This window comes from Rhodoferax sp. RT5P35, assembly GCF_056521385.1.
Genome location: NZ_JBWMAX010000005.1, coordinates 1 through 55654 on the forward strand (window position 1 = coordinate 1; position 55654 = coordinate 55654).

At 63.1% G+C, this 55654-nt stretch carries 55 protein-coding genes, 1 tRNA gene and 1 pseudogene (1 of these 57 cut by a window edge); 23 read left to right on the plus strand and 34 right to left on the minus strand.

Annotated features, from left to right (window positions below; translation table 11 throughout):
* Positions 1 to 88 precede the first annotated feature (88 nt).
* The 10 genes from AC097L_RS08545 to AC097L_RS08590 form a co-directional block, all read right to left on the minus strand.
* Positions 89 to 448 carry a hypothetical protein gene (locus tag AC097L_RS08545; RefSeq protein WP_479585908.1) on the minus strand — a complete coding sequence of 120 codons (360 nt, stop codon included), beginning with the start codon at positions 446 to 448 and terminating at the stop codon, positions 89 to 91.
* A gap of 109 nt (positions 449 to 557) precedes the next feature.
* Positions 558 to 986 carry a helix-turn-helix domain-containing protein gene (locus AC097L_RS08550; RefSeq protein ID WP_479585909.1) on the minus strand — a complete coding sequence of 143 codons (429 nt, stop codon included), beginning with the start codon at positions 984 to 986 and terminating at the stop codon, positions 558 to 560.
* Complete coding sequence (locus AC097L_RS08555) at positions 983 to 1141, minus strand: hypothetical protein (RefSeq protein ID WP_479585910.1); 159 nt, start codon at positions 1139 to 1141, stop codon at positions 983 to 985. Before AC097L_RS08555 ends, AC097L_RS08550 begins: the two co-directional genes overlap by 4 nt.
* Before the next feature lie 193 nt (positions 1142 to 1334).
* Positions 1335 to 1979, minus strand: a complete 645-nt coding sequence (locus tag AC097L_RS08560) for a hypothetical protein (RefSeq protein ID WP_479585911.1) — start codon at positions 1977 to 1979, stop codon at positions 1335 to 1337.
* A gap of 96 nt (positions 1980 to 2075) precedes the next feature.
* A complete protein-coding gene (locus AC097L_RS08565; protein ID WP_479585912.1) occupies positions 2076 to 2390 on the minus strand; it encodes a BrnA antitoxin family protein in 315 nt (104 codons plus the stop codon).
* 15 nt (positions 2391 to 2405) lie between these two features.
* Entirely contained in the window at positions 2406 to 2738 is a 333-nt protein-coding gene (locus AC097L_RS08570; protein ID WP_479585913.1) for a helix-turn-helix domain-containing protein, read from the minus strand.
* Positions 2735 to 3064 (minus strand): type II toxin-antitoxin system RelE/ParE family toxin, encoded by a 330-nt coding sequence (locus AC097L_RS08575; RefSeq protein WP_479585914.1) that lies wholly within the window; start codon positions 3062 to 3064, stop codon positions 2735 to 2737. Before AC097L_RS08575 ends, AC097L_RS08570 begins: the two co-directional genes overlap by 4 nt.
* A gap of 49 nt (positions 3065 to 3113) precedes the next feature.
* Complete coding sequence (locus AC097L_RS08580) at positions 3114 to 4484, minus strand: tyrosine-type recombinase/integrase (RefSeq protein WP_479585915.1); 1371 nt, start codon at positions 4482 to 4484, stop codon at positions 3114 to 3116.
* A 466-nt stretch (positions 4485 to 4950) separates the two neighbouring features.
* Positions 4951 to 6039 (minus strand): LacI family DNA-binding transcriptional regulator, encoded by a 1089-nt coding sequence (locus AC097L_RS08585; protein WP_479585916.1) that lies wholly within the window; start codon positions 6037 to 6039, stop codon positions 4951 to 4953.
* A 13-nt stretch (positions 6040 to 6052) separates the two neighbouring features.
* The gene (locus AC097L_RS08590) at positions 6053 to 6916 is read right to left on the minus strand and encodes a TIM barrel protein (protein ID WP_479585917.1); all 864 of its coding nucleotides are present in this window, start codon (positions 6914 to 6916) and stop codon (positions 6053 to 6055) included.
* Positions 6917 to 7178: 262 nt separating this feature from the next.
* On the opposite strand from AC097L_RS08590, the gene iolG reads away from it, so the two are divergent.
* Together iolG and AC097L_RS08600 are read left to right on the plus strand one after the other, a co-directional pair.
* Positions 7179 to 8174, plus strand: coding sequence for an inositol 2-dehydrogenase (gene iolG, locus AC097L_RS08595; RefSeq protein WP_479585918.1), 996 nt, complete (start codon positions 7179 to 7181; stop codon positions 8172 to 8174).
* A 3-nt stretch (positions 8175 to 8177) separates the two neighbouring features.
* Positions 8178 to 9206: a Gfo/Idh/MocA family oxidoreductase gene (locus AC097L_RS08600; protein WP_479585919.1), complete on the plus strand. Its 1029-nt coding sequence runs from the start codon at positions 8178 to 8180 to the stop codon at positions 9204 to 9206.
* 2 nt (positions 9207 to 9208) lie between these two features.
* Here the strand turns inward: AC097L_RS08600 and AC097L_RS08605 are convergent, their stop codons facing one another.
* Complete coding sequence (locus AC097L_RS08605) at positions 9209 to 10138, minus strand: inositol monophosphatase family protein (RefSeq protein ID WP_479585920.1); 930 nt, start codon at positions 10136 to 10138, stop codon at positions 9209 to 9211.
* Between the two features lie 86 nt (positions 10139 to 10224).
* On the opposite strand from AC097L_RS08605, the gene AC097L_RS08610 reads away from it, so the two are divergent.
* From AC097L_RS08610 to AC097L_RS08620, 3 genes are read left to right on the plus strand one after another with little or no spacing between them, the layout of a single operon-like run.
* Positions 10225 to 11028: an RNA methyltransferase gene (locus tag AC097L_RS08610; RefSeq protein WP_479585921.1), complete on the plus strand. Its 804-nt coding sequence runs from the start codon at positions 10225 to 10227 to the stop codon at positions 11026 to 11028.
* 9 nt (positions 11029 to 11037) lie between these two features.
* Positions 11038 to 11811, plus strand: coding sequence for a serine O-acetyltransferase (gene cysE, locus AC097L_RS08615; protein WP_479585922.1), 774 nt, complete (start codon positions 11038 to 11040; stop codon positions 11809 to 11811).
* 24 nt (positions 11812 to 11835) lie between these two features.
* Positions 11836 to 12447 carry a Uma2 family endonuclease gene (locus tag AC097L_RS08620; protein WP_479585923.1) on the plus strand — a complete coding sequence of 204 codons (612 nt, stop codon included), beginning with the start codon at positions 11836 to 11838 and terminating at the stop codon, positions 12445 to 12447.
* A gap of 68 nt (positions 12448 to 12515) precedes the next feature.
* Here AC097L_RS08620 and AC097L_RS08625 read toward each other — a convergent pair whose 3' ends face one another.
* From AC097L_RS08625 to yjgA, 3 genes are read right to left on the minus strand one after another with little or no spacing between them, the layout of a single operon-like run.
* Positions 12516 to 13349, minus strand: coding sequence for a PhzF family phenazine biosynthesis protein (locus AC097L_RS08625; protein ID WP_479585924.1), 834 nt, complete (start codon positions 13347 to 13349; stop codon positions 12516 to 12518).
* Complete coding sequence (gene mog, locus AC097L_RS08630; RefSeq protein WP_479585925.1) at positions 13350 to 13928, minus strand: molybdopterin adenylyltransferase; 579 nt, start codon at positions 13926 to 13928, stop codon at positions 13350 to 13352.
* Positions 13925 to 14572: a ribosome biogenesis factor YjgA gene (gene yjgA / locus AC097L_RS08635; RefSeq protein WP_479585926.1), complete on the minus strand. Its 648-nt coding sequence runs from the start codon at positions 14570 to 14572 to the stop codon at positions 13925 to 13927. The genes mog and yjgA overlap by 4 nt, the downstream gene beginning before the upstream one ends.
* An 87-nt stretch (positions 14573 to 14659) precedes the next feature.
* Between yjgA and pmbA the strand changes: the two genes are divergently transcribed.
* A complete protein-coding gene (pmbA, locus tag AC097L_RS08640; RefSeq protein WP_479585927.1) occupies positions 14660 to 16051 on the plus strand; it encodes a metalloprotease PmbA in 1392 nt (463 codons plus the stop codon).
* 114 nt (positions 16052 to 16165) lie between these two features.
* On the opposite strand, the gene AC097L_RS08645 is transcribed toward pmbA, so the two are convergent.
* From AC097L_RS08645 to AC097L_RS08685, 9 genes are all read right to left on the minus strand, one after another.
* Positions 16166 to 17761, minus strand: coding sequence for a DUF6600 domain-containing protein (locus tag AC097L_RS08645; RefSeq protein ID WP_479585928.1), 1596 nt, complete (start codon positions 17759 to 17761; stop codon positions 16166 to 16168).
* Positions 17762 to 17824: 63 nt separating this feature from the next.
* Complete coding sequence (locus AC097L_RS08650) at positions 17825 to 18286, minus strand: GatB/YqeY domain-containing protein (protein ID WP_479585929.1); 462 nt, start codon at positions 18284 to 18286, stop codon at positions 17825 to 17827.
* Between the two features lie 224 nt (positions 18287 to 18510).
* Positions 18511 to 18723: a 30S ribosomal protein S21 gene (rpsU, locus tag AC097L_RS08655; protein ID WP_092756237.1), complete on the minus strand. Its 213-nt coding sequence runs from the start codon at positions 18721 to 18723 to the stop codon at positions 18511 to 18513.
* 130 nt (positions 18724 to 18853) lie between these two features.
* Positions 18854 to 19642 (minus strand): phosphate/phosphite/phosphonate ABC transporter substrate-binding protein, encoded by a 789-nt coding sequence (locus tag AC097L_RS08660; protein ID WP_479585930.1) that lies wholly within the window; start codon positions 19640 to 19642, stop codon positions 18854 to 18856.
* Complete coding sequence (locus AC097L_RS08665; protein ID WP_479585931.1) at positions 19639 to 20316, minus strand: ABC transporter permease; 678 nt, start codon at positions 20314 to 20316, stop codon at positions 19639 to 19641. Before AC097L_RS08665 ends, AC097L_RS08660 begins: the two co-directional genes overlap by 4 nt.
* A 96-nt stretch (positions 20317 to 20412) precedes the next feature.
* A complete protein-coding gene (locus AC097L_RS08670) occupies positions 20413 to 21345 on the minus strand; it encodes an ABC transporter ATP-binding protein (RefSeq protein WP_479585932.1) in 933 nt (310 codons plus the stop codon).
* Positions 21342 to 22538, minus strand: coding sequence for an ABC transporter permease (locus AC097L_RS08675; RefSeq protein ID WP_479585933.1), 1197 nt, complete (start codon positions 22536 to 22538; stop codon positions 21342 to 21344). Before AC097L_RS08675 ends, AC097L_RS08670 begins: the two co-directional genes overlap by 4 nt.
* 10 nt (positions 22539 to 22548) lie before the next feature.
* Positions 22549 to 23472, minus strand: coding sequence for a glycine betaine ABC transporter substrate-binding protein OsmF (gene osmF, locus AC097L_RS08680; RefSeq protein ID WP_479585934.1), 924 nt, complete (start codon positions 23470 to 23472; stop codon positions 22549 to 22551).
* A 27-nt stretch (positions 23473 to 23499) separates the two neighbouring features.
* Positions 23500 to 24444 (minus strand): fatty acid desaturase, encoded by a 945-nt coding sequence (locus AC097L_RS08685; protein ID WP_479585935.1) that lies wholly within the window; start codon positions 24442 to 24444, stop codon positions 23500 to 23502.
* A gap of 241 nt (positions 24445 to 24685) precedes the next feature.
* On the opposite strand from AC097L_RS08685, the gene AC097L_RS08690 reads away from it, so the two are divergent.
* Positions 24686 to 25459 carry a transporter substrate-binding domain-containing protein gene (locus AC097L_RS08690; protein WP_479585936.1) on the plus strand — a complete coding sequence of 258 codons (774 nt, stop codon included), beginning with the start codon at positions 24686 to 24688 and terminating at the stop codon, positions 25457 to 25459.
* Between the two features lie 48 nt (positions 25460 to 25507).
* Positions 25508 to 26173 carry an amino acid ABC transporter permease gene (locus AC097L_RS08695; RefSeq protein WP_479585937.1) on the plus strand — a complete coding sequence of 222 codons (666 nt, stop codon included), beginning with the start codon at positions 25508 to 25510 and terminating at the stop codon, positions 26171 to 26173.
* 201 nt (positions 26174 to 26374) lie between these two features.
* Here the strand turns inward: AC097L_RS08695 and AC097L_RS08700 are convergent.
* A pseudogene (locus AC097L_RS08700) lies at positions 26375 to 27073 on the minus strand (GNAT family N-acetyltransferase); the annotation flags it as partial.
* Between the two features lie 89 nt (positions 27074 to 27162).
* Here AC097L_RS08700 and pdxR point away from each other — a divergent pair.
* Together pdxR and gad are read left to right on the plus strand one after the other, a co-directional pair.
* Positions 27163 to 28647: a MocR-like pyridoxine biosynthesis transcription factor PdxR gene (gene pdxR, locus AC097L_RS08705; protein ID WP_479585938.1), complete on the plus strand. Its 1485-nt coding sequence runs from the start codon at positions 27163 to 27165 to the stop codon at positions 28645 to 28647.
* A gap of 177 nt (positions 28648 to 28824) precedes the next feature.
* On the plus strand, positions 28825 to 30228 hold the full coding sequence (gene gad, locus AC097L_RS08710; RefSeq protein WP_479585939.1) for a glutamate decarboxylase: 1404 nt from the start codon (positions 28825 to 28827) through the stop codon (positions 30226 to 30228).
* A 14-nt stretch (positions 30229 to 30242) separates the two neighbouring features.
* Here gad and AC097L_RS08715 read toward each other — a convergent pair whose 3' ends face one another.
* The 8 genes from AC097L_RS08715 to AC097L_RS08750 all read right to left on the minus strand — a co-directional run bounded on the left by AC097L_RS08715 (position 30243) and on the right by AC097L_RS08750 (position 40155).
* Positions 30243 to 32600: an FdhF/YdeP family oxidoreductase gene (locus tag AC097L_RS08715; protein ID WP_479585940.1), complete on the minus strand. Its 2358-nt coding sequence runs from the start codon at positions 32598 to 32600 to the stop codon at positions 30243 to 30245.
* Positions 32601 to 32752: 152 nt separating this feature from the next.
* Positions 32753 to 33187 (minus strand): ribonuclease HI family protein, encoded by a 435-nt coding sequence (locus tag AC097L_RS08720; protein ID WP_479585941.1) that lies wholly within the window; start codon positions 33185 to 33187, stop codon positions 32753 to 32755.
* A gap of 90 nt (positions 33188 to 33277) precedes the next feature.
* Positions 33278 to 34153 carry a restriction endonuclease gene (locus AC097L_RS08725; protein WP_479585942.1) on the minus strand — a complete coding sequence of 292 codons (876 nt, stop codon included), beginning with the start codon at positions 34151 to 34153 and terminating at the stop codon, positions 33278 to 33280.
* 244 nt (positions 34154 to 34397) lie between these two features.
* Positions 34398 to 36899: a cation-translocating P-type ATPase gene (locus AC097L_RS08730; RefSeq protein ID WP_479585943.1), complete on the minus strand. Its 2502-nt coding sequence runs from the start codon at positions 36897 to 36899 to the stop codon at positions 34398 to 34400.
* A gap of 12 nt (positions 36900 to 36911) precedes the next feature.
* Positions 36912 to 37340, minus strand: a complete 429-nt coding sequence (locus AC097L_RS08735) for a universal stress protein (RefSeq protein ID WP_479585944.1) — start codon at positions 37338 to 37340, stop codon at positions 36912 to 36914.
* 163 nt (positions 37341 to 37503) lie between these two features.
* On the minus strand, positions 37504 to 38859 hold the full coding sequence (chrA, locus tag AC097L_RS08740) for a chromate efflux transporter (protein WP_479585945.1): 1356 nt from the start codon (positions 38857 to 38859) through the stop codon (positions 37504 to 37506).
* Between the two features lie 52 nt (positions 38860 to 38911).
* A complete protein-coding gene (locus AC097L_RS08745) occupies positions 38912 to 39532 on the minus strand; it encodes a HupE/UreJ family protein (protein WP_479585946.1) in 621 nt (206 codons plus the stop codon).
* Entirely contained in the window at positions 39529 to 40155 is a 627-nt protein-coding gene (locus tag AC097L_RS08750; protein ID WP_479585947.1) for a HupE/UreJ family protein, read from the minus strand. Before AC097L_RS08750 ends, AC097L_RS08745 begins: the two co-directional genes overlap by 4 nt.
* A 389-nt stretch (positions 40156 to 40544) precedes the next feature.
* On the opposite strand from AC097L_RS08750, the gene ppsA reads away from it, so the two are divergent.
* The 10 genes from ppsA (at position 40545) to AC097L_RS08800 (ending at position 51012) form a co-directional block, all read left to right on the plus strand.
* On the plus strand, positions 40545 to 42947 hold the full coding sequence (ppsA, locus tag AC097L_RS08755; protein ID WP_479585948.1) for a phosphoenolpyruvate synthase: 2403 nt from the start codon (positions 40545 to 40547) through the stop codon (positions 42945 to 42947).
* A 147-nt stretch (positions 42948 to 43094) separates the two neighbouring features.
* Positions 43095 to 45341 carry a VC_2705 family sodium/solute symporter gene (locus AC097L_RS08760; protein WP_479586331.1) on the plus strand — a complete coding sequence of 749 codons (2247 nt, stop codon included), beginning with the start codon at positions 43095 to 43097 and terminating at the stop codon, positions 45339 to 45341.
* A gap of 67 nt (positions 45342 to 45408) precedes the next feature.
* Complete coding sequence (rpsF, locus tag AC097L_RS08765) at positions 45409 to 45777, plus strand: 30S ribosomal protein S6 (protein ID WP_295953935.1); 369 nt, start codon at positions 45409 to 45411, stop codon at positions 45775 to 45777.
* A gap of 33 nt (positions 45778 to 45810) precedes the next feature.
* Positions 45811 to 46098, plus strand: a complete 288-nt coding sequence (priB, locus tag AC097L_RS08770; protein ID WP_479585949.1) for a primosomal replication protein N — start codon at positions 45811 to 45813, stop codon at positions 46096 to 46098.
* A gap of 14 nt (positions 46099 to 46112) precedes the next feature.
* The gene (gene rpsR / locus AC097L_RS08775) at positions 46113 to 46397 is read left to right on the plus strand and encodes a 30S ribosomal protein S18 (protein WP_092761761.1); all 285 of its coding nucleotides are present in this window, start codon (positions 46113 to 46115) and stop codon (positions 46395 to 46397) included.
* A 12-nt stretch (positions 46398 to 46409) separates the two neighbouring features.
* On the plus strand, positions 46410 to 46862 hold the full coding sequence (rplI, locus tag AC097L_RS08780) for a 50S ribosomal protein L9 (RefSeq protein ID WP_479585950.1): 453 nt from the start codon (positions 46410 to 46412) through the stop codon (positions 46860 to 46862).
* Between the two features lie 175 nt (positions 46863 to 47037).
* Positions 47038 to 48453, plus strand: a complete 1416-nt coding sequence (dnaB, locus tag AC097L_RS08785) for a replicative DNA helicase (RefSeq protein WP_479585951.1) — start codon at positions 47038 to 47040, stop codon at positions 48451 to 48453.
* Between the two features lie 148 nt (positions 48454 to 48601).
* Positions 48602 to 49540 (plus strand): threonine/serine dehydratase, encoded by a 939-nt coding sequence (locus AC097L_RS08790; RefSeq protein WP_479585952.1) that lies wholly within the window; start codon positions 48602 to 48604, stop codon positions 49538 to 49540.
* A gap of 15 nt (positions 49541 to 49555) precedes the next feature.
* Entirely contained in the window at positions 49556 to 50875 is a 1320-nt protein-coding gene (serS, locus tag AC097L_RS08795) for a serine--tRNA ligase (RefSeq protein WP_479585953.1), read from the plus strand.
* 49 nt (positions 50876 to 50924) lie between these two features.
* Positions 50925 to 51012, plus strand: a tRNA-Ser gene (locus AC097L_RS08800).
* A gap of 7 nt (positions 51013 to 51019) precedes the next feature.
* Here the strand turns inward: AC097L_RS08800 and AC097L_RS08805 are convergent.
* The gene (locus tag AC097L_RS08805) at positions 51020 to 52435 is read right to left on the minus strand and encodes an MFS transporter (protein ID WP_479585954.1); all 1416 of its coding nucleotides are present in this window, start codon (positions 52433 to 52435) and stop codon (positions 51020 to 51022) included.
* A 140-nt stretch (positions 52436 to 52575) separates the two neighbouring features.
* Here AC097L_RS08805 and AC097L_RS08810 point away from each other — a divergent pair, with 140 nt between their 5' ends.
* The 3 genes from AC097L_RS08810 (at position 52576) to AC097L_RS08820 (ending at position 55303) form a co-directional block, all read left to right on the plus strand.
* On the plus strand, positions 52576 to 53472 hold the full coding sequence (locus AC097L_RS08810) for a LysR family transcriptional regulator (protein ID WP_479585955.1): 897 nt from the start codon (positions 52576 to 52578) through the stop codon (positions 53470 to 53472).
* Positions 53473 to 53559: 87 nt separating this feature from the next.
* The gene (locus tag AC097L_RS08815; RefSeq protein WP_479585956.1) at positions 53560 to 54339 is read left to right on the plus strand and encodes a ParA family protein; all 780 of its coding nucleotides are present in this window, start codon (positions 53560 to 53562) and stop codon (positions 54337 to 54339) included.
* Positions 54340 to 54514: 175 nt separating this feature from the next.
* Positions 54515 to 55303 carry an SDR family NAD(P)-dependent oxidoreductase gene (locus tag AC097L_RS08820; protein ID WP_479585957.1) on the plus strand — a complete coding sequence of 263 codons (789 nt, stop codon included), beginning with the start codon at positions 54515 to 54517 and terminating at the stop codon, positions 55301 to 55303.
* A gap of 114 nt (positions 55304 to 55417) precedes the next feature.
* On the opposite strand, the gene AC097L_RS08825 is transcribed toward AC097L_RS08820, so the two are convergent.
* Positions 55418 to 55654: the final stretch of a LysR family transcriptional regulator gene (locus tag AC097L_RS08825; protein ID WP_479585958.1), read on the minus strand. It continues 729 nt past the right edge of the window; only the last 237 of its 966 coding nucleotides appear in the window; its start codon lies beyond the right edge, outside the window; the stop codon is at positions 55418 to 55420.

Consider the following 55654-nt stretch of genomic DNA (forward strand, 5'->3'; position numbering starts at 1 on the left):
ACGCACAGGGCCCGGGACATTGAACAACTGCTGCCGCATCGCTGGCAGCCCATCCCTCCTTGAAATCAACCATGGCTGTGGCCAGTGGTCAACATGGGATGGCCGGACGCTTACCAATAGGGGCCCTCTCTACACCGTGAGGCGGAGTAAGGGGTGCGTTTTTAAGCAAGGCAAGATATTGGTACGCGCCGCGCCTGAACATCTCCAGCGTGCCCACGTCGTAGCCGGGGATACGGTCGAGTGTCCGCCAGGTCACGGCATACCAGCTGGCTTTGTTAGGTCGCTGGCCTTTGACTGTCTCAAAGATGAAACCAGCCTCCAGTAGCTCCCGCTTGGCACGGGTGATCACGTCAGAGCTCTTCCAGCCACGCTTGGCCAGGTACGCAGCCGATGCCAGCAGTCGTCCGTTGTTGTCGCGGACAAACTGGCGCGCAAACTCAAAGAGCAATGCACGCGCAGGATGCGATAGACGGACGTAGGCGGTGCAATCCAGGACGGACCAGGGCAAGGCAGCAAACCCGCCCGCATCACGTCCTGAGTCACCTTTTCGGCCAGGATTACGACCATTGGCCATGGGACTCCAGCGCGGCGGCACCGGCACCCAGAAGCGGGCCGCCCGCCGGGTCAATGGCTAGGCCCAGCGGGTCGCCAGATGGCTCGTTGATCAACTCATACAGGGCGACACCGGAATGCAAGTAGCCTTGTTCATCGTAGAGCGTTTGGCGCGCAACCCTGGCGATGCTGTAGCCATGTTTGTCGTTCAGCTCCTTGATACGGGCGGCGGGCATCATCACGCCAGAGCGGCGCAGTTCCATGGTGTTCTTGTTGCTGGCACGCAGCAACTTGATCACAGTCGCGTATTGCGCCGCCGTCGCCGTGCTTTTGCCGATAGACTTACGCTTGCCTTTTAAGTTTTTTGCAAAGCCTTCGGTGTTCGTTGCACCGGGGGCTTTTTCATTTCCGGGGTTGATGTCTTTGCGGCTCATCGTGTCACCTCCAGCACGCGGCCCAGGTTGCCCAACACAGCCTTGGCGACTGCGTAGGCTTCATGGTGGTTGGCGGTACCGTGCATTGCCTTGGTGGCCAGGTCCTGCGCCACAACCAGCAAAGACTGCTTAGGGGCCGTCAGATCCTCACGCATTGCCCAAAGCCTAAGCGTCTGCTGAGCCCTCGAAAGGTGAAATGCAGCCTCGCAAGTAGGCAGTCCAGAACGAGTTTCACGCTCTAGTGGTACCGGTTGAAAAGTGATTGCAGCCATGGTGTAAACCTCTCGGTTTGTTGAACATGGTTGGCAAACCTAAGCACGATATTTGTGCAGCGCAAAGGCGCTTGGACTACACGCCTTTCCCAAATCTGAGCTTTTTCATTCTTCCCGGCGCTTTAGGCGCTCGCTCGATCAATGCGTCATTTCGCTCTTTTACGCTTTTTGCTCTATTAGCAATTTCCGTAGCCCACTTTGCCTGCCATGGCTCGCATTTCTTAAGTTCCCGCCAATGAATTAGCGCGGTTGACTCGCTCACTGCGGCTGCGGTTGCAATCTCTTTTTTTAGGGTGGTTTCAGACTTGTGTTCGCCTGGGAATGCCTCCATTTTTAAGTACGCCTGTATCCACAAAGAAACAACGTGCCATTTCCGCTTTTCTTTCTCAGCATCACTTGGCGCGTGGTGCCTTCCAATGCGTAAAGCGCTGCGAATATTGGGCAATTGGTCATCAACGGGGCCGGGAGCTTCGCAAAACTTAATGAGGTCTTGAATCACCGGGTCTAAAGCGTCAAGGATATTCAGCAAAATATTTGCGTCAAAAACGCCCTCAGCGTCAGCTAATGGGATGTTATCTAAATGGCTTACTCGCCAACTTTCATTTCTTGGACGGTCGGCTTCCCTCCGCTCCAAATAGGCTCGGAATAAGTTGACTCCGCTTTCATGGCGCATGTAGTCTGTGAGTAGCTGTGCGCCCGGTCTTTCGTGAATCGGCTTCAATTACACCCCTTCAAGGTGTCACTTCAAATAGAAGCCCCAGCAGGCGGGTGAAGGTTCCCGCTTTTCGGTTCGCGGGCCTAGCTGGGGCAAAACGGTTCAAGCGTGGCTTTGCACCCAGCTCTTCAAGACTTCATTGATGCGGGTTTGCCAGCCCGGCCCGGTGGCTTTGAATGCATCCAGCACCTCGGCATCGACGCGCATGTTCAAGGTGGGGCGCTTCACGGTCACGGCGGGCCTGACCCGCCCCCGCTTGATGGTCGCACTCGCCCAGTACGCAGCCACGGCAGCGGCATCGTTGGGGTCACTGCCAGGCGTGAACGGGATGGACGCATCCTGCGCAGCTTCGCGCTTGACGCGCTCCCAGTCGGTGCCCGAGGGCTTCGGTTCAGTGGGCTTCTTGCCAGCTTGCATACGTCATCATTTCGTTCAGGCGTACGCGGCGGCTCGGCGTGTAGTAGGCCGTTTGACCGGCGCTATCTTGGGCATCGACACCTTGACGGTCGGCACCATGCCCGCAGTGGCCGCCATATCAATCAAGGTGTCCAGCGAGAACAGGTTTACCTTGCCCCGCATCAGGTCGGATATGCGCGGCTGGGTTACGCCGAACAACGCGGCGGCCTGGGCCTGGGTCATGTCCTGTTGGCGGATAACTTCGGTCAGGCTCAACATCAGAGAAGAGCGTGCACGCATACTGGCCGCCTCCTGGGGGGTGTCCTCGATGGCATCCCACACGCTGGCAAATCGCTGTTTATCGGTCATGGCGCAATTTCCTTCATTAAGTCTTTGAGCCGCTTCTTGGCTAGTTCAATATCCCGCTTCGCCGTCTGTTGGGTCTTCTTCTGAAAGCAATGCAGTACATAGATTGCATCAGCCAATTTGGCAACGTAGACCACGCGGAACGTGCCAGCCTCGTCCCATATGCGCAGCTCCACTACACCAGCGCCGATACTGGGCATAGCTTTGGCATCATCAGGCGCTAAACCGTTTTGCACCCTGTCCAGTTGATACCCCGCCTCACGCATCGCGGTTTGGGGAAAGCTGCGTAGGTCATCAAGGGCCGCGCCTCGAAACTCAATAGGTTTCATGGATTGAATTATATGGAATTTTGTATGTTTGTGTTGGCGAAAGGCGACCCTATCCAGCCACTACGCGCAGGCCATTGAGTACGGCTTGGGGTACGAACGGCACACCAGCCTGCTCCAGCATCCATGCCTCGATGCGTTCATGGTGCACGCGCAGCAATTCAAGTGGGCGCACGGTGTAGTGCTTTTCAGCGGTGGCGCTGGGCTTGTGCCCTTGAATCTGCGCTACCACGCCTACGGGCACCTCCAGCCACTCGGTCAGGCTTTTGAATGAGCGGCGCAGGCCGTGCAGGGTCAGGCCATCTACGCCAGCAACTGTGCAAGCGCGGGTATGCGGGTTGTTGGGCTCGCTCAGGTGGCCCGATTCGCTGGTGGGGCTGCAGAACACCCATTCATTGCGGCGGGGCAGGGCGGCCAGCAGGTGCAGCATGTAGGGCGTGGCGGGTATCTCGCGGTTGCCTTCCACCTTGTCGTGCAGGTAGATGCCTTTCCACTGGGTGTTCACGTCTTCCCAGCGCAGTGCCAGCACTTCATTCAGCCGCGCCCCGGACAACAGCAGGAATTGCAGGCAAGCGGCAATCACTGGGTTTTGAATTTGCTGCACGGCGGCGAACCATGCGGCCAGTTGTTCGCGTTGCAGCACATCGGATTTCGTCCCGGCCTTGCCCAGGGCTTCACGGGTCTTCTTGGTCTTGGCTGGGTTCTTGACGGGCAGCAGGTCGCCGTAGGCGGGCTGCTCGCTGCACCAGGTCAGAAACACGGTCAGCAGCCGCCATGCCAGCCGGGCGGAGGATGCACGGGTTTTGCCCTCGTTCGCGGCCCATGCCTCGATGGTGGGCTGGTCAAGGTTGCGCAGTGCCAGCGGCATCAATGCGGCCAGCGGTCCCGGCTTGGTCAGTTGCTTGCCACCACCACGGCGGCCAGACGGCAAGCCCCCGGCTTTGGCTTTGTCGATGTGGTCGCGGTAGTGCAGTGCTCCCCATTTCGGGCGGCGTTCTTCGATGTAGGTGGCCCACACCTCGCCTACGGTCAGCGCGGCTACTTTGTCGGCCTCTACTTTGGCAGCAGTGGCAGCCCTCTTTTCAACGGCGGCGGCTTGTTGGTCGCGCTCCACCTCGCGGGGGTCTATGCCTGCATCCAGGGTCACGCGCAAACGGTTTGCCTCGGCTCGGGCCTGTTCAATGGTCCAGGCGCGAACATCTCCGATGGTACGGCGGATGGTCTGCCTATTCAGTTTGGCCTCAAACACGAACGACTTGGCCCCGGTGTTGGTCACACGAACCCGCAGGCCGGGGGCTTCGCTGTCGCGCAAGAAGGCTTGGGCTTTTTGGTCGGTGCGGCAGGTCAGCCGTTCAATCACGCCTGCGGTCAGGTTTATCCGCTGGGTGGTGTCAGGTGCGTCGGTTTTCTTGGGGCGGGCCATACTGCTTGCTCCGGTCAGTTTGGCTACACCGGCATTCCGTGTAGCCACTGCGTAGCCAAAAATCCCCAATTTAGAGGAATATCAATCAACACTAAGGCTGTTTTCTTATCCAGTTGTATGGACGTAAGCTGTTGATTTATATTGATTGTAGCAACATCAATCAACGATGTGAAATACTATAAAGTCAGGATTGTGATTCCTGTTGTCGAGGGTTCGAGCCCCTTCAGCCACCCCAAGTACAGTGAGGAAAGCCTGCTATTGCATAAATAGCAGGCTTTTTGCATTTCCGGCTCCGCCATGGGTACATGCATTTGAACGGGCCACAAAGGCGTGGCAGCATTTCTCCACTTGCATTTCCACGCGGACAGAATTTACGTGGAGTTAGCGAGTTTTGAGACACCTTGAACGCTATCAGGATTTATTTTAAGAAAAATGCCTCTAGCGCAGAGAGAATAAACGCCTGCTGCTATTTATTTTGTAGTGAAATGCTGGTTGGTAAATATCGCTGGCCAGGTAAGTTTTCCGCACAAAAAAGCCTGAATTCATTCGGTCCTGAGCTGGGCTTTTGCGCTAGCCATTGGGTCTGAAACAGCAGGTGCTGCATGCCTGACAAGATCTGTCCATCGGGGTCTTGGTCTATCACCAAATCCATCGCGCCCTGGGTCAGCCAGGTGCGGTGCGCATCTGACAGCTCATGCCCTATCCACACCACTTCTCCCACCACTTTTCCTATATGGCCGTGGCGCAGCAATGCCTGGTGGATGCCAGCAGACCCGGCACCGCTATGGTAGATACCTGCTACACCGCCTTGCTGCAGGGCCGTGTCTACCGCCTGGAAGGTCTGGTCGGGGTCGTCGAAGCACGGGGTGGCGGGGTTGCAGGTGAATTGGCTGAACTTTTCTCGTACCACGTCTAGAAACCCGGCAGTGCGGTCGCGGTGGGCGCGAAAGTGCAGGTCGTTGGTCAGCAGCAATAAACGTCCTCCGGGCCGGGCCAACCGCCCCATGAAGTGCCCGGCCGTGCGGCCTGCGTGGAGGTTGTCGATGCCCGCGTAGTGCAATCGGGAGACATCGCTGATGTCGCTCATCAAGGTGACCACGGGCACGCCTTGCTGGCTGACCTGCTGCACGGCGGCGCGCAGCACGGGGGTGTCTTGCACGGCCAGCAGGAGGCCGTGGCGTGGGTGCGGGGGCTGGCGGATGAACTGCGCGGTGCGTTCGTCGTCGCCGGGCACAAACGTGTGGCGGTGCACCACGATGCGCCTGTCCAGCAGGGGCATGAGGCGCTGCAAGGCCAGTTCCATGCGCTGGAAAAATGGGGTCTGGCTGCGCGCAAACACCACGTCCAGCCGGGTCAGCCCCCGGTGCACTTCGGGCATTAGGCGCGGCACTGCGAGCTGCTGTGCCGCGCGAATGACCTTTTCACGCGTGGCGGTGGAGACGCTACCCCGGTCATTCAGCACCCGGTTGACGGTGGCCGGGCTGACCTGGGCCAGCGCGGCAATGTCGATGAAGCGGGCGCTGGATTTTTTACGCAGAGGGGGAATGTCGGCCATTCCCCACTGTAAATCAGGCGGGCTGTGCTACTTTTTCGCGCGCTACGGCCACGGCATTCGTCAGGTAGGCCATGCTGGAGGCCAGTTGCTGCTCGATGTCGGCCTCGGACGCGGCGGCGATTTCTTCGGCGAAGGGCTCAAACGACACAAAGCCTGCGTAGCCCGCATCCAGCAAGGTGCCGAGCTGTGCGGCGTTGCCCAGTCGATCGCTGGCACCTACCAGCACGCGGTGGCTGTCGCGCATTTGGTTGGGTGTGAGGGCGGTGTCTTCCACGCCAGAAATGTGGACCAGGCCGGTGTGCTCGGGGAAGAACAGGCCTTCGCCTGCCAGGTGGTGGTGGAAGGTGTCGTGCACCAGCTGGAAGGTGCTACCGCCGCCGACCTCGATGATGGCACGTACGGCCTGCGACTTGCGGCGCACGGCACATTCTTCGAAGCCCAGGGGCTCTACCAAGCCGACCAGTTTGGCGGCTTCCAGCAGGGGCTTGAGTTGGGTCAGGGCGTTGACCAGGTCGAGGTGGCGCTGGTCCGGCGTGCGGTTGTCGCGCAGATCATTGGTGGGGCACAGCACCAGGGCTTCGGCACCGCAGGCCACGGCGTAGGCAATCATGTCCTGGGCTTCCTGCAGGCGCTTGGCATCGAACTGCTCAAAGCGCTGCAATGCATTGATGGAGCGGATGGTCAGGCCCTGGGTCTTGGCGGCGGTACCGATGTCGGCGGCCTTGGCACCGTTGACCATTTCCGCCTCGGGCAGGTCATTGCGGATTTCAATAGCGCCCACGCCCAAGCGCTTGGCCATGGCGGCGAAGCTGGCGAACGGGATGCGCGGTGCGCTGATACGGTTGATGGAAAAAGGGATGGCGGTAGGGGATGTCATGGTGGGGTTTGTCTCTTGGAAAAAATCGGCTTGTCTGTGGGCTGGTCTGGCCGCCACTGTAGACAAGCCGGACCCGGTTTGCATCCGATTTTTTGACCATTTATGGTCATTTCTAAGGGTTTACCTTGAAGTTAAATTCGAATTTAAAATCTTTTGGAAAATTATTTTCGTTTATCGAAAATCCCCGTATAGTTCGGCATCTTGGTTCCCGCCCTTGTTCTGTTCAGGCGGATTTTTTCTGTTGTATTCCCTGGTAAATCCTATGAAAAACGTTGCTGTTTTCGGTGCCGGTCGCATTGGCCGTATCCACTCTTCCAATATTGCCGCACTGCCGGGTGTCAAGCTGCAAGCCGTGTGCGACCCGGTGCCCGCCGCCGCCAGCGACCTGGCGCAGCAACTGGGAGCCCAGGTGTCCACCATCGAAGCCGTGTTGGCCGACAAGAGCATTGACGCCGTGGCCATTTGCTCGTCCACCGCTACACACAGCGACCTGATCACCCGCGCTGCTGCAGCAGGCAAGCACATTTTTTGCGAAAAGCCGGTCGATTTGTCGGTGCCCCGCGCCATCGCCTGTGCAGAAGCCGTCAAGGCCGCCGGTGTGGCCTGCATGATCGGCTTCCAGCGCCGTTTCGACCCCACCTTCAACGATGCCAGCCGCCGCCTGGCCGCCGGTGATATCGGCAAACCTGAGATGCTGATCATCACCAGCCGCGACCCCGGCGCGCCCCCGGCCGACTACATCAAGGCATCCGGCGGCATCTTCCGCGACATGCTGATCCACGACCTCGACGTGTTCCGCTGGATTTTGTGCGCCGACGGCGACGAAGCGGTGTGGCTCAGCGCCACCGGCTCGGTCCTGACCGACCCCGCCATCACCGCCCTGGGCGACGTGGACAGCACCGCTGTGACCATCCGCACCCAATCCGGCCGCCTGTGCCAGATCAACACCAGCCGCCGCGCTGCCTACGGCTACGACCAGCGCTTTGAAGTGCTGGGCTCGGGCGGTCTGCTGCAATGCGGTAACCAAACCCCTTCGGCCGTGGTGCAGTGGGATGCCAACGGCATCCGCGCCGACAAGCCCGAAGCCTTTTTCCTGCAACGCTACGCTGCTGCCTACAAGCTGGAAATCGCGCATTTCTTTGAGTGCCTGCAGACTGGCGCACCTTTTAAAACCACGGTGGCCGACGGCGTTGCAGCGCAAAAGCTGGCCGATGCCGCCGCTGAAAGCTGCAAGAGCGGCCAACCGGTGGTGTTCTAAGCCATGGCTACGTCTAATTCCCCTTTGCGAATCGGCATCGCCGGTCTGGGCCGCCTGGGCCAACGCCACGCTGAGGCCCTGGCCTTCCGTACCCGCCACTGCAGCCTGGTGGCAGCCTGCAGCCCGGTGGCCAGCGAGCGCGCCTTTGCGGGCGAGCAACTGGGCATCGTCCGCCTGTATGGCGACTTCGACGCTTTCATCGCCGACCCGGACATCGACGCAGTGGTGCTGGTCACGCCCACCTCGCTGCACGCCAACCAGGCGATTGCCGCGCTGGAAGCGGGCAAGCATGTGTTTGTGGAAAAGCCGCTGGCGCTGAACCTGGCCGATTGCGAACGCGTGCTGGCCGTAGCCGAAAAGCACCCGGCGCAGGTCGCGATGGTCGGCTTTGTGCGCCGCTTTGATCCCAGCTACCTCGCGGCACAGACCAGCGTGGCGGCGGGCGAGATCGGCAAGCCGTTTTTGGTGCGCAGCCAGACCTGTGACCAGAACGACCCCGAAGGTTTTTTTGTACGGTTTGCGCCGACCTCGGGCGGCATCTTCATGGACTGCAGCGTGCACGACATCGACTTGGCGCGATGGATGCTGGGCCGCCCCAAAGCCTTGCGCGCCTTCGCCACCGGCACCAACGCGCTGCACCCGGCGCTGGCCGAGTTTGGCGATGTGGACAACGGCGTGGCCGTGGTCGAGTTTGAAGGCGGAGCCAAGGCCGTGCTGTATGCCTCGCGCACCATGGCGCATGGGCATGAAACCAGTACCGAGGTGATCGGCACTGCGGGCAAGTTGCTGGTGGGCGAGCACGCTGCCCGCGACCGCGTGGTGCGCAGCGACGGGCTGGGCGTGCGCCATACGGTAGTGGCCGACTTTTACGAGCGTTTCGAAGCCGCCTTTGCGGCCGAGATGGCAGCGTTTGTGGCCGCCTGCCGTGGTGTGCAGCCGCTGACGCTGACGCTGTCGGATGCGCTGGAGGCCACCCGCATCGGGCTGGCCATCACCCGGTCACTGCACAGCGGGCTGCCAGAGCCCATCTGAGCTTAGAAGGGCGCGTCCTTGCTGTCGGAAGCGGCTGTAGGTGTTGCGGCTTCTTCTTGTACGGCCACGTCGGGCGTATCTGCCGATACTGCTTGGCGCAACGTGGCCTTTTCGCCTGCGCTGGCAAACTTGCTGTATTTGCCCAGCACCGACACCAGTTGGCCGTACACGCGCGGGTTGCCGGCCATGCACTCTTTCTGCTCCAAAAAGTCGGCCTCGCCGGTGAAGTTGCCCACCAGACCACCGGCTTCGGTAATCAGCAGTGAGCCCGCGGCCACGTCCCAGGGGTTCAGGCCGGATTCGAAAAATCCATCGGTGAAACCCGCGGCCACATAGGCCATGTCGAGTGCCGCAGCGCCGGGGCGGCGAATTCCCGCCAGCTTGGGCATCAAGTCAGACATCATGCCCAGGTAGTTTTTGAAATTGTCACCCGGGCGGAACGGGAAGCCGGTGGAGATCAGGCATTCGTTCAGGCGCACGCGCTTGGATACGCGTATGCGGCGCTCGTTCATATACGCACCCCGGCCCTTGGTGGCAGTGAACAGGTCGTTGCGGGTGGGGTCGAAAACGACGGCTTGTTCGATCTTCCCCTGCACGGCCAGCGCGATGCTGACGCAGTAGAACGGAAAGCCGTGGATGAAATTGGTGGTGCCGTCTAACGGGTCGATGATCCACACAAACTCGGAATCTTTGGCGCCAAACTCTGAACCCGATTCTTCTGCCAGGATGCCGTGGCCGGGATAGGCCGTGGTCAGCGTCTCGATGATCACTTTCTCAGCCGCCTGGTCGACTTCGGTGACGAAATCGTTGATTTGCTTCTGATTTATACGTACCGCTTCGACATCGAGTGCCGCACGGTTGATGAGCTTGCCAGCTTCGCGGGCGGCCTTGACGGCCACGTTCAGCATCGGGTGTAGGTTTGGGAGCGCCATAGATTTTTAAGAAGAGCAAAAGAAGAGCAGCCCGGCGATGCAGGCAGCGACAATCGATCGATTTTACCCGTCCTACTGTTTCCGTCATGCAAAGCCGTTTTATTCTGATCCAACCCAGCCACGCTGGCAATGTAGGTGCTACCGCCCGGGCCATGAAAGTCATGGGCTTTGACGACCTGGTGCTGGTCAATCCGCGCTGGCCGAATGTGCTGCGCCGCCTGGAAACCATCCAGCGCGCCAGCGGTGCCCTGGACGTGCTCAACAACGCCCGCATCGTCGCAACGCTGGACGAGGCGCTGGATGGCATGGACCACCTGTGCGCCACCGCCATGACCCCGCGCGACTTCGGCCCGCCCACCACCACACCGCGCCCGCATTTTGAAGCGCTATTGAAACGAGAGCTACCGGTGCAGCTGGAATCTGCGCCAGAGGCCGATTTAGCTTTAAAAAGACCTGCAGGTGTCGCGTTCCTGTTTGGCTGCGAGCGCTTTGGCATGACCAACGAAGACGTGTACCGTTGCCACGTGGCTTTAAGCATTCCCACTAACCCGCACTTCGGCTCGCTGAACCTGGCCGCGGCCGTGCAGCTTATTGCCTACGAATGGCGCATGGCCCTGGGCGGCTACGCGGTGGAAGCCGCCACCCCGCCGTCCGCACAGGCCGACGCGCGCCAGGTCGGTGGCATGCTGGCGCACTGGGAGCAGGCGCTGACGGCGCTGGGCTTCCTCGACCCCGCCGCACCCAAAAAGCTGATGCCGCGCCTGAACCAGTTGTTCAACCGCGCCCAGCCGCTGCAGGAAGAAATCCATATCCTGCGCGGCATTGCCAAAGCCATTACCCAAGCCACGGATCAGGCTTCGGACAAAGCCAAATCCCCAGCAAACGACTAGACTAATCTGATGTTTTCCCGCCTCCGCTCCGACATCCACTGCATCCTCGACCGCGACCCTGCTGCGCGCAGCACCTGGGAGGTGTTGACCTGCTACCCCGGCCTGCATGCGGTGGTGCTGCACCGCCCGGCCCACTGGTGCTGGCACCACGGCTTCAAGTGGCTGGGGCGCTTTATCTCGCACATCGCGCGCGGGCTGACCGGCATCGAAATCCACCCCGGTGCCAAGCTGGGCGAGCGGGTGTTTTTTGACCACGCGATGGGTGTGGTGGTGGGCGAAACGGCGGAGATCGGCGACGGCTGCACCATCTACCAGGGCGTGACGCTGGGCGGCACCTCGCTGTACAAGGGCACCAAGCGCCATCCCACGCTGGGCCGCGACGTGGTGGTCAGCGCCGGCGCCAAGGTGCTGGGCGGCTTTACCGTGGGCGACGGGGCCAAGATCGGCTCCAACGCGGTGGTGATCAAGCCGGTGCCTGCGGGTGCCACGGCGGTGGGCATTCCGGCCCGCATCATCCTGCCCAAGGACGGCGAGGCGGGCGATGCGGCCATGGCCACGCCGCGCTTCTCGGCCTACGGCATCACTCCCGATGGCGACCCCATTGGCGAAGCCATGCGCGGCCTGATCGATAGCGCCTCCAGCCAGGAGCACCAGATTGCGCTGCTCTGGCAGGCTATCGAAAAGCTCTCGGCCACCCAGACCACCCCCGACTGCGTGCCCTGCGACGCGGCCCGCACCGAGTGCTTCGAGGCCGAGAAGTTCACGCAACTGGTGGGCAAGTAAGGACCATAACGTTAGGATGTGGTCATGTCCTACGCCCAACCGCAACACCATTTCGCTGCCGATGCTTACCTGGTCTGGGAGGCCAACCAGACTGAGCGCCATGAATACATCCAGGGCGAAGTCTTTGCGATGGCGGGCGGGACGGAGAACCACAACACGGTGGCCTTGAATGCTGCTGTTGTGTTGCGCAGCCATCTCAAAGGCACACCCTGCAAGGTATTTATTTCCGATATGCGGGTGCAGGTGGCGGCCGTAGACGCTTATTTCTACCCCGATGTCGTGGTTCGTTGCCAGCCAAAGACGGCTCCCGATGGAAAGGCCATATCGACGGATGCCCCCGTACTGGTCGTCGAAGTGCTGTCCGACAGCACCGCCACCTGGGACCGGGGCGGCAAATTCGCGGCTTACCGCCAGCTGCCTAGCCTGCAGGAGTACGTGCTAATCGACCCGCAAGCCCAGACGGTCGAGCTGTACCGGCGCAATGCCGCCCAGCGGTTTGAACTGTATGCCTGGGATGCCCTGAATCCAGGGCCCTGCGAATTCGCCAGCGTGGGGCTGCAATGGCCGCTGGAGGATGTGTTTGAGGGTGTAGTGCTGGATAAACCCGCGGATACAGCCAGCGCGGCCACGGTGTAAAAATACAAGCCTTTTAGACCACCGGCGCATATTCCGTCTACGCAAGCAGCTTCTTTTTCGATAGCAAGTTAGCCCAGCATCATCCGCGCCGAGCCCGATACCCGGACCGAGCTGCCCGGAGTGTCCGACAGCTCCGCCCGCAGCAGCGAGCGCATGCCCATGTCTTCGCCTTGCACCACGTCGATACGGCCCGCGTGTGGCCAGGCGATGTCGCGCAGATAGGCTGCCAGGGCGGCGGTGGCGGCTCCGGTGGCGGGGTCTTCCAGCACGCCGCCGGAGGCAAAGGCGTTGCGGGTGTGCAAATGCTGCGCGGATTCGGCAAACACCAGCACGATGGTCGTCAGGCCCGCGTCCCGCATCAGGGTGCGGCCTGCGGCCAGGTCGTAGTGCATGGCGGCCAGGGCGGAGCGGGTTTTGAGCGCCAGCACCAAGTGGTCTGCACCGCCATGGGCCAGGGCGGGCGGGATGCGCGGGTCCAGGTGGTCAGGCGTGTAGCCGAACAATGCCAGCGCGGCATCCATCAGCGCGGCAGGGGCGGACTGGCTGTGGGTAGGGGGCGATTGCAGCGCGGCTTCCACGGTGGAGCCCTCGCGGCGGCCTTCGACGGTAATCTGGGCGTGGTTCAGCGACAAGGCAAACACGCCGTCGCCCTGCTGCAAAGCCAGCGCCGCGCCAAGTGCAATCGTGGCGTGGCCGCAGAAGGCGACTTCGCTCTCAGGCGAGAAGTAGCGCACCCGCCAGCCTTCGCCTACCGGCGTGGCAAATACGGTCTCGGAAAACCCTACTTCGGCAGCGATGCGCTGCATGTCGGTATCGGGCGGTAGCGCGTCGGCCAGCACCACGCCCGCTGGGTTGCCGCCGGTGTCGCCGTCGGAGAAGGCCGCAAATTTTTGGACCTGCATTTAGCCTGCTACCCGTATTGCCGACTTGGGCCGAAATGCCTTGCACACCGCATCAACGGTCTCCAGGTACGGCCCGCCGATCAAGTCAATGCAGTAGGGCACCGCCGCAAAGATGCCGGGCACGCCCCGCTCGGGCAGGCCTTCCAGTGTCTCGGCAATGGCTTTGGGCTGGCCGGGCAGGTTCAGGATGAGGGCCTGGTCGCGGATGACGGCGGTTTGGCGCGACAGGATGGCGGTGGGCACAAACTGCAAGCTGATCTGGCGCATTTGCTCGCCAAAGCCGGGCATGGTCTTGTGGGCCACGGCCAGGGTGGCCTCGGGGGTCACGTCGCGCAGGGCCGGGCCGGTGCCTCCGGTGGTCAGCACCAGGCTGCACCCGGCATCGACCAGCTCAATCAGCGTGGCGCTGATGGCGGCCTGCTCGTCCGGGATCAGGCGGGGGAGGAATTCGATGGGGTTCTTTAAGGCGCGGGTCAGCCAGTCTTGCAGCGCGGGCAGGCCCTTGTCTTCGTACACCCCGCTGCTCGCCCGGTCGCTGACCGAGACGATGCCGATCTTGACGGGATCGAACGCAGTCATTCTTCCGCCGTGTCGGCTATGGCGCCGTCGTTCAGCGGGCCGTCCATGTCGGCCAGTTGCTCGCGCACCAACTGAAAGATGTCGCGGTAGGCGCGGCCGTGGCGGGGCGGGGCACCGGGCTTTTCGGGCACTAGGTCTTTGCGGGCCTGGCGCACCAGGGCGCGCAGTTGCTGGGAGTCGGTCTGCGGGAACTCGGCAATCCACTCGCCCACGGCATCGTCTTCGGCGATCAGGCGGTTGCGCCAGGTTTCGGCCTTGTGCAGGGCCAGGTTTTCTTGCGCCGAGCCGGAGTGCTGGATTTTCAGCGTCGCGCGGATTTCGTCGAGTTTTTCGGGTTCTTGTTTGCGCATGAGTTTGCCGATGAACTGCATCTGGCGGCGTTTGCCTTCGAAATTGGTGATGCGCTTGGCTTCCAGCACTGCGTCATGCAGCTTTTCGGTGAGTTGCAGCTTGGTGAACAGGTCCAGGCGCAGGGTCAGCAGACTTTCGCCCAGGGCTTGCAGTTCGTCGCTTTCTTTCTTGAGGTCGGTGCGGCTGGAGGCATCCGTGCCCTTGAGTTCGGCTTTGAGCTGGATGTCCAGTTCGCTCCCTTCGGCAACGAATTTGCCCTGGACGTAGTAGCCTTTGGTGAGTTTGCGTGACATGGTTTTTAGGGTTGTGCGCGCGGTGCGCGGGGTATCCGATGGGGGTGCAGCAAGAGAGGCTGCGTGGCAAGTATCATAGCCGCCAACATGAAAAAACCAGTTTCCCCTTCTGCCAGCGACAATCGCCAGCCCGCCACCGGCTTCGCCTACAGCCGTCCCTTCTTTGAAGAGCTCGTCGATAGTGCCTTGGCGCATGCCAAAAAACTCGGCGCCACCAACGCCGGGGCCGAGGCTTCTGAGGGCTGTGGCCTGAGCGTTTCGGTGCGCAAAGGCGCGCTGGAAACGGTGGAGCGCAACCGCGATAAATCGCTAGGGATCACGGTTTACCTGGGCAAGCGCCGGGGCAATGCCAGCACCTCCGACTTCTCGAAGGCGGCTATCCAGCAAACCGTGAAGGCGGCATACGACATTGCCCTCTTCACCGCCGAAGACCCCTTTGCGGGCTTGCCCGATGCCAAGAACATCGCCAAGCGCCAGGTCGATCTGGACCTGTTCCACCCATGGGCCATCACCAGTGAAGAGGGCGCCCAGATCGCCATGGAATGCGAGGCCGCGGCCCTGCAAACCAGCAAGCAGATCACCAACAGCGAAGGCGCGGGCGTGTCGGCCCAACAGTCGCATTTTTTCAGCGCGCACACGAATGGTTTTCGCGGTGGGTATGCCACTTCGCGGCATTCGCTGTCGGTGGCACCGATTGCGGGCAAGGGCAGCGGCATGCAGCGCGATTCCTGGTACAGCTCGATGCGCGATGCGACCGAGCTGGCTTCGCCGCAAGACGTGGGCCGTTATGCTGCCCAGCGGGCCTTGAGCCGACTGAAGTCGCGCAAGATTCCGACCACAGAATGCCCGGTGCTGTTCGAGTCGCCGCTGGCGGCCGGGCTGCTGGGCGGCTTTGTGCAGGCTGTGAGCGGCGGCGCGTTGTACCGCAAGAGCACGTTTTTGCTGGATTCGCTGGGCAAGCAAATCTTTCCCAAGCACATCCATCTGCTGGAAGACCCGTTTGTGAAGCGCGGCAAAGGCAGCTCGCCGTTTGACGACGAGGGCGTGCGCGTCAAGGCCCGCACCGTGGTGGATGCAGGCTGCGTCGAGGGCTACTTTCTCAGCAGCTATTCGGCCCGCAAGCTGGGTATGCAAACCACTGGCAACGCAGGTGGTTCGCACAATCTGGTGCTGTCTTCCAGCCGCACCCGCCCCGGCGACGACCTGGATGCCATGTTGAAGAAGCTGGGCACCGGCCTGTTCGTCATCGAGCTGATGGGCCAGGGCGTGAACTACGTGACCGGCGATTACTCGCGCGGTGCCAGCGGCTTCTGGGTGGAAAACGGCGAAATCGCCTTCCCGGTGGAAGAGATAACCATCGCCGGTAACCTGAAAACCATGTTCAAGGGCATCCAGGCGATTGGCGCAGATACCTACAATTTTGGTGCCAAAACCGTGGGCTCCATCCTCATCAACAAGATGAAGGTGGCGGGCAGCTGATGTAGGTTTTTAGGCTTTTTAGGCCTCTAGCGCATAATCTACCTGCGCCACTAGCTATATAAATAATAGCTGGTGGCGTTGTCGTTTGAGGCCTGGGGTTTTGCGGGTGCGGGCTTATTTACCGCCGCCAGGGCGTTGGCCCGTGTATAGGGGAGGCTGGTAGGGTTCAGGTATACCGGGCTGTACCTCCAGCATCTGTGGCCGGGGCAGGGGGCGGGCTTGCGGCTGCTGGCGGTTTTGCGCGTCGCGCATCTGCTGCTGTTGGACTTGTTGCTGCTGCATCTGCTGTTGCATCTGTTGCTGTGAGGCATCGCGCTGGCGCTGCATTTGCTCGCGCTGGGCCTGCTGCTGCATCTGCATCTGGTTGCGGTTTTGCTCTTGCTGCTGGCGTTCGCGGTCCATTTGCTGCTGGCGTTGCATCTGCGCCCGTTGCTCCAGGTCGGCTTGGTTGCGGGGGGCATTCTGCATTCGCATTTCCGGGCGCGCGTGGGGGATGGCTTGCTGCGGCCAGACCGGCTGGGGCGGTGGCTGCACCATGGGCTCAATACGCGTCGGGCCGTTGCCAAAGGGGCGGGGGTCACGCGGGAAATGGTTCCAGTCTGGTTGCTGGGGACGGTTGAAGTTGTCGTTGGGGCGCTGAAACTGGGGGTAATTGGGCCGCCAAGGCTGGCCGGGGGCCAGCGGAAACCAGTTGCCTTGCGGTGGCACGCGGCGGTCTTGCTCGAAACGGTTGGGGCCCTCAAACCGGACCAAGGCGGGCGCGTAACTGGGCCGCTGGTTCATCGGCCCGGGTACCCAGGCCCATTGCGCGCCTATTTGGGCCCATCGGCCGTAGTGGAAGGGCGCAAAGCCCCACGGGGCGTTGTCTACCCAGGTCCAGCCCCAGGGGGCAATCCAGCGCCATTGGCCATTTTGGTAGGGTGCCCACTGGCCTACCGTGACCCGGGGAAACCACACCGCGCCGTAGGCATCGTCGGTGCGCCAGTCGCCATAGCCGTCGAGCTGCTGGTAGCCGATGGTGTCGCGCGACACGTAGCGGGCGCTCTGGGACTGGTCTTCAGCCCGGTCGCGGGCGAAGGACCAGAGGTCGAAGTTGTCGCGTGGCGGGTTGTTTTGCGCCACTTCCTGGGCCAGTTGCCTGTCGGCAAAGCGCACTTGCTGCTGGCTGACAAGGGTGCGGGAGGCCCCGTTTTCGCCATACACCACGCCGCTGCCACTGCGCACCGTGACACCGGTGCTGTTGGTGCGGGGGTCTACGTCCAGCCGGTATTCGCCGGGCTGGCTGGCGGTAAAGGCCAGGTTGGGGGTGTTGACCTCCAGCGTTTCGCCGGGGTAGAGGTTGCGTACGCGCAGGGCCAGATTGCCCTGGGTCAGAGTAAGGCGGGTGGTGGTGTCGTCTAGCTCGCTGATCTCCAGCGCGGTTTGGCCGTTGATGCGCAAGGCGGTGGAGCCGCTGTGCAGCTCGGCGCGCGCGCCGGGGGCGGTTTGCAGCCGGTCGCCGCTGGTCAGGGGGCGGTTGAATTCGGCTGGGCTCCAGTCGTCGCTACCGGCTGGAGCGAAGCTGACTGCGCCTTCCATCAGGCTCAGCCGCGCCACCCGGCCCGGTGGGGCGGCCTGCGCCAGAGCGTGGCTGGCGGTCAGTGTGGTGATCGACGCGACCAGCAACGCGCCCAGCAAACGGGCGGTCTTGTGTAAAAAGGAGGCGGACATGGCGTGGGTCGGAGTGGCTCTCCTTTTATAACGCGGCAACCGCCTCCTTGGTTGGCTTGGGGCCTATACGGCCAGTGCGGCCTTGACGGCGGCCGATACCTGGCCCATCTCGGCCTTGCCCGCCAATTGCGCCTTGGCGGCACCCATCAGCCGGCCCATGTCGCCCGCACCCAGTGCGCGGCCCAACTCGGCCACCATGGCGGCGGCCAGGGTGCGCACCTCGGCGGCCACCTGTTCGGCATCCAGGCGCTGGGGCAGGTATGCGGACAGCACGGTCAACTCGGCTTTTTCAATGTCGGCCAAGTCGGTACGCTCTGCCTTGGTGAAGGCGTCGATGGAGTCTTTGCGCTGCTTGATCAGCTTGTCGACGATGGCCACCACGGCTGCGTCGTCCAGCACCACACGCTCGTCAACCTCTTTTTGTTTGAGCGCGGACAGCAGCAGGCGCACCGTACCCAGGCGGACACTGTCCTTGGCACGCATGGCGGTCTTCATGTCTTCGGTGATTTGTTCTTTGAGGGACATTGGGTTTCCTGGGGTGAGGGGTTAACGGTGGTACCCATGGTGCAGTCAGAACGCACGCCTTCCAGAAACACTGTGGAACCGGCTTTGCCGGGCCACTGGTGTTGCCCCCTGCAAGGGGGTTGGAGAAAGATGCGAAGCACTGGAGCCTGGGGGTGGGCCAAAAACACAAAAGCCCGCCCTGGCGTCCCTGGGCGGGCTGGTCAAACTGCGGACAGTTTGAAAGCTTAGTACAGCTTTTTAGGCAGCTGCATGGAACGCACGCGCTTGTAGTGGCGCTTGACAGCGGCCGACTTCTTGCGCTTGCGCTCGGTGGTGGGCTTTTCATAGAACTCGCGCGCACGCAGGTCGGTCAACAGGCCGAGCTTTTCAATGGTGCGCTTGAAACGGCGCAGAGCGACGTCAAAGGGTTCGTTTTCTTTTACACGGATGGTTGTCATGACAAAAAAGGATTCCGATTTAGGTGCAGGTCTTGTCAAAAGGAAGATCAGGCCGTTGGACGTGACATCTGCGGTGTTCCCCTGCTATTAAATTGATCAGGCAGCAGGGGTTTGCCAGCAAAGCCTTGGATTATAGCCTGTAACCTGCCCGGTTGGCGCGTGCTTCCATCAGGGTAATCGCGCCATAGTCGCCCAGCGGCAGCTCGGCAAAATCCTCAATCAGCAGCGATGCGCGGGCATCGGCCAGCGCTTCGGCGCGCATGGCGTGCTGCAGGGCCTGGCGCAGGGCGATCAGTACGTCGGGTGGGGTCTGCAACGATGTGATCAGCGGCAGGCCCGGGGCCGGTGCGGTGTGGCCGCAGACCTGCACGCCGCGCAGCTTCTCGGGGTGGTCGCGCTGCAGCAGCGCCAGCGTTACGCAGTCGATGGCGGCCAGATCGGCCTGGCCACTGCGCACACTCTCCACAGAGGCATGGTGCGATCCGGTGGCCACGGCCTTGCCAAAAAATGCGCCATTGCGCGCCAACGGGGCCACCAGCGCCCGCAGGCTGTTGTGGCCCGATTGCGAATCTTCCGAGTTATAGGCCACGGTGCGGCCCCGGAACCCGGCCAGCGGCAGCCCGGCATCGGCGCTGCGGCAGACCAGTTGGCTGCGATAGCGCAGGCCGTCGCAGCCGGGGGCGGTGTAGCTAAAAGCACCCACCAGTTGCACCCGCCCGGCCAGCACGTGGGTCAGCGGGTAGCCGCAGGTTTGGCTGAGCAACAGTTCCGGGTCTAGCCAATGCGCCACCAGGTCGGTAGGCTGCGCCAGCGTGGCAGGCACAAAGTCGATGTTCAATTGGTCGGCGACACATTGCCACAAAGCGGCATTGGCCGCCGACCCCGCTGCGTACATCGGAAATGAAGCAAGCGTGGTCATCCCTGGGCACTCCGCCAGCGGTTCAGGTGTTGGGTCCATCGTGCGAAGGCCATGTCGGTGACGATGGCAAGCCCTCCGACCAGGATGGCACCTTGCAAAACATATGCGGTATTGAAGCCGCTCAGGCCCACGATGATGGGGGAACCCAGCGTTTTGGCGCCCACCGTGGATGCAATGGCGGCGGTTCCCAGGTTGACGATGACCGAGCTGCGTATGCCCGTCAGAATTACGCTGAGCGCCAGCGGCAGCTCTACCCGCCAGAGCGTGCCCAGCCCGCCCATGCCCAAGCCCTTTGCGATCTCCCGCACCGAGTCGGGCACAGATTCAATGCCTGCAATGGTCGCCCGCACCACGGGCAGCAGACCGTACAAGGCCAGCGCTATCAGTGCGGGCTCGGTGCCAAAGCCGATCAGCGGCGCAGCAATCGCCAGCACGGCCACCGGTGGGAAGGTCTGGCCCATCGCCACCACGGTTTCCACGACGGGCTTGAACTCGCGCCCGGCAGGCCGGGTGACAGCCACGCCTGCACCCACGCCCACCAGCACCGATGCCAGGCTCGACCAGAAAACGATATGCAAATGCGCCAGCACCAGCGCCACAAAGCTGTCCTGGGTATAGACGGGGCGGTCCAGTGCGGGAAACAGGGCGGCGAACACTGGATGCAGATGCGGCATGCCCCATGTTAATAATGCTAGCAACAAAGCCGCCCAGAATAAGCGGTCACGCACAATTTTATGCACCATAGTTGTCCAGGAAATGGGTGGGTGCGTTCATGCGGGGCGTTGCCACAGGTCGGCAAAGTGCAGTACCCCCAGCGCGTTGCCGTGGTCGTCCACTACCGGCAGGCGGTCGCAGGCGCGGGCCACAAAGGTGGACAGTGCTTCGCGCAGGCTGGTGCGGGCGGGCAGGGCGGCTCCGGGGGCGGTTTCGCCAGCGCGGGTGTGCGATGCCACGGTGGCCAGGCCCAGCAGTTTGATGCCAATGTCGCTGCGGCCTAGAAAGTCGGTGACAAAGTCATTGGCGGGGTGGGTCAACAGCTCGGTCGGGGTGCCCGCCTGCACGATCTGGCCGTTCTGCAGCAGCACGATGCGCGTGGCCAGGCTCAGCGCCTCGTCGATATCGTGGGTCACCAGCACAATGGTTTTGCCCGAGCTGGCATGGATGCGCCGCATTTCCTTTTGCAGCGTGTGCCGCGTCACCGGGTCGAGCGCACCAAAAGGCTCGTCCATCAGCAGGACCTCCGGGTCCACCGCCAGTGCCCGGGCCACGCCCACCCGCTGCTGCTGTCCACCCGACAGTTGGTGCGGGTAGCGGCCACGGTACAGGGCGGGTGCCAGGTCCAGCAGCTCCAGCAGTTCGGTCACACGGTCGCGGACACGGCTTGCGGGCCAGCCCAGCAGCTCGGGCACGGTGGCGATGTTTTTTTCGACTGTCCAGTGCGGAAACAGGCCGATCGACTGGATGGCATACCCCATGCGGCGGCGGATGTCTTGCAACTTGAAGCTGCGGATCTCCTCGCCCTGGAACAGGATGCGGCCTGCGTCGTGCTCGACCAGGCGGTTGACCATCTTCAAGGTGGTGGATTTGCCTGAACCGGAGCCACCAATCAGCACGGTGAATTCGCCTTGGGGAATGTGGAGTGACAAATCTTTGACGGCGGGATTGCCGCCAAACGATTTGTGCACGTGCTGGAATTCGATCATGGCGTGGCCCGCAAAAAGACAGAAAGAGACTGGAACAACGCGTCCACCACCACGGCCAGCCCTACGACCGGCAGCACGCCCAACAGCACCAGGTCCAGTGCGCTGCTCAGCAGCCCCTGGAACATGATGGCTCCGAAGCCGCCCGCGCCGATCAGGGCCGCCACCACCGCCAGCCCTATTGCCTGCACGGTGGTGGTGCGGATGCCGGACACCAGCAAAGGCAGCGCCAGCGGCAGTTCCACACGCCAGAAGATCTGGCGCTGCGACATGCCCATGCCGGTCGCCGCCTCGACCGCCGCGCTTGGCACCTGCCGCAGACCCGCCACCGTGCTGTGCACCACGGGCAGCAGCGAATACAGCGCCAGTGCAATCACCGCCGGCACCAGGCCAATGCCGCTGATGCCCGAGCCCGGCCACCAACCACCCAGTGCCGCCAACGGCGCCATCAGCAGGCCAAACATGGCGATGGACGGCACGGTCTGCACCAGGTTCAGCACGGCGAAAACGGGGTTGGCCACAGCAGGTCGGCGGAATGCCGCCACGCCCAGCGGCACACCCACCAGCAACGTAGGCACCAGGGTGGTGAGCACAATTTGCAGATGCCGGTACCAGGCTGACTGGAATACATCTTGCCGGTTGGCATATTCCTTGAGCAGCGAGAGCGCATCCAGCTGCCCCTGGAGCAGCAACAACAGCACCGGCAGCGCTACGGCGGCCCCTGCCAGGGTGCGCAGTGCGGCATGCAAGCCAAGGCGTTGCAGGGCATCGGCCGCTGCCAGGGAGTACACCACCACCAGCACCCAGAACCCGCCGCCGAAGGAGGTGCGCAAGAGAGGAGACTCGGCGGTTTCCATGGCCCATCGGGCCTGTGCACCCGCCAGCCAGAACCAACCAAACAGGCCTGCGGCCGCCGCCAACACCACCAGCCAGTGGGTGGACCGCGCGGCGGGCAGCAGCGCGGCAGCTGCCAGTACCACCGCCGGTAGCAGCACGAGCCAGCGCGGACCGGTGAGCAGCTCCCCCAGCGGTATGCCCACACCCGAGACCAGGCGGTTGGGCGCCTGTGTCAAAAACGCCATTCCAAAGGCCACCCACAAACCGATCACGACCAGGCTGAACAGCACCCGGTTGCGTATCCATCCGGTGGGTGGCGTATGGGCGGCCACTGGCGCTGCAGAAGTCGGTAACGACAACCCCACCGACTTATTTCACAAAGCCTTTGGACTTCAGGTAGATGGTGGCAACCGCTTTGGCATCCTGGCCTTCCAGGGCGATCTTGGCATTCAGGCTTTGCAGCGTGGGGCCATCCAGGCTTTTGAACACCGGGGCCAACGCTTCCTGAATTTTGGGGTATTTGGCCAGCACATCGGCACGCACCACGGGTGCCGGGGCGTAGATGGGTTGGGCACCCTTAGTGTCTGCCAGGACCAGCAGGCCCAAGGCCGATACCGGGCCATCCGTGCCATAGGCCATGGCGGCGTTGACCCCCGATGTCTGCTCGGCGGCGGCCTTGATGGTCACGGTGGTGTCGCCACCAGCCAGTGTCAGCAGTTGGTCCTGGGTCAGCTTGAAGCCGTAGGTGGTCTGGAAGGCGGGCAGGGCATCCGGGCGCTCGATGAACTCAGCCGATGCGGCCAGCTTGAATTTGCCGCCCGTGCCCAGCCATTTGCCCAGATCGTCCAACGATTTCAGGTTGTTCTTGGTGGCCACATCCTTGCGGATGGCGATGGCCCAGGTGTTGTTGGCGGGCGAAGGCTCCAACCAGACCAGCTTGTTTTTTGCTACGTCCAGCGACTTGATTTTTTCATAGCCCGCCTTGGCATCTTTCCAGACTGGATTTTTTTCATCCGAGAAGAAGAATGCGCCGTTGCCGGTGTATTCGGGGTAAATGTCCACTTCACCGGCGACCAGCGCGCCGCGCACGATCTTGGTGTTGCCCAGTTGCAATTTGTTTTCGGTCTTGATGCCATTGGCTTCCAGCACCTGCTGGATGACATTGCCAAGCAGCGCGCCTTCGGTGTCGATCTTGGACGACACCCGTACCGCCGTCTGGGCATACAGCGTGCCCGAGAGGCTGGCGATGGCCAGTGCGGTAAGAGCGAGGCGGCGAGAGAAATGAATAGACATGGGAATCCTAGGATTAAAAAAGAGGGGTTAATGCACGCTGGCACGTGCAGCAGGAATCAGGTCTTCCGGCAATACCGGCGAGTCAATCGGATTCAGCGCAAAACGGCGCATCAAATGGCCATAGCCGGGCACCAGGAAGCCACCGTTGCGCTGCAGATACCCGGCGCGGTCGGCCAGGTAGGTGGTGCGCAACCGGTACCAGGGCATGGTGGGCGTTTCGTGGTGCACCACGTGGAAGTTATTGTTCAGGTACAGCAGACGCCAGAATATACCCGCCTCGTTGATGGCGATACGGTGCGCGGGACGGGCCGCCGGGCGGTGTTCGTACAGCGATCGCAGCATGGCCAGGCCCAGCGCCGGGTAGGCCACCAGCAGGTAGTGCAGGGGGCTGATGCCCGCCCAGTGCTGCAAGGCCCAGAGCATGCCCGCCAGCAGCAGCAAGTGTTCGGCCCAGCTGGCGGTCTGCGACCAGTCGCCCCGCAGCGGCTTGCGCACAATGTCTGCCCAGGTAGGCACGATGGCCAGCGCCGGCCCCACCAGCAGGCGGCCCAGCACCGAACGTTGCCAGCGCCAGCAGACCTTTTGCCAAGCAGGCAGAGCGGCAAACTGGGCGGCGGTAAGGTAGTTACTTTCGGGGTCGATACCGGGGCGGGTCAGGTGTTCGTCCTGGTGGTGGATCAGGTGGCTGTGCAGGTACAGGTCAAATGGATACCACACGGCCAGCGGTGCCAGGCCCAGCAGGCGGTTGATGCGTGGCCAGCGCGTGGGGTGGCCGTGCACCAGTTCGTGCTGCAGGCTCATGTACCAGCAGGTCAGCAGCAACAGCGCGGCACTACCCCAACCAATACCCCCCTTGTTTTCTAGCACCGACCAGTAGCCGACCACCAGCCCCCAGCCCAGGTATACGCAGGCGGCCAAAAGCCAGGTCGGCCATTCAAAGCCGTGGGAAGCTGCGTCACTGGTGCGGGTCATGGAGGTACTTGTATAGGGTGGTATGGGCAGGTAATACTAATGGACTGCGCCCGCGTTGTGCAACTGATTAATTCAAATAAGCATATTCGATGCCATTCGTTGTATGTACAGGTATGGAACCCCTCCACGGGCGCCAATTTGCCGCACATGCGGTGGCTAAAATATAGGCACAGGCTGTTTAGGCCTGCCATCGCCGATTGGGCTGGTGGCTTCTTCTTTCCATCCCTCCCAAAGGCATTCCATGTTGAAAAAAATCTGCGCTGCAGCACTGTGCTTCGGTTTGGCCCATGCGGCTCTGGCCGACGAACTGCTGGACTCCATTAAATCGAAGGGCGTGGTCAAAATCGCCATGGAAGGCACTTACCCGCCATTCAACTTCAAGGATGCCAAAACCGGCGCGCTGATGGGCTTTGACGTGGATATCTCCAACGCCATCGCCGCCAAGCTGGGCGTGAAGCCCGAGTTTGTGGCCACCGAATGGGCCACCATCCTGGCCGGGCTGCAGGTCGGCAAATACGACCTGGTGGTGTCGCAGGTCACCCTGACCGACAAGCGCGAACAGGAGTTTGATTTTTCCATCCCCTACACCGTGTCGTTCGCGCAAATCATCCTGCGCAAGGACGACAAGAGCGAATACGCCAATCTGGACGCGCTGAAAGGCAAAAAAGTCGGTGCGGGCCAGGGCAGCATCTACGCCGAAACCCTGGCCAAGGTGCCCGGCATTACCGTCAAAGCCTACCCTTCCGCACCGCTGTACCTGCAAGACCTGGTCAATGGCCGCGTCGATGCCGCGCTGAACGACCGCTTGCTGGTGCCCTACATGATCAAGGAGGCCAAGCTGCCTCTGCGTCCCTCTACAGTCCTGTTGGATAACCCGCAAAAGCAGGGCATCGCTTTCCGCAAGGGCAGCCCCAAGCTGAAAGAGGCGCTGGACAAAGCCCTGGGCGAGATGGTCAAGGACGGCAGCTACGCCAAAATTTCCATGAAATGGTTTGGAGTGGACGCGTCCAAGTAAACGGTCCCTATTCCGGCCCCTGCCCGCCACCGGCACCCGCTTCCTGTTGTGAACGCCTACCTCCAACCCATCTGGGATTCCGCGCCGCTGATCGCCTGGGGCACCGCCTACACCATTGGCTATGCTTTGCTGGGCATGGTGTTTGGCTTGCCCGTGGCCTTGTTCATCACCTGGGCACGGTTTGAAAAGATCCCGGTGCTGGCGGGCGTGTTCAACCTGTTTGTCAGCTTTATGCGCGGCACGCCACAGCTGATCCAGGCGTTTTTGATCTACTTCGGGATCGGTGCCATGGGGCTGGACCCCCCGCTGGTGGTGATCGGCACCTTGGTGCTGGTGGTCAACGCCAGCGCCTATCTGTCTGAGACCCTGCGCGGGGCGCTGAACGGCATCACCCACGGCCAGTGGAGCGCGGGCCTGAGCCTGGGCCTGACGAAGTTCCAGACCCTGCGCTACATCGTCACGCCCCAGGGCCTGCGGCTGGCCATACCGGGCATCAGCAACACTTTGATCGGCCTGTTCAAAGACACCTCGGTGCTGTCGGTGATCACCGTGGCCGAGCTGCTGAAAATCACCAACGACGTGATCTCGGCCACCTTCAAGCCCTTCACCTTCTACCTGCTGGCCGCGCTGATCTACTGGTCGTTGTGCCTGGTCTACGAATACGCCGTGCACCGCCGCCTGGAAGCGCGCTACAGCAAGCCTTACGCGCGCTGAGTTTGCTATATAAAAAGTAGCTTATTGCCTAGGTGGAATATGCGCTAGAGGCTTAAACCTTCTAAATTCCAGCCCACCGCGCCATGGACCAGCAGGCCGAGGGCGTGCCCAGTGCCTTGCAATCAGTGTACGGAAAATAAGAGTCAAATGGGCTTCAAGCGCATATTCCAGCTACGCTAGTCGCTATACAAGTTATAGCTTGCGAAGTTGTGCCAAAGACTGCCGCTGCTGCCCCTGCGCGTCAAAGTTGTCGGCCGCCAACCACTGGGTAAAGGCTGCCCGCAGCACCGGCCACTCCGTGTCGATGATGGAAAACCAGGCGGTATCGCGGTTGCGCGCCTTGGTCACCACGGCTTGGCGGAAGATGCCCTCGTACTGGAAACCCAGCCGCCGGGCCGCCACCATGGACGGCGCGTTCAGGCTGTCGCACTTCCACTCAAAGCGCCGGTAGCCCAGGCTGTCGAAGGCATGCTGCATCAGCAGAAACTGCGCCTCGGTAGAGATGGGGGTGCGTTGCAGCAGGGGCGAAAACGCTACAAAGCCCACCTCGATCACGCCATTGGCCGGGTCCATGCGCATCAGCGCCAGCGTGCCCACGGCACGTTCGGTGCGCAGGTCGATCACCGCGTAGTGCAAAAAGCCGGGGGCCGCCGCCGCCTGGGCGGCATGCGCGCGGTAGTCGCCCAGCGTGGCAAACGGCCCTACCGGCATATAAGTCCAGTCGCGGCCATCGGGGGCCTGGCTGTAGGCGGCGAACAGGTCGTCGGCGTGGCGCGCGGCATCCAGCGGCTCCAGGCGGCAGAGGCGCCCCGGCAGCGGGCTGGGCGAGGGCAGGGCGCGGGCCGTCCAGGCGGGCAGGGCATCGCCGATGGGCTGGTCGTAAACATTGGTGGTGGGCATGGTGCGGTTCGGTGTGATAGAACGGCTAAAGTTACGTCATCCGTGGCTGCATGAAAAGCACCACAACCCCTTCATTTCATGGTGCCATGATGACCACTGCACATGCCTTGTTTGACACCCCGCTAGACAAAGCTTCCATCGCCACGCCGCTGCAGCGCCAGTTGCACCACCGCCTCAAGCAAGCCATTCTGGACAACCGCCTGGCCCCCGGCAGCCGCTTGCCCGCCTCGCGCAGCCTGGCCGAGGTGCTGTCCATCTCGCGCAACACGGTGACAGCCGCCTACGAGCACCTGGCGGCCGAAGGTTATGTGCAGCAAGACCGGCAGGGCACGCGGGTGGCGGCTTTGTCCGGTACCCATCGTCCGGCTCGCCCACGCTTGGCGCGCGAGCCGACCGCCGCTCCGGTCACCGCGCGGCGGCTGGCGCAGATCCGCTCCACCGCACCCTCCGCTGCATCCTCCACCGCCATTGGCAACGCCTTGCGCCCCGGCATCCCGGCGCTGTCGCACTTTCCGCTGGCCGCCTGGCGGCGCGCTTGCGACCAGGCCATCCGCCGTGCAGGTGCTTCCGCCCTGGGCTACGGCGACCCGGTGGGCGAACCCGCGCTGCGCACCGCCATCGCCCGCCACCTGGCCGTGGCCCGGGGCGTGCGCTGCACGCCAGAGCAGATCGTGGTTACTGAAGGTGCGCAAGAAGCCCTGGCCCTGTGCGTGCGCCTGCTGTCCAACCCTGGTGATACGGCCTGGGTGGAAGACCCCGGCTACCGCGGTGCCAAGGTGGCCATGCAGGGCGGCGATCTGCGCATCCTGCCGCTGCGCGTGGATGCCGACGGTCTGGTCGCCACCGAGGCCGACTGGCAAACCCAGCCGCCGCGCCTGGTCTACACCACGCCGTCGCACCAGTACCCGGTGGGTGCCGTGCTCACCGTGGCGCGCCGCCTGGCCCTGATCGACCAGGCCCGCGCGCAGGGGGCCTGGATTTTGGAGGACGATTACGACAGCGAATTCCGCCACGCGGGCGAACCGATTGGCGCGATGCAAGGCCTGGTGGCCCGGGCCCCGGTGCTGTACCTGGGCACCTTCAGCAAAACCATGTTTCCGTCCCTGCGCCTGGGCTTTCTGGTGCTGCCCGAGGCGCTGCTGGCGCAGACCCACACCCCGCTGCAGGAGATGCTGCGCGGCGGCCACCGGTTTGAGCAATTGGCCATGGCCGAGTTCATCGAAAGCGGCCAGTTCAGCCGCCACCTGGGCCGCATGCGCCGCCTTTACCGGGACCGCCAGCAGGCCCTGCGCGTGGCCTTGACCCAGCACCTGGGCGTGCCCCACCGCATCGAAGGCGGCTACTGCGGCCTGCACCTCACCGTGCGGCTGGATGCTTGTTACCCCGATGCCGCCATCGCCCAAGCCGCCCATCGCTACGGCATCGCCCCCGCCGCGTTATCACGTTTTGCACTGCAGCCGCTGCCGGAAGACAACGGGCTGGTACTAGGCTACGGCAACACCTCGGCGGAGCTGTTTGCGCCGCTGGTGCAGCGTCTGGGGCAGTTGGCCAGGGCGTGTGCGTTGATCGAATAATTTTTATATAAAAACAGCGTTTAGCGCACGTAGCTATTACGCTAGTAGCTATAAAAACGATATTTTTTTCGGTCTGTGTGTGGCACCGTACGGACGGCGCGCAGCCTGCAGGCACACTCGCCGTGTAGCCGTATCCAAGCCTTTCGGCCTGCAGCGCGCCGCGCGAAGGACCAGACCATGGCACTGCACCAGACCACTGAAATGCACGACCAGGACATCGAGGACGTGTATTCCACCGATGCCGCGCAGCGCCGCCTGCCCAAGTACCGCCTGCCCGAGCATTCCACCGCAGCCTCTGCCGCCTACAACCTGGTGCGCGACGAGCTGCTGCTGGACGGCAATTCGCGTCAGAACCTGGCCACTTTCTGCACCACCTGGGTCGAGCCTGAGGTGCAAAAGCTGATGGCCGACGCGCTGGACAAGAACATGGTCGACAAGGACGAGTACCCGCAAACGGCCGAGATCGAAAACCGCTGCGTCCACACCATTGCCGACCTGTGGCACGCCCCCAAATCCTGGGACACGGTAGGCTGCTCTACTACCGGCTCCAGCGAGGCGGCCATGCTGGCTGGTCTGGCGCTGAAATGGCGCTGGAAGCAGCGGCGCGAGGCCGCAGGCCTGCCCACCCACAAGCCCAACTTCATCTGCGGTCCGGTGCAGATCTGCTGGAAAAAGTTTGCCCGCTACTTTGACGTGGAGATGCGCGAAGTGCCGCTGCGCGGCGATGCGCTGGGCCTGCAGCCGCAAGACCTGCGCGGTTATTGCGACGAAAACACCATCGCCGTGGTGGCCACCCTGGGCGTGACATTCACCGGCATCTACGAGCCCGTGGCCGCGCTGGCCGAAGCGCTGGACAGCTTGCAGCGCGAGCGGGGTTTTGACATCCCCATCCACGTGGACGCGGCCAGCGGCGGCTTTGTGGCCCCGTTCATCCAGCGCGACGTGCAGTGGGACTTCTGCGTGGAGCGTGTCAAGTCCATCAATGCATCCGGCCACAAATACGGTCTGGCCCCGCTGGGCGTGGGCTGGGTGGTATGGCGCAGCAAGGCGGATCTGCCCGAAGACCTGGTTTTTTACGTGGACTACCTGGGCGGCAACATGGCCACGTTTGCGCTCAACTTCAGCCGCCCGGGCGGCGAAATCATCGCCCAGTACTACCACTTTTTGCGCCTGGGCCGCGAGGGCTATACCCGCATCCAGCAGGCCTGCGCCGACACCGCGCAGTGGCTGGCGCAGGAGCTGGCCCAGATCGGCCCGCTGGAGCTGGTGTACGACGGCCACGGCGGTCTGCCTGCCGTTTGCTACAAGCTCAAAGACGGCGTTGAGCATGGCTTTACGCTGTACGACCTGTCGGAGCGGGTGCGCATGCGCGGCTGGCAAATCGCCTCGTACCCGCTGCCCGGCGACCGCCAGCACGTGGTGGTGCAGCGGGTGCTGGTGCGCCACGGGGTTAGCCGCGATTTGATCGCGCTGCTGCTGCAATATCTGCGCACCGGCATCGCTTATCTGCAGCACAACCCGGTGCTGCATTCCACCGCCGGGCCCAGCTTTAGCCACGGTGCCGAGTCGACCCCGGCCTGAGCCACGTTAGCCGCCTATGCCGAGGTGGCGTATGCAGCGCCTGCAACCCCTTCGCGGTTGACGACGATCTCTTCACCCCCCACCGGGCTTGCAGGGCGCAGCAGCACCGGCACCGACTTGTACGACGGTGTCAGGCTGTCCGGGTCCACATGCTCCAGGGCAATCAGCGGCTGCGTCTCGGGGTAGTACGAGGCGCAGCAGCCGTCGGGCAGGTCGTAGCAGACCAGCATCAGGCCGCGCACCACGCGGTCGGCGTGGGCATGGTCCATGGCGGTGGCCACGTCCACTACATCGCCTTCCTGCAGGCCGCGCCGGTCCAGCTCGGCCTGGTTGATGAACAGCACGTCGCGCCGCCCAAACACGCCGCGGTAGCGGTCGTCCAGACCGTAAATGGTGGTGTTGTACTGGTCGTGCGAGCGCAGCGTGGTGAGTGTGAGCACGTCGGCGCCGCCATTCGCCAGGTCCTCCTTCAGGCCCGGAAACACCGCGAAGTTGGCTTTGCCGCTGTCGGTCTTCCAGATGCGCTGCTGCGCGGTATTGGGCAGCTGGAAGCCGCCGGGTTCGAGGATGCGTTCGTTGTAGCCCGCAAAGTCTGGGAACACCGCCTCGATCTTGTCGCGGATCAGGGCGTAGTCGCCCACCAGCGCATCCCAGTCGGCCACCGAGCGCGCGCCCAGCGTGGCCTTGGCCATACCGGCAACGATGGCCGGTTCCGACCGCACCTGGTCGCTGGGCGGTGCCAGAAAGCCAGTGGAGGCATGCACCATCGACATCGAATCCTCCACCGTGACCGACTGCTTGCCGCTGGCCTGCATGTCCAGCTCGGTGCGGCCCAGGCAGGGCAGGATGTAGCTGGTGTGGGCCAGCAGCAACTGGGTGCGGTTGAGCTTGGTGGTGATGTGCACGGCCAGGTCCAGCTTGCGAAAGGCTTCGAAGCAGGCCACCGGGTCGCTTGCCGCCACCGCCAGGTTGCCGCCCAGGCAGATGATGGCCTTCGATGTACCACTGCGCATGGCGGCAATGGCCTCGACCACCGAGTGGCCGTCGTGCTGCGGCGGCTCGAACTGGAACACATCGCGCAGGCTATTGAGCAGCGCGGGCTTGGGCCGCTCGGTAATGCCCACGGTGCGGTCGCCCTGCACATTGGAGTGTCCGCGCAGCGGCGAAATCCCCGCACCGGGGCGGCCGATATTGCCCTTGAGCAGCAGCAAATTCATGATCTGCTGCACATTGCGCGTGCCCGAGCGGTGCTGGGTGATGCCCATGCCGTAGCAGCAAATGGTGGCCTTGGCGGCGGCGTAAACCCGGGCCACATCTTCCAGCTGGGCGCGGCTCAGACCACAGGTGCCTTCGATCGCCTCCCAGGCGGTGGCATCAAGATCGGCCACAAACTCCGCATAGCCCGCCGTGTGCCCTTGGATAAACGCATGGTCGAGCACCGGGGCCTGGCTGGCGGCCTGGGCGGCATGGTCCAGCGCCAGCAGCGCCTTGCCAATGCCCTTGAGCGCTGCGGCATCGCCCCCCACGCGGATCTGCAAATAGGTGGTGGCGATCTGCGTGGACGACAGCGTGGCCATCTCCACCGGTGCCTGTGGCGACTCGAAGCGCTCCAGCGCCCGTTCTCGCAGCGGGTTGAAGACGATGATGGTGGCCCCCCGGCGCGCCGCATCGCGCAACGTGGCCATCATGCGCGGGTGGTTGGTGCCGGGGTTGTGGCCCATCGACAGGATCAGGTCCGCGTGGTCATAGTCTTCCAGCGTTACCGTCGCCTTGCCCACGCCGATGGAGCGCGGCAGGCCCACCGAGGTGGCCTCGTGGCACATGTTAGAGCAGTCGGGGAAGTTGTTGGTGCCAAAGTTGCGCGCAAACAGCTGGTACAGAAAAGCCGCCTCGTTGGAGGCACGCCCCGAGGTGTAGAACTCGGCCGCGTCCGGGCTGGGCAGGGCGTTCAGCCCCTGGGCAATGCCGTCAAAAGCCTCTTGCCAGCCCACCACCTCGAAATGGTCGGTTGCGCGGTTGTAGCGCAGCGGATGGGTGATGCGGCCCTGGCTCTCTAGCCAGTGGTCGGTCTGCTGCCACAGCGCGGCCACGCTGTGCGCCTGGAAAAAGTCCGGCCCGATGCGCTTGGCCGTGGACTCCCAGGTCACCGCTTTCGCGCCGTTTTCGCAGAACTCGAACGACGAGGTGTGCTTGGGGTCCGGCCAGGCGCAGCCCGGGCAGTCAAAGCCGCCCGGCTGGTTGGCCTTGAGCAGGGTGCGCACGCCCTGCACCACGATCTGCTGGCGCTTGAGCGTCTGCGCCAGCGCCTTGGTTGCGCCCCAGCCACCGGCCGGCGCGTCATAGTTTCGGATTCCTTCGGGGCGCTTGCGCATGGGGGCTTTCTGGGAGAAGTGGGGAAAGAAGGGTGGATTTTGGGCGAGGTCTTGCCCAAGCACGGAATGGACCAGGGCCAAGTATCCGCCGTGTTGGTTAACTTGCATGGACCCGGGTGCAGAGCCCCCAGAGCCATGAAAGTTGTTTGACGTTAACGCCGCTTTTTCGGCATTTTGACCGCACGCGGTGCCGTGAACCCCAAGGCCGCCCGGGCCAGCGCATCGGCCTCGGCATTGCGGTGCTGTGGTATCCACACCAGTGTGGCCTGGTCAAACGTGTTAAACAGTGCCCGCGCCTCGCCAAACAGTGCCGCCAGTCGGGCAATTGGCTTGGCGCTTTTACTGCTTACCTGCTCCACCACGATGCTGTTGTCGCAGTGCAGCCGCAGGTCGTCCGCTCCCTGCAGTTTCAGTGCCTGTAACACCGCCATCAGTGCAAGCACCTCCGCCTCGTTGTTGCAGCCGGTGCCAGGGGCCACCTGCGACAGCGTGTGGCGCGTGCCGTCGGGTGCGGTCCACACAGCACCCAGGCCCATGCGGCCGGGGTTTGGGAGGGCGCTGCCGTCGGAGTGGATGAGCCAGGGCATGGGGGCTGGATGGGTTAGTCTGCTTTGGGCACCCAGCAGACGGCCAACCGGAGAGTGATACGAAGAAATCTAATCAGCGAACGCTGAAGATCATGGGAATAAGTCACGTACACGCGCGAATGATTGGCCTGTTTCGGCCGCATGCCGAATCTTCCGTGAAATCACGTGGTTAATCGGAAGTGCCTTGTCGAGCGCATCACTCAAGTCCAAACCATCCATGCATACGAGGCGCTTACCGCGGCCAAAGGCATCCAAGCCGACCTCTGTGAAGCCGCTATCGCTAATGAAGAGGCCGCGTGTCCAAGCGGCCTTCTGGTCAATCTTGCCTTGAAAGGTGAATAGCTCGGCAACCCCCATTCTTGCGGCATGCCATTTCGCCTCCAGGAGATAGATTTCCCCTTCCAGCTCAAAACTACCATCGATCTGCTCCCCCCGATTACGAAACCCCTCGCGCGCTTTGAGCCCGTATGCGTTGAAAAGTTTGCTTAAAAACGTCTCGAATGCATAACCGCGTTCATGGGGCTCCAAGGTTGAGACCCTGAGCAAGTCAGCTTTCAAGTGCTGCAGTGTTCTGTGGTCGTAGATCGGCATTGGTGGTTGTCCGAAGAGAGCAGAGGTCGGCTGTGCTCCTTTACCTTGAAGCAGGTCTGTTAGAGCGAGCAATCTGCCGTGCGCGTTGAAAACCTGCTCTGCATCGCCTGAGCTAGCCTGCAGTGCAGCACGGTAGGTCCAGAGTGCGTCGAGCACTCTAACTGCAGTTTGCGCATCGACTGCCTGTAAAAAGCAGCGCAAGCGCTTTGCCTTAGAGGTCCCGTTCAGTGCATACCTGTCATCGTAGATGTCGACGTTAAGTTCGTCGCTAAAAAATGAAGCCATCGTACGGTCGGATAAGTCGAGTACGTACCCGCCATCCATCCGGAAGACCTCATCAAGAAACTTAATATCCAAGGCTTTTATTTTTGGCATTCGAATCTTCCGGTGTGCGCGTGCCCACATTACAAGTCGCTGAAGCGTCCATTGTCTGCTACGAACACGGACATTAGAAGTTGCTGATCCAAGGTTGCCTCTGGCCGATAGCAGCCCTTCAAATTCATCCTGACAGTCCAAAAGAAGCCGAACCTTTGCAGACGGAATTTTTACAGAAAAAAGCCACCTTACGCTCATCCACATTGCACAAGCAGCTATCAAAATTGAGCAGATCACACCCCACTCACTCCCCCTTCCTCCCCAGCCCCCACTTCACCCCCTCAAACCACAACAACCCCACCACGGCCAGCCCGACGCAGGTCAGCAGCATCCCCGGCGTGGGCTGCTCAAACGCAAACAGCATGCCCACCGCGGGGATACCCAGCACGCAGGCCAGCAGCAGCACGGCGGCGGCGGTGATCCAGGCAAAGTAGCGGTTGCGGGCAGCGCCCTTGCGCCAGGACGGGCGGGTCCAGCTGCGGTTGGCGTAGATCAGGCCCAGGTTGGCCAGCACGAGCACGGTGAACACCAGGGCGCGGGCCATGTCTTCGGAGTAGCTGAGTACCCGCGCGCCGGCGTACACGCCCAGCAGCAGCGCCAGCAGGCCGCAACCTTGCCACAGGCCTCGGGCCAACACGCTGCGGTCGAACAGGTGGGCATCGGCGGGGCGGGGTGGTACGGCCATGGCGTCGGCTTCTAGCGGCTCGGCCTCGAACACGACAGAGCAGGCCGGGTCGATGATGAGCTGCAGAAACAGGATGTGCACCGGCATTAGCAGCATGGGCCAGCCCAGCAGCACCGGCACCAGGGACAGGCCGACGATGGGCACGTGCACGCCCACCACAAACACGATGGCCTTACGCAGGTTGGCGAACACGCGGCGGCCATAGCGCACCGCGGTGACGATGGAGGCAAAGTCGTCGTTCAGCAGTACCAGGTCGGCGGCTTGGCGGGCCACTTCGGTGCCGCGCGCCCCCATGGCCACGCCGATGTGGGCGGCCTTGAGGGCGGGCGCGTCGTTCACGCCGTCGCCGGTCATGGCCACCACGTCGCCGCGTGCGCGGAAGGCTTGCACCAGGCGCAGCTTGTGTTCGGGCTGCACGCGGCAAAACACCTGGGTGGTGGCCAGGCGTTCTTGGAGGGCCGTGTCGCTGAGCGCGGCCAGTTCCAGCCCGCTTAGGGGCGGCTCATCGGTGGCCAGACCGGCCTGGCGGGCGATGGCCAGGGCGGTGGCGGGGTGGTCGCCGGTCATCATCACCACGCGGATGCCTGCGGCCTGGCAGGCGGCGATGGCCTCGGGCACGTCGGAGCGCACCGGGTCTTCCAGACCCACTAAGCCGAGAAAAACGAAGTCGAAATCGTGCTGGTTGCCCGGCAGCGGCGGGGCGGCAAACTGGGCGCTGGCCACGCCCAGCACGCGCAGACCGTCGGCGGCCATGGCGGTGACCTGATGGGCGATGTGGGTGCGCTGGGCTACGGGCAGGTGGCACAGATCGACGATGGCTTCGGGCGCGCCCTTGGCGGCAATCAGGTAGGCCTGCTGGTCGGGCGAATGCCAGACGCGCGACATGGCCAGCATGGCGGGCGACAGGGGGTAGTCTTCCACCAGGGTCCAGTCAGCGTGCAAGTGCTCGGTGCGGGCTAGCAGCTGTGCGCCCGCGCCGACGATGGCGGCCTCCATCGGGTCGTAGGCACGGCGGTGGCTGGCCAGCACGGTGTATTCGAGTACGCCGTGCAGCGACTCGGCGAGCGGGGCGGCAGCATCTTGCAGACTGTCGTACAGCGCGTTCCCCGACCACAGCCGCCGCACCGCCATGCGGTTGGCTGTCAATGTGCCGGTTTTGTCGACGCACAACACGGTGGTGGCACCCAGCAACTCCACGGCGGGGATGCTGCGGGCCAGCACCTTTTGGCGCGACAAGCGCCAGGCCCCCAGGCCCAGAAACAGGGTCAGGATGACAGGCAACTCTTCGGGCAGGATGGCCATGGCCAGCGTCAGCCCGGCCAGCAGCCCGCCCAGCCAGTCGCCGCGCAGCAGCCCGTAGGCCAGGGCCAGCGCAGTGGCCAGCGCCAACCCCACCAGGGCCACGGTCTTGACGACGGCCTTGGTTTCGCGCTGGATAGGGGTGGTCTCGTCGGCAATGCCTTGTAGCGACTGGCCAATGCGGCCCAGCGCGCTGCGCTCGCCCGTCGCCACCACGCGGCCCTGCCCGCTACCCTGGGTGACCAGGGTGCCAGAGAGGGCCTGCGCGGGCTGTGCGCCACCAGCTTGTTTTTGTACTGGAACGGATTCGCCGGTGAGCAGGGATTCGTCCAGCGCCAGGTTGGCGGTGTGGGTGAGTTCCAGGTCGGCGGGCACGCGGTCCCCCTCGGCCAGCAGCACGGTGTCGCCACACACCAGTTCGCGGGCGGCAATTTTGAGGGTCTGGCCGCCGCGCAGCACCATGGCCAGCGGGCTGGACAGGTCGCGCAGGGCCTCCAGCGAGCGCTCGGTCCGGCGCTGCTGCACAAAGGTGATGCCCATGACCACCAACACAAAGCCCAGCAGCATCAGCGCCTCTTGCCGGTTGCCCAGCACCAGGTAGAGCGCACCGCAGGCCACCAGCAGCAAAAACATGGGCTCGGCCACCACATCGCCTGCCAGCCGCAGCACGCTGCGCGGCCGGGACACAGGGAGGACGTTGGGGCCGTCTTGCACCAGGCGATGCTGCGCCTGGGCAGGGCTCAGGCCACTGGCGGCATCCATGCGGGGGATGGCTTACTTCACCAGCAAGACGGGCTGTTCGGCGGCGGCCAGCACGCGCTGTGCGACCGAGCCGATCAGCAGGTCGGCGATGGCCCCGCGGCCTTTGGAGCCCAGCACGATCAGGTCGAACTTGCCCTTGTGGGCGCAGTCCAGAATTTCCTTGGCCACGTGGCCGGTGCGCTCCACCATGTCGTGCGGGATGCTTGCTGCGTCGAGCAGCTTGCGGGCCGGTTTGAGCTCTTTTTCACTGATTTCGCGCAGGTAGTCGGCTACCGTTTCACTGCCCACAAAGGCCTTGGCGTGGCCCAGGCCGGTGTCGTCGTGCACGCTGAGCAGGGTGATGCTGTGCTTGCCCGGCTGCAACTGCGCCACCAGCTTGGCCGCGTACTTGACGGCATGCAGGGCAAACTTTGAGCCGTCTACGGCAACAAGGATTTTCATGGGGGGCTCCGGTGAGGAAATTTGTGAACCGTCTCAGCTTGAGGTATCTGCGGCGGGCGGCATTGACGCAGGTCAAGCGTGGGGGCTGTGCGGATTTCCACTTTACGAAATGCCGGGCTCGGGGTCTGTGCGCTGGCGCACACCGCCTGCTGCGGCACGGGGTTCACAGCCAAACCCGCAGCGCCCACCCCGCCAGCGCGCACAGCACAATCACCTTGATCACGCCCACCTTGAAGCGCATCAAGGCCACGCCTGCGGCCAGCGCCAGCAGCAGGGCCGCCCAGTCGGTATTTGCAAGAAAAGAGCCGCTAGCGCCCGGCTTAACTGCGATGTGCGCTATAAAAAACAAAGCAAGGCTGGCAATCACGCCCACCACGGCGGCGGTGATGGCGGTGAGCGGGGCGGTGAACTGCAGCTTGCCGTGGGTGCTCTCCACCAGCGGGCCACCGGCCAGGATGAAGATGAACGATGGCAAAAAGGTGAACCAGGTGACCACCGTGGCGGCCAGCGCTGCGCCCAGAAACAGCGCGTCCGGCCCCAGCACCGCCTTGCTCCAGCCGCCCACAAAGCCCACAAACGCCACCACCATGATCAGCGGGCCGGGCGTGGTTTCGCCCAGGGCCAGGCCGTCGATCATTTGCGTTCCTGTCAGCCAGCCAAACTGCTCCACCGCGCCCTGGTACACATAAGGCAGCACGGCGTAGGCACCGCCAAAGGTCAGCATGGCGGCCTTGGTGAAAAACCAGCCCATCTGCGCCAGGGCGGAGTGCCAGCCGCTCCACACCACCAAGGCGGCCATGGGCAGCAGCCACAGCGCCGCGCCCACGGCCAGTACTGTGAACAGGCGGCTAGCTTTGTAGCGCGCGTGGGCTGGGGTGGGCGTGTCGTCGTCGATCAGCGCAGGACCATGACCCAATTGGCCTGCCTTGGCCGCGCCATGCCCGCCGCCGCTGAACTGGCCGGGTGCGAACTTGGACCCCCACCATCCGATCAACGCTGCACCCAGCACGATGGCCGGAAAGGGCACGGCAAAGATATATAACGCTACAAAACTGGTAGCTGCTACCGACCACAGGACAGGCGCAGTGCTCGGTTTCTTCAATGTCTTGCTGCCGATGCGGTGCACCGCCTGCACCACCAGCGCCGCCACCGCAGGCTTGATACCGTACAGCAGCCCGGCCACCCAGGGCACGGCCCCAAAGGCTACGTACACCCAGCTCAGGCCAATCAGGATGAACAGCGACGGCAGCACAAACAGCGCGCCTGCCGCCACCCCGCCCCAGGTGCGGTGCAGCAGCCAGCCGATGTAGGTGGCCAGCTGCTGCGCCTCGGGGCCGGGCAGCAGCATGCAGTAGTTCAGGGCGTGCAGAAAGCGCTTTTCGCTGATCCAGCGTTTTTGCTCCACCAGTTCGCGGTGCATGATGGCAATCTGCCCGGCCGGGCCGCCAAAGCTAATGCAGCCCAGCTTGAACCAGAACTTCAGGGCTTCGGTGAAAGATACGGGCGGCACGGGCGGCATGTGAGGGGCTCTCAAAGTGGCACTGCCCGCAGTGTGCCAGCCCCGCCGTGTTTCACCCCAACGGCATGCCCTTTAACGCAAACGCCAGCACCAGCACGCTGGCTGCCGCCATCCACGATCCGGCAATCCGCAGGGCGATTTGCACCCATTGGCGCTGCGGGCACAGTGCGGTGTAGTAGGCCACGTTGGCCACCAGCACGGTGGTGCTGATCCAGGTGCCGAGCAAGGTCAGGACGGTAGCCTGTATGGTGGGGGCACCGTCCACGCCCGAATCCAGCGCTACGGCGATGGCCGCCACCGCCGCCACGCCCGCGCGCAGGCCCACCGGCAGCCGGGCCGATGCGGCCACCAGAATGCCGCAGCCCAGTGCCACAGCCATCACCACGCTTTGGCTGGACGGTGGAATGGCGATGCGGGTGGTCAGCAGCAGCGCGGCAGCGCAGCCGGTGGCAAACGCCAGCATGGGGGTTTTCAGCCGCAAAGGCGGGTGCTGGCCTAGCCAGATGCCCAGACCTACCAGCACCAGCATGTGGGGCAGGGTCAGCAGCGGATGTAACAGCCCGCCGTAAAAACTGTTCATGCCCGCCACCGAGCTGTGCGCGTGCGACAACCCGGGCAGGCAAAGCAAGACCGTCAAGACCAGGCCTGGCATCTGGCGGCGGCGTGGGTTCACAAAAAGCCGAACAAGAAGGCGAAGCCGGTGGCTGCAATTACCCCGCCGGTGGCCCGCACTACCACACGGCCCCATTGCCAGCGGATCAGCAAGCCCACGGCAATACCCGCCAGGTGCAACAACCCGGTGGCCAGCACGAAGCCCACCGCGTAGGTGATGGCGTTGGCCGCGTGCGGCAGCTCAGCGCCGTGGGCGTAGCCGTGGAAGATCGCAAAAATCGCCACCAGCACGCTGGCCACCCACAGCGGCGGCCGGGCCGCCGTGAGCACCATGCCGCCCAGCACGATGCCCGACAGGGCGATGCCTTCTTCCACCCCGGGCATGGGCACACCCAGCACGCCCAGTACTCCGCCCATGGCCATCACCAGCGGAAAGATCACCGGCAGCAACCACATCGCCGGGGTGCCCAAAAATGCCCCCCAGATGCCCACCGCCACCATGGCCGCAATGTGGTCCAGTCCGCTCAAGGGGTGGACAAAGCCGCTGATGAAGCCGCCTACTGCGCCGGTTTCCGAGTGCGCCTGGGCCAGGCAGGGCACCCCCAGAACGAGCGCAAGCACCAGGGCTTTGCGCCATGCGGGTAGACCGTGGAGACGCTTTGGCGCGGAAGTAGGGATGTGCATGGACGCTGCTCCTATGTTGGTAGTAGAAAGACCCTAGAACATACGCGGAAAACCCGTGGATGGATTCAGCTGGGTATGCAGTCAGAAAAGTGGGCGGTAAATTTGCTATAAATAATATAGCTAATGGCGTAGCTTTTATATGCGCTGGAGGCCTATTTTGTATAAATTCCTCTAAATGCTGTAACGTGGTGGTAACTCGTGCCCTGTAGTGCGCCGAGTTCTCTACAATCGCGCCATTCGAGTGTCCATTCGACCCCTACAAGTTTCCAAACCATGCCCCGTTGCGCCCCAGAACAACAAGTACACCGTCGCACGGCAGGCATGCACAGCGTCGTCCCTGGCCCAGGGCCACGGCGCGCAGACCCGGTTTTAACCTTCGGAGCTTTCCTATGTCTGCACTCTTCAGCCCGACCGCCCTGGTCGTACCCTTTGAACTCTTGAGAATGGATGACGTCGAGTCGGTGGGTGGCAAAAACGCCAGCCTCGGCGAGATGATTTCGCAGCTGCCCACCCAAGGACCGAATGGGGTGCGCGTGCCCACCGGCTTTGCCACCACGGCCCACGCGTTCCGCGCCTTCCTGGCGCACGATGGCCTGGCCGACAAGATCAGCGTCCGGCTGGCCCGGCTGGATACCGAAGACGTGCGCGCCCTGGCCGTGGCCGGTGCCGAAATCCGCGGCATGGTCGAAGCCCAGCCTTTCCCGGCCGATCTGCAGGCTGCCATCACCGAATCGTTTGCCGCGTTGAGCGCCGGCAACCCCGAGGCATCGTTTGCCGTGCGCTCGTCGGCCACCGCCGAAGACCTGCCCGACGCATCCTTTGCGGGCCAGCAGGAAACTTTCCTGAACGTGGTCGGTATCGAAGCCGTGCTGCATAAGATGAAGGAGGTGTTTGCCAGCCTGTACAACGACCGCGCCATCAGCTACCGCGTGCACAAGGGCTTTGCCCACGACATCGTGGCCCTGAGCGCTGGCGTACAACGCATGGTGCGCTCCGATTTGGGGGCGGCAGGCGTGATGTTCACCATCGACACCGAATCCGGCTTTGACCAGGTGGTTTTCATCACCTCCAGCTACGGCCTGGGCGAAACCGTGGTGCAGGGCGCGGTGAACCCCGACGAGTTCTATGTGCACAAGCCCATGCTGAAAGCGGGCAAAAAAGCCGTCATCCGCCGCAACCTCGGGTCAAAGATGGTGCAGATGGAGTTCACCACCCCGACCGAGAAAGCCGCCACCGGCCAACTCGTCAAAACCACCGACGTACCCACCGAGCAGCGCAACCGCTACTCGCTGACCGATGCCGACGTAGAGCAACTGGCCCACTACGCGCTGGTGATCGAAGAGCATTACGGCCGCCCCATGGACATCGAATGGGGCAAGGACGGCACCGACGGCCTGCTCTACATCCTGCAGGCCCGGCCCGAGACCGTGAAGAGCCAGCAGATGGGCAAAGCCGAGCTGCGCTACAAGCTCAAAGGCAAGAGCAATGTGCTGGCCGAGGGCCGTGCCATCGGCCAGAAGATCGGCACCGGCCCCGTGCGATTTGTGCACAACATCAGCCAGATGGACGAAGTACAGCCCGGTGACGTGCTGGTCACTGATATGACCGACCCCAACTGGGAGCCGGTGATGAAGCGCGCCAGCGCTATCGTGACCAACCGCGGTGGCCGCACCTGCCACGCCGCCATCATTGCGCGTGAACTGGGTATTCCGGCGGTGGTGGGTTGTGGCGACGCGACCGAAAAGCTCAAGACCGGCACCCTGGTGACGGTGAGCTGCTCGGAGGGCGACACCGGCTTCATCTACGACGGCCTGCTGGAAACCGAGGTCACCGAGGTGGAGCGCGGCACCATGCCCGAGATCCAAACCAAGATCATGATGAACGTGGGCAACCCCCAGCTGGCGTTCGACTTCTGCCAGTTGCCCAACCAGGGCGTGGGCCTGGCCCGGCTGGAGTTCATCATCAACAACAACATCGGCGTGCACCCCAAGGCCATCCTGGACTACCCGAACATCGACAACGACCTGAAGAAGGCGGTTGAGTCGGTAGCCCGCGGCCATGCTTCGCCGCGTGCTTTCTACGTGGACAAGGTCACCGAAGGTGTGGCCACAATTGCCGCCGCGTTCTGGCCCAAGCCGGTGATCGTGCGCCTGTCGGACTTCAAGTCCAACGAGTACCGCAAGCTGATCGGCGGTAGCCGCTACGAGCCCGAAGAAGAAAACCCCATGCTGGGCTTCCGTGGCGCAGCGCGCTACATCAGCGCCGACTTTGGCGAAGCCTTTGCCATGGAATGCGCGGCCCTGCGCCGTGTGCGCCTGGACATGGGCCTGACCAATGTGCAGGTGATGGTGCCGTTTGTGCGCACCCTGGGCCAGGCCGAAAAGGTCACCCAGCTGCTGGCCCAGCATGGCCTGCAGCGCGGGCAAGACGACCTGAAGATCATCATGATGTGCGAAGTGCCGAGCAACGCCATCCTGGCCGACGAGTTCCTACAGTACTTCGACGGCTTCTCCATCGGCTCCAATGACCTGACCCAGCTCACTCTGGGCCTGGACCGCGATTCCGGCCTGGAGCTGCTGGCCGCCGACTTCGACGAACGCGACCCCGCCGTCAAAGCCTTGCTGAGCCGCGCCATTGCAGCCTGCAAGGCCCAGGGCAAGTACGTGGGCATCTGCGGCCAGGGCCCCAGCGACCACCCCGACTTCGCCCAGTGGCTGGCCGACCAGGGCATTGAGTCGATTTCACTCAACCCCGATAGCGTGGTAGCCACCTGGAAACAGCTGGCGGGCTAGGGCTGTTGCGGATGCGCCCCTGGGCGCAACTGGGCTAGGATGGAAAACCCTGGATGCTTCGGCACCCGGGGTTTTCTTTTTTTACGATCCTGACCCACCGTGTTTGCCCCTCCCTTCGTCACCACACCCACATTCACCCGCCTGCGCATGGCCTTGCTGCTGCTGTGGGCGGTGCTGTCGTTTGGCGTGGTGTTTTTTGCGCGCGACCTGACCTGGGTGGTGGCGGGCTGGCCGTTGAACTACTGGTTTTGCGCCCAGGGCGTGGTGCTGTGCTACCTGCTGATCGTGGTGGTGTACGCCTGGCGCCGCCGCCGTGATGGTGCGGATGCCGAGCCCGGCCAGGTGCTGCCTTCGCTGCGCCGCCTGCACCGTAACTTTGGCCTGTACGTGGTCTGTCTGCTGGCTTTTTTGGGGTTGATGGCCTGGGCCGAAAACCGGGGCCTGTCGCGCTACTGGATCGGCGGCATCTTTTTGTTTGCCACGTTTGCGCTGTACGCCAGCATTGGTATCTACTGCCGCACTTCCGACCCCGCCGAGTACTACGTGGCCGGGCGGCGCATTCCCTCCATCTACAACGGCATGGCCACCGCTGCCGACTGGATGAGTGCTGCATCTTTCATCAGCCTCGCCGGGGGGCTGTATTTGAACGGGTTTTCTGGCTCCAACGGCCAGCCCGGCGGGCTGGCCTACATCATGGGCTGGACCGGCGGGTTTTGCCTGGTGGGCCTGTTGATTGCGCCGCGCCTGCGCCGTATGCAGCTCTACACCGTGCCCGACTTTTTTGGCGTGCGCTATGGTGGCCGGTGGCCGCGCTGGATTGCCGCTGGGGCGGCGGTACTGTGCTCGTTCACCTATGTAGTAGCGCAGATTTATGCGGTGGGGCTGATCACCTCGCGCCTGACCGGGGTGCAGTTCGAGATCGGTATTTTGCTGGGGCTGGGCGGGGTGCTGGTGTGCTCGTTTTTGGGTGGCATGCGGGCGGTCACCTGGACCCAGGTGGCGCAGTACGTGATTTTGATCCTGGCGTTTTTGATTCCGGTGTCGTGGCTGGCGTACAAACAGCTGGGCAACCCCCTGGCCCCGCTGGTGTATGGCCAGCAGTTGCCGAAAATCGCAGCACTGGAAAAGCAGTTGGGCGAGTCGCCCTCGGAGCGTGAAGTGCAGGCCATTTACGCCCAGCGCGCCACCCAGTTTGGCAACATGCTGGAGGACGTGCCCCGCACATTGGTGCTGGAGCGCGCCGCTGCCCAGGCCCGGTTGCGCCAACTGCAGGCCGAGCGGGCCGACCCTTCTCTGGTGCGCAAGGCCGGGCGCGATCTGGCCGCCTTGCCCAAAGACGAGGCCACCGCGCGCGAACTCTGGAGCCACGCCCGGCAAGACAACCTGGAGCGCGCCCAGCCGCTGGCGGGCATGACACCGCACGCCCAGGTCTTCAACGGCAACCCTGACGGCACAGCCGCCGAGCGGGAAAGCTTCAGCACCTCGCGGCTGAACTTTTTGGCACTGATTTTTTGCCTCATGACCGGCACGGCCGCGCTGCCGCACTTGCTGACGCGCTACTACACCACGCCCTCGGTGGCCGAGGCCCGTAGCTCGGTGGCCTGGTCGCTGTTTTTTATCGCGCTACTGTATTTGGCCGCGCCCGCGCTGGCGGTACTGGTGAAGTTTGAGGTAATGAGCCAGTTGGTAGGCCAGAGCTTTGACACCTTGCCCACCTGGATTGCGCAATGGGCGCAGGTCGATCCGTCCTTGTTGCAAGTGACTGATGTGAACGGCGACCACATTTTGCAGTTTGCCGAGCTGCGGCTGGGGGCTGATCTGGTGATGCTGGCCACGCCCGAGCTGGGCGGCTTGCCCTATGTGGTGTCGGGGCTGGTGGCGGCGGGGGGCTTGGCGGCAGCCCTGTCCACGGCCGATGGCCTGCTGCTGACCATGGGCAACGCGCTGGCCCACGACCTGTACTTTCGGGGCGAGCGGGACAACGCTTCCCCGTCGGACCCGATGGTGCGGGTGCTGCTGTCCAAGTTCGCCTTGTTGCTGCTGGCACTGGCGGCGGCCTATGTGGCGGCGCAAAAGCCCGCCGACATTTTGGCGCTGGTGTCGGCCTCGTTCTCGCTGGCGGCTGCAGCGTTTTTCCCGGCCATGGTGGCGGGCCTGTTCTGGCAGCGCACCACGCGCCGTGCCGCCGTGGCGGGCATGCTGACCGGGCTGGGCGTGACGCTGTGGTACATGCTGGCCAATGTGCCCGCGGTGCGCGGCTGGCTGGGCTGGAGTGGATCGGGCCTGTGGTGGGGCATACAGCCGATCTCGGCCGGGGTGTTTGGCCTGCCTGCCGGGGCCTTGGTGGTCTGGCTGGTGAGCCTCTTAAATCTCTCGCCAGAACGCGGGCTATAATCGCAGGCTTTGCCCTTGCTACACCACTACAGACGCAGTGGGTGGCTTCACATCCTTAAGGAGAAATATGCGTCATTACGAAATCATTTTGATGATCCACCCGGATCAGAGCGAACAGGTTCCAGCCATGCTGGAACGCTACAAAGGCATGATCGTTGCCGGTGGCGGCAAGATCCACCGCGTGGAAGACTGGGGCCGCCGTCAACTGGTGTACCTGATCAACAAGCTGGCCAAGGCCCACTACCTGTGCGTCAACATCGAAGCCGATCAAGCCATCATGGCTGAACTGGAACACGCGTTCAAGTTCAACGATGCCGTGCTGCGCCACCTGACCGTGGTGATGAAGAAGGCTGAAACCGGCCCTTCGTCGATGATGAAGACCGTCGAACGCGAAGAAGCGCGCAAGACCCAGCAAGCCGAGTACGCAGCCCACTAACGTGGTGCTCGCTGAACGGAGTTCCCACAAGGAGTGAACCACGTTGTTTTGACGGCCTGTCTTGCAGAAGTTAAAAACCTGCGCTACACGCCCGCCGGATTGCCCGCCCTGGACATGGTGCTCGAACACGAGTCCAGTCTGGAACAAGCAGGCCATACCAGGCAAATCAAAGCAGCCGTAAAGGCAATAGCCTTTGGCGCAATTGCCGAGCGAATCCAGCAGCAGCCCTTGGGCAGCGTCTGGCAATTCACCGGTTTTTTAGCCTCACCCCGACTGGGTAAGAACCCCGTACTTCATATCCAAGATTTCAAAACAGATTAGATTAGGAGTCCATCATGGCCGGACCAAAACGTTTCAATAACAAAGACAAGCGCCCCAAGCGCAACACCCAGTCCCTGCTGTTCAAGCGCAAGCGCTTTTGCCGCTTCACCGTGACCGGTGTGGAACAGATCGACTACAAAGACATCGACACGCTGCGCGATTTCATCGCTGAAAACGGCAAGATCATCCCCGCACGCCTGACCGGCACGCGCGCGATTTTCCAGCGCCAGCTCAACACCGCTATCAAGCGTGCGCGTTTCCTCGCCATGCTGCCGTACAGCGACCAGCACCGCATCTAAGGAAGTACGAACATGCAAATCATCCTGCTCGACAAGGTTGTGAACCTTGGCAACCTCGGCGACATCGTCAAGGTCAAAGACGGCTACGCCCGTAACTTCTTGATCCCCACCGGTCGTGCCCGCCGCGCTACCGAAAAGGCCAAGCAAGAGTTCGAAGCCAAGCGCGTCGAACTCGAAAAAGCCGCTGCTGCCAAGCTGGGCGCGTCGCAAGTCATGGGCGAAAAGCTCGCTGGCTCGACCATCAAGCTGACGCAAAAAGCCGGTGTGGACGGTCGCCTGTTTGGCTCCGTGACCAATGCCGACATCGCAGAAGAACTGAGCAAGCAAGGCTACAAAGTCACCAAGGCCCAGATTCGTCTGCCCAACGGCATGATCAAAACCACCGGCGACAACACCGTTTCCGTGGCTTTGCACACCGACGTGGTCGTTGAGATCACCGTGGCTGTGTACGGCGAAACCGCTTAATTAGCGTTTCTCTGCAAGAGGCCGCCAGGGTGCAAACCCTGGCGGCCTTTTACATTGGGCCGCGTGTTATACAGGGTTGTCCCCAGGCTTATCCACGCTTCGCCCCCAGACTTGTGCCTCGACCTTGCCGGGTCCGCCGCGTAGCATCCAGCATCACCCTAGGAACCCACTCCCCATGTCTGCCGTTTTTCCCGCTCTGGACGATTCCTATGGCCAGGACCGCCAAATTGCGCAGCTGCGCATCCCGCCGCACTCCATCGAGGCCGAATCCAGCGTGCTGGGCGGCCTGCTGTTGGACAACAACGCCTGGGACCGCGTGGGCGACCTGCTCAAGGACGATGATTTCTACCGCTACGAGCACCGGCTGATCTTTGCTGCCGTGCGCGAGCTGGTCAACGCCAGCAAGCCGGCCGACGTGATCACGGTGTTCGAGCGGCTGCAAAGCATTGGTAAGTCGGAGGAAGTGGGCGGCCTGGCCTACCTGAACTCGCTGGCCCAGTACGTGCCCAGCGCCAGCAATATCCGCCGTTACGCCGAGATCGTGCGTGAGCGCGGCATTCTGCGCAAGCTGGTCACCGCCAGCGACGAGATCGCCACCAACGCCTTCAACACCCAGGGCCGCCCGGTGGACAAGATCCTCGACGAGGCCGAGCAAAAAATCTTCAACATCGGCGAAGAGGGCGCGCGCAACAAGCAGGGCTTCCAGGCCATGGAAACCCTGGTGGTCGATCTGCTGGACCGCGTCCAGGAGATGGCCGACAACCAGAACGACGTGACCGGCGTGCCCACCGGCTTCTACGATCTAGACCGACTGACCTCGGGCCTGCAGCCGGGCGACATGATCGTGCTGGCCGCCCGCCCGTCTATGGGCAAGACCGCCTTCGCCATCAATATCGCCGAGCACGTGGCGCTGAAGGAAGGCCTGCCAGTGGCGGTGTTCTCTATGGAAATGGGCGCCTCGCAGCTGGCGATCCGTATCGTGGGCTCTATCGGCCGCATCGACCAGGGCCATCTGCGCACCGGCAACCTCACCGACGACGAATGGCCGCGCCTGGCCGAGGCGGTGGAAAAGCTGCGCACCGTGTCGCTGCACATCGACGAAAGCCCCGGCCTCACCCCCAGCGAGCTGCGTGCCAATGCCCGCCGCCTGGCGCGCCAGTGCGGCAAGCTGGGCCTGATCGTGGTCGATTACCTGCAGCTGATGAGCGGCTCGGGCAGCGGCGGCAATGGCGACAACCGTGCCACCGAGCTGGGCGAAATATCCCGGGGTTTGAAGATGCTGGCCCGTGAACTGCAATGCCCGGTGATTGCGCTGTCGCAGCTCAACCGCAGCGTCGAGCAGCGGCCGGACAAACGCCCCATGATGAGCGATTTGCGTGAGTCTGGCGCCATTGAGCAGGATGCCGACATCATCATGTTCATCTACCGCGACGAGTACTACACCAAGGACGCGTGCAAAGAACCCGGCGTGGCCGAGATCATCATCGCCAAGCAACGGAACGGCCCGACCGGTACGGTCAAGCTGGCCTTCCTGCGCAACATCACCAAATTCGAAAGCCTGGCCAGCAATTACAACAACGGCGACTATTGAACATCCCCAGGCTGCAGCGCTGCGCGTCTTGCGCCAACCCCCTTGCAGGGGGCAGCACCAGCGGCCCGGCGGAGTCGGTTCCGCGGTGTTCTGCGTGAAGCCGTTATCGTTTATTGCGCGATAGCTGGCGTGAAACTTTGGAGAAAAAATGAATCGCTCTGAAATTGATAGCGCCTTGCACAGGTTCCATATGCGCCAGGAGCACTTTTTACGTAAAACTCCGCTGTGGAAGCTCTCGGGCGCTGTGCTGGGTGTGGACTGCGCCGAAGTTTGGCTCAAGCTGGAGCACCTGCAGGTGGGCGGCAGCTTCAAGGCCCGCGGCATGCTCAACCGGCTGTTGGCCAACCCCATCCCTGCGTCGGGCGTGGTGATCGCCTCGGGTGGCAACGCGGGCATTGCCACTGCCGCTGCAGCCCAGGCTTTGGGCGTACGCTGCGAGGTGTTTGTGCCCACCAGCTCGCCCGAGGCCAAGCGCGCTCGCCTGCGCGACCTGGGGGCCGAGGTGGTCGTCACCGGCGGGGCCTACGCGCAGGCTTTTGAGGCCTGCATGGCCCGCCAGCAGGCCACCGGCGCGCTGCTGACACACGCCTACGACCAGCCCGAAGTGCTGGCAGGCGCCGGCACCCTGGCGGCCGAAATCGAAGCCCAGGGCGGCGTGCCCGACAGCGTGCTGGTCAGCGTGGGCGGTGGCGGTTTGATCGGCGGCATCGCCGCTTGGTTCGAGCAGCGCAGCCGCGTGGTCGCGCTGGAGCCCGGGCTAGCGCCCACCTTGCACAGCGCCCGCCAGGCCGGGGAACCAGTGGATGTGGCCGTGGGTGGCATCGCCGCCGATTCGCTGGGGGCCAAGCGTATCGGTCAGCTCGGCTGGGAAGTCACCCAGCGCCACGTGCAAGAGGCCCTGCTGCTGAGCGACGAGGCTATCGTCGCGGCCCAGCGCTGGCTGTGGAAAGAGCTGCGGCTGGCAGTAGAACCCGGCGCGGCCCTGGGGCTGGCGGCCTTGCAAACCGGCGCGTACCGGCCACGCGCCGACGAGAAAGTCGCCTTGATCCTGTGCGGCGGCAACGTCGATCCAGCCACTTTGGCGTGAAATTAAAATACCCCCATGCTTGACATACTTACCCTCCGCAAAGACCCTGATGCCGTGGTCGCCCGCCTGCAAACGCGTAAAAATCCCCAGCAGTTTCTGAACGTGGATGCGTTCAAGGCTCTGGAATCCGAGCGCAAAACCATCCAGACCCGCACCGAAGACCTGCAAGCCCAGCGCAACAGCGCCAGCAAGCAGATCGGCCAGCGCAAAGCCAAAGGCGAGGGTGTAGACGACCTGATGGCCCAGGTAGCCTCCATCAAAGATGTGCTGGAAGCCTCCGCCGTGCGCCTGGAGCAAATCCAGGCCGAGCTGCAAACCCTGCTGCTGGCCGTGCCCAACCTGCCGCACGCCAGCGTGCCCGTGGGCGAAGACGAGCACGCCAACGTGGTGGTGCGCACCTGGAATCCCAGCGAGCGTGCGCCAGGCACTATGGAATTCGCAGCTAAAGACCATGTGGATCTGGGCGCTCCGCTTGGGCTGGACTTTGAAATGGGCGTCAAGCTCACCGGCTCGCGCTTTACCGTGATGCAAGGCCCTATTGCCAAGCTGCATCGCGCACTCGCCCAGTTCATGCTGGACGTGCAGACCGAAGAGCACGGCTACACCGAATGCTACGTGCCCTACATCGTCAACGCCGACTCCATGCGCGGCACCGGCCAACTGCCCAAGTTTGAAGGCGACTTGTTCGCCGCTAAAAAGGGTGGACAAGACGGTGAAGCCGTTCCGGACCACAGCGCGCTCTACCTCATCCCCACCAGCGAAGTGCCGCTGACCAACTTCGTGCGCGACACCATCGTGGCCGAGGCAGACTTGCCCATCAAGCTCACCGCCCACAGCCCGTGCTTCCGCTCCGAAGCCGGCAGCGCCGGGCGCGACACCCGGGGTTTGATCCGCCAGCACCAGTTCGACAAGGTGGAAATGGTGCAAATCGTCCATCCCGACCAGAGCTACGAGACGCTGGAGCAAATGACCGGCCACGCCGAAGCTGTGCTGCAAAAGCTGGGCCTGCCGTACCGCGTGGTGTCGCTGTGCACAGGCGACATGGGCTTTGGCGCGGCCAAAACGTACGACCTGGAAGTCTGGCTGCCCGGCCAAAACACCTACCGCGAAATCAGCTCGGTCTCCAACTGCGAAGCCTTCCAGGCCCGCCGCCTGCAAGCCCGTTTCAAGAACGCCCAGGGCAAGAGCGAATGGCTGCACACCCTGAACGGCTCCGGCCTGGCTGTGGGCCGCGCCCTGGTGGCGGTGTTGGAAAATTACCAGAACGCCGACGGCTCGGTCACCGTGCCGACTGTGTTGCGCCCGTATTTGCGTGGTTTGGAGACGTTGGCCTAAAAGCCGCATTGCGGCCTGCTAGAATAGTGAGCGTTGCCTAACCGCAATCGGAAGAGTGGCAGAGTGGCCGAATGTACCTGACTCGAAATCAGGCGTACCGCAAGGTACCGTGGGTTCGAATCCCACCTCTTCCTCCAAGTATTTCTAGAAAAGCGCCTGCCCAGGCGCTTTTTTTGTTTCTGCACTGCGCTTGCTGACCAGTGCGATGGCGACTGCGGCGATGAGCAGCATGGCTGCGACGGCGAAGGTGGTCTGCATCCCGGTGGCCACGGCCTCTGGTTGTGCCGTGGTGATATCGCTCGTGCCTGCTGCGAACGCAAACACCGCGCCCATCACCGAAGTGCCGGTGATCAGCCCCAGGTTGCGCGACAGGCTGAGCAGGCCGGAGACCACGCCCCGCTGGTTGTCGGGCACGTCCAGCATCACGGCGGTGTTGTTGGCGGCTTGGAACAGCTGGTAGCCTGGGGTCAGGATGGCGATGGCGGCGATGTAGCCGACCACGCCAAACACTGCAGGCAAAAGCGAAAGCGCTACTGCGCCCGTCGCCATGGCCACCAGCCCAACGACGACGATGGGTGCCGCGCTCCAGCGGTCCACCACCCGCCCCGCCAGCACGCCGCCCAGGATGGAGATGGCGGGGCCGACGGCCATCACCATGCCTACTGCCGCCGCGTCCAGCCCCAGCGACCGCGACAAGTAGAACGGCCCGACCACAAAGGTCGCCATGATCACCGTGGCCACCAGCAGGTTGATGGCCAGGCTGGCACCCAGCGCCGGGTCGCGGAAGGCGGCCAATTGGACCAGGGGCGATGCCACACGGGTCTGGCTGAACACGAACAGGCCGGTGCCCACCACCGCTGCCAGCAGCAACGCCACATTCAACGCACCGAAGTGGCCACGCCCCATGGTCATGGCCAGGGCGTAGGCCGCCAGGGGCAGCGCCAGCAGCAGCGTGCCAATGCCGTCGAAGCGGGCGCGGTCCGGTTGCGGACTTGGGCGGTCGGCGGGTAGATGGCGCTGTGCCAGCAGAAAGGCCAGGATGCCCAGCGGCAGATTCACCAGAAAGATGCTCTGCCAGCCTAAGCCGCCAATCAGCACGCCGCTCAGCGTGGGGCCAAGCGCCGTGCCTACGGCGGACATGGTGCCTAGCAGGCCCATGGCGCTGCCGGTCTTGTCCTTCGGCACCGTCTCGGCCACAAAGGCGATGGTCAGCGCCATCATGGTTGCTGCGCCCAGGCCTTGTGCCACCCGGGCGGCCAATAGCAGCGCCAGCGTGGGTGCGGCAGCGCACAGCACCGAGGCCATGGTGAACAGCAAGATACCGCCCAGCAATAACCGCCGACGGCCCCAGATGTCCCCCAGCCGCCCGACGCTGACGATCAGTGTGGTGATAGCCAGCAGATAGGCCAGCACCACCCACTGGACTTGCTGGAACGAGGCGCTGAAGGCCTGGGCCAGCGTGGGCAAGGCCACATTGGCGATGCTGGTGCCCAGCGAGGACAGCAACATGGACAGCGACAGGCTGGCCAGTGCCCAGGGGATTTGGCGGGTTTTGAACATGGATGGGTCTTTCTGTGGAGCTAGGCGCTAGCGTAGGTCTTTACCCGGCATGGCGGAAGACGCAGCGTTTGCACTGTATGCGTGCACAGAACGCCACCTCAGGTGCCATGCCAGGCGTGATTTGCGCTATCGTTGGACGCATGGCAACCCCCGATTTCAACCTGCTGGTCACGCTGGATGTGCTGCTGGCCGAAGGCAGCGTGGCGCGCGCCGCCAAACGCCTGCGCCTGAGCCCGTCGGCCATGAGCCGGGCGCTGGCGCGGCTGCGCGAAACCACCGGCGACCCCTTGCTGGTGCGTGCCGGGCGCGGCTTGGTGCCCACACCCCGTGCGGTCGAACTGCGCGAGCGCGTGCGCCAGTTGGTTGAGGATACGCAAGCAGTGCTGCGCCCCGCCGAGACGCTGCAGCCCGCCCAACTGGTGCGCACGTTCACGCTGCGCACCAACGACGGTTTTGTGGAGTGCTTTGGCCCCGGCCTGGTGGCCCGCGTCGGCGCAGAGGCCCCTGGCGTACGGCTGTGCTTCGTGCAAAAGCCCGACAAGGGCAGCGCGCCCCTGCGCGAGGGGGCTGTCGATCTGGAGATCGGCGTGGTGGGCAGCACGGCCGCTCCCGAGCTGCGCACGCAGGCCTTGTTCCGCGACCGTTTCATCGGCGTGGTGCGCGCGGGCCACGCGCTGTGCCAGGGCGAGACCACACCCGCCCGCTATGCCGCCGGGCAGCACATTAGCGTGTCGCGGCGCGGGCTGTTCAAGGGGGCGATTGACGAAGCTTTGGAGCCGCTGGGGCTGCAGCGCGACATCACCACCATCGTCGGCGGTTTCTCGACCGCCCTGGCGCTGGCCCGGGCCTCTGATCTGGTGGCTAGCGTGCCCGGGCGGCACACCGGTGTGCTGCGCGAGGGCATGCACAGCTTTGCGCTGCCGGTGGCCACGCCCGAATTCACCGTGTCCATGCTCTGGCATCCCCGGCTGGATGGCGACCCGGCGCAGCGCTGGCTGCGCGGCTGTGTGCGCGAGGTGTGCTGGGCCATGGACTGAAAAATGCATGTGCTCCAGCGCTGACAATACACATCAGTTTTCACACCAGTTTTTGTAAATTTGCTCTTCCCTACCAGGACTATTGCTATGCCACTTGTCGTTTTCAACCAAAAAGGTGGGGTGGGCAAGTCCACCATTACCTGCAATTTGGCCGCCATCAGTGCCAGCCAGGGGCTGCGCACGCTGGTGATCGACCTGGACCCGCAGGGCAATTCCAGCAGCTACCTGCTGGGCGCACAGGCCAAAAATGACCAGCCTACGGTGGCCGGGTTTTTTGAGCACTGCCTGAGCTACAGCCTGCGTACCGTGCTGCCCACCGACTTCATTGTCACCACGCCGCATGAGAACCTGCACCTGATGCCGTCCAGCCCGCTGCTGGGCGAGCTGGAGAGCAAGCTGGAGTCACGCCACAAGCTGTACAAGCTGCGCGAGGCCTTGCAACTGCTGGCGGCGGGCTACGACCGCATCTACATCGACACGCCACCCGCGTTGAACTTTTACACCCGCTCGGCGCTGATCGGCGCGCGGGCCTGCCTGATTCCATTCGACTGCGACGAGTTTGCCCGCAAGGCGCTCTACACCCTGCTGGACAACGTGGCCGAGATCCGTGCCGACCACAACCCCGGCCTGGTGGTGGACGGCATTGTGGTGAACCAGTTCCAGCCGCGTGCCAACCTGCCCCAGCGCATGGTGAATGAGCTGGTAGCCGAGGGCCTGCCGGTGCTGCAGCCGTACCTGCCGTCGTCGGTGAAGATCCGCGAATCGCACGAACAGTCTTTGCCCATGATTTACCTGGACCCGCAGCACAAGCTGACGCAAGCCTTTGTGGCCTTGCACGCGGTGGTACAGGGCCTACGTGCCGCATAAATTCGTTTGCTATTTATTTAATAGCTACTAGCGTAGGTTCTATCTGCGCTAGAGCCCAATTTTTTATAAATTCAGCATAGGTGGCCTCAGTCTTTACTTGACGTGCACTGGGTGCACAAGGCATAGTCCATAGCAAAATAATTCCTATTTTGTTTTAACTGATACCGCTATTGCAATGACAAAAAACGAACCGAATCAGACTTCTGCCTCCATCTACCCCAGCCTGCGCGACCAAGCTGTTTTTATTACCGGCGGGGGCAGCGGTATCGGGGCTTCCATCGTGGAGGCGTTTGCGCAACAGGGCGCGCGCGTGGCTTTTGTGGACGTGGCCGAGGCCGCCAGCCAGGCGCTGGCGCAGCAACTGGTGGATGCCGGTTACCCCGCGCCCTGGTGGCGGAAGTGCGATGTGCGCGATATTGCGGCGCTGCAAACCGCGGTGGCGGACGCGGCCAGCGCGCTGGGTGACTTTGCCGTGCTGGTGAACAACGTGGCCAGCGATGACCGGCACACGCTGGAATCTGTCACGCCCGATTACTACGACCAGCGCATGGCCATTAACGAGCGGCCCGCCTTCTTTGCCATCCAGTCGGTGGTGCCGGGCATGCGGCGGCGCGGAGGCGGCGCTATCGTTAACCTGGGTTCAACCGGCTGGCAGACCAAGGGTACGGGTTACCCGTGCTATGCGATTGCCAAGTCGTCGGTCAATGGCCTGACCCGCGGGCTGGCCAAAACCCTGGGCGCGGACCGCATCCGTATCAACACGGTGTCGCCCGGCTGGGTAATGACCGAGCGGCAGATTGAACTCTGGCTGAACGCCGAGGGAGAGGCCGAGATCCAGCGTACCCAGTGCCTGCCCGACAAGATGCGTCCGCAGGACATCGCCCGCATGGTGCTGTTTCTGGCCTCGGACGACGGCGCGATGTGCACTGCGCAAGAGTTCAAGGTGGATGCGGGCTGGACATAAATTGCATTGCTACATTTTTTGATGTAGTTATAGATAGCGCCTTGCGCAGGTTCTATCTGCGCCAGAGGTCTTTTTTATGGTTAAAAAATGGCCAAAAATCTGCCAAATCAACCATTAGGCGTCACTGCCCTCCAGTGCGCAGCCATAGAGTTCCAGGCTGGCTGCTTTCAGGGCCGTCAGCATCACCTTTGCGGCGGGTGAAGGCAGGCGGTCGGTGCGGGTGATGATGCCGAACGCGTCCATGTGGCAGGGAATCTCCAGCGGCACGATGGCGACCAGGCCGTGGGCGGCGTAGTAATGCGCCACGTCGGCCGCAATGACGGCCAGCATGTCGCTTTGCTGCAGCATGCG

Excerpts from the sequence above, each read along its gene's own strand:
- AC097L_RS08810 (WP_479585955.1), top strand. The coding sequence starts at position 52,576 with ATGGCAACCCCCGATTTCAACCTGCTGGTCACGCTGGATGTGCTGCTG.
- dnaB (WP_479585951.1), top strand. The coding sequence starts at position 47,038 with ATGTCTGCCGTTTTTCCCGCTCTGGACGATTCCTATGGCCAGGACCGC.
- AC097L_RS08715 (WP_479585940.1), bottom strand. The coding sequence starts at position 32,600 with ATGCGCAAGCGCCCCGAAGGAATCCGAAACTATGACGCGCCGGCCGGT.
- AC097L_RS08580 (WP_479585915.1), bottom strand. The coding sequence starts at position 4,484 with ATGGCCCGCCCCAAGAAAACCGACGCACCTGACACCACCCAGCGGATA.
- yjgA (WP_479585926.1), bottom strand. The coding sequence starts at position 14,572 with ATGTCACGCAAACTCACCAAAGGCTACTACGTCCAGGGCAAATTCGTT.
- iolG (WP_479585918.1), top strand. The coding sequence starts at position 7,179 with ATGAAAAACGTTGCTGTTTTCGGTGCCGGTCGCATTGGCCGTATCCAC.
- ppsA (WP_479585948.1), top strand. The coding sequence starts at position 40,545 with ATGTCTGCACTCTTCAGCCCGACCGCCCTGGTCGTACCCTTTGAACTC.
- AC097L_RS08820 (WP_479585957.1), top strand. The coding sequence starts at position 54,515 with ATGACAAAAAACGAACCGAATCAGACTTCTGCCTCCATCTACCCCAGC.
- rpsF (WP_295953935.1), top strand. The coding sequence starts at position 45,409 with ATGCGTCATTACGAAATCATTTTGATGATCCACCCGGATCAGAGCGAA.
- AC097L_RS08735 (WP_479585944.1), bottom strand. The coding sequence starts at position 37,340 with ATGAAAATCCTTGTTGCCGTAGACGGCTCAAAGTTTGCCCTGCATGCC.
- AC097L_RS08685 (WP_479585935.1), bottom strand. The coding sequence starts at position 24,444 with ATGACCCGCACCAGTGACGCAGCTTCCCACGGCTTTGAATGGCCGACC.
- AC097L_RS08575 (WP_479585914.1), bottom strand. The coding sequence starts at position 3,064 with ATGAAACCTATTGAGTTTCGAGGCGCGGCCCTTGATGACCTACGCAGC.
- AC097L_RS08660 (WP_479585930.1), bottom strand. The coding sequence starts at position 19,642 with ATGACCACGCTTGCTTCATTTCCGATGTACGCAGCGGGGTCGGCGGCC.
- AC097L_RS08625 (WP_479585924.1), bottom strand. The coding sequence starts at position 13,349 with ATGCAGGTCCAAAAATTTGCGGCCTTCTCCGACGGCGACACCGGCGGC.
- AC097L_RS08730 (WP_479585943.1), bottom strand. The coding sequence starts at position 36,899 with ATGGATGCCGCCAGTGGCCTGAGCCCTGCCCAGGCGCAGCATCGCCTG.
- pdxR (WP_479585938.1), top strand. The coding sequence starts at position 27,163 with ATGACCACTGCACATGCCTTGTTTGACACCCCGCTAGACAAAGCTTCC.
- chrA (WP_479585945.1), bottom strand. The coding sequence starts at position 38,859 with ATGCCGCCCGTGCCGCCCGTATCTTTCACCGAAGCCCTGAAGTTCTGG.
- AC097L_RS08670 (WP_479585932.1), bottom strand. The coding sequence starts at position 21,345 with ATGATCGAATTCCAGCACGTGCACAAATCGTTTGGCGGCAATCCCGCC.
- AC097L_RS08760 (WP_479586331.1), top strand. The coding sequence starts at position 43,095 with ATGGCCTTGCTGCTGCTGTGGGCGGTGCTGTCGTTTGGCGTGGTGTTT.
- rpsR (WP_092761761.1), top strand. The coding sequence starts at position 46,113 with ATGGCCGGACCAAAACGTTTCAATAACAAAGACAAGCGCCCCAAGCGC.
- AC097L_RS08620 (WP_479585923.1), top strand. The coding sequence starts at position 11,836 with ATGTCCTACGCCCAACCGCAACACCATTTCGCTGCCGATGCTTACCTG.
- AC097L_RS08585 (WP_479585916.1), bottom strand. The coding sequence starts at position 6,039 with ATGGCCGACATTCCCCCTCTGCGTAAAAAATCCAGCGCCCGCTTCATC.
- AC097L_RS08805 (WP_479585954.1), bottom strand. The coding sequence starts at position 52,435 with ATGTTCAAAACCCGCCAAATCCCCTGGGCACTGGCCAGCCTGTCGCTG.
- AC097L_RS08720 (WP_479585941.1), bottom strand. The coding sequence starts at position 33,187 with ATGCCCTGGCTCATCCACTCCGACGGCAGCGCCCTCCCAAACCCCGGC.
- AC097L_RS08565 (WP_479585912.1), bottom strand. The coding sequence starts at position 2,390 with ATGCAAGCTGGCAAGAAGCCCACTGAACCGAAGCCCTCGGGCACCGAC.
- AC097L_RS08605 (WP_479585920.1), bottom strand. The coding sequence starts at position 10,138 with ATGGCGCTCCCAAACCTACACCCGATGCTGAACGTGGCCGTCAAGGCC.
- AC097L_RS08645 (WP_479585928.1), bottom strand. The coding sequence starts at position 17,761 with ATGTCCGCCTCCTTTTTACACAAGACCGCCCGTTTGCTGGGCGCGTTG.
- AC097L_RS08725 (WP_479585942.1), bottom strand. The coding sequence starts at position 34,153 with ATGCCAAAAATAAAAGCCTTGGATATTAAGTTTCTTGATGAGGTCTTC.
- AC097L_RS08690 (WP_479585936.1), top strand. The coding sequence starts at position 24,686 with ATGTTGAAAAAAATCTGCGCTGCAGCACTGTGCTTCGGTTTGGCCCAT.
- osmF (WP_479585934.1), bottom strand. The coding sequence starts at position 23,472 with ATGTCTATTCATTTCTCTCGCCGCCTCGCTCTTACCGCACTGGCCATC.
- AC097L_RS08590 (WP_479585917.1), bottom strand. The coding sequence starts at position 6,916 with ATGACATCCCCTACCGCCATCCCTTTTTCCATCAACCGTATCAGCGCA.
- cysE (WP_479585922.1), top strand. The coding sequence starts at position 11,038 with ATGTTTTCCCGCCTCCGCTCCGACATCCACTGCATCCTCGACCGCGAC.
- rplI (WP_479585950.1), top strand. The coding sequence starts at position 46,410 with ATGCAAATCATCCTGCTCGACAAGGTTGTGAACCTTGGCAACCTCGGC.
- rpsU (WP_092756237.1), bottom strand. The coding sequence starts at position 18,723 with ATGACAACCATCCGTGTAAAAGAAAACGAACCCTTTGACGTCGCTCTG.
- AC097L_RS08665 (WP_479585931.1), bottom strand. The coding sequence starts at position 20,316 with ATGCCGCATCTGCATCCAGTGTTCGCCGCCCTGTTTCCCGCACTGGAC.
- AC097L_RS08555 (WP_479585910.1), bottom strand. The coding sequence starts at position 1,141 with ATGCGTGAGGATCTGACGGCCCCTAAGCAGTCTTTGCTGGTTGTGGCG.
- pmbA (WP_479585927.1), top strand. The coding sequence starts at position 14,660 with ATGAAAAAACCAGTTTCCCCTTCTGCCAGCGACAATCGCCAGCCCGCC.
- mog (WP_479585925.1), bottom strand. The coding sequence starts at position 13,928 with ATGACTGCGTTCGATCCCGTCAAGATCGGCATCGTCTCGGTCAGCGAC.
- AC097L_RS08815 (WP_479585956.1), top strand. The coding sequence starts at position 53,560 with ATGCCACTTGTCGTTTTCAACCAAAAAGGTGGGGTGGGCAAGTCCACC.
- AC097L_RS08610 (WP_479585921.1), top strand. The coding sequence starts at position 10,225 with ATGCAAAGCCGTTTTATTCTGATCCAACCCAGCCACGCTGGCAATGTA.
- AC097L_RS08570 (WP_479585913.1), bottom strand. The coding sequence starts at position 2,738 with ATGACCGATAAACAGCGATTTGCCAGCGTGTGGGATGCCATCGAGGAC.
- AC097L_RS08750 (WP_479585947.1), bottom strand. The coding sequence starts at position 40,155 with ATGCACATCCCTACTTCCGCGCCAAAGCGTCTCCACGGTCTACCCGCA.
- AC097L_RS08650 (WP_479585929.1), bottom strand. The coding sequence starts at position 18,286 with ATGTCCCTCAAAGAACAAATCACCGAAGACATGAAGACCGCCATGCGT.
- AC097L_RS08790 (WP_479585952.1), top strand. The coding sequence starts at position 48,602 with ATGAATCGCTCTGAAATTGATAGCGCCTTGCACAGGTTCCATATGCGC.
- AC097L_RS08550 (WP_479585909.1), bottom strand. The coding sequence starts at position 986 with ATGAGCCGCAAAGACATCAACCCCGGAAATGAAAAAGCCCCCGGTGCA.
- AC097L_RS08600 (WP_479585919.1), top strand. The coding sequence starts at position 8,178 with ATGGCTACGTCTAATTCCCCTTTGCGAATCGGCATCGCCGGTCTGGGC.
- serS (WP_479585953.1), top strand. The coding sequence starts at position 49,556 with ATGCTTGACATACTTACCCTCCGCAAAGACCCTGATGCCGTGGTCGCC.
- gad (WP_479585939.1), top strand. The coding sequence starts at position 28,825 with ATGGCACTGCACCAGACCACTGAAATGCACGACCAGGACATCGAGGAC.